Origin of the sequence: Bradyrhizobium sp. CCBAU 11430, from assembly GCF_028128855.1 — a bacterium.
Taxonomy (GTDB): Bacteria; Pseudomonadota; Alphaproteobacteria; order Rhizobiales; family Xanthobacteraceae; genus Bradyrhizobium; species Bradyrhizobium ottawaense.
The window spans coordinates 87,122-144,792 of record NZ_LBJV01000005.1 but is presented as its reverse complement, the minus strand read 5'-3'; the positions used below and the strand labels follow the sequence as shown (position 1 = coordinate 144,792).

General features: G+C 59.3%; 51 protein-coding genes and 1 pseudogene. 25 read left to right on the top strand and 27 right to left on the bottom strand.

Annotation, left to right across the window (positions count from 1 at the left end; all coding sequences use genetic code 11):
• Positions 1 to 238: 238 nt before the first annotated feature.
• Positions 239 to 1,027: a M4 family metallopeptidase gene (locus XI04_RS03530; protein ID WP_271623452.1), complete on the top strand. Its 789-nt coding sequence runs from the start codon at positions 239 to 241 to the stop codon at positions 1,025 to 1,027.
• A gap of 70 nt (positions 1,028 to 1,097) precedes the next feature.
• Here XI04_RS03530 and XI04_RS03525 read toward each other — a convergent pair whose 3' ends face one another.
• The 13 genes from XI04_RS03525 to XI04_RS03470 form a co-directional block, all read right to left on the bottom strand.
• A complete protein-coding gene (locus tag XI04_RS03525; RefSeq protein WP_271623451.1) occupies positions 1,098 to 1,646 on the bottom strand; it encodes a hypothetical protein in 549 nt (182 codons plus the stop codon).
• A complete protein-coding gene (locus tag XI04_RS03520; protein ID WP_271623450.1) occupies positions 1,643 to 3,028 on the bottom strand; it encodes a tyrosinase family protein in 1,386 nt (461 codons plus the stop codon). Before XI04_RS03520 ends, XI04_RS03525 begins: the two co-directional genes overlap by 4 nt.
• 35 nt (positions 3,029 to 3,063) lie before the next feature.
• Positions 3,064 to 3,705: a cytochrome P460 family protein gene (locus tag XI04_RS03515; RefSeq protein WP_271623449.1), complete on the bottom strand. Its 642-nt coding sequence runs from the start codon at positions 3,703 to 3,705 to the stop codon at positions 3,064 to 3,066.
• Between the two features lie 35 nt (positions 3,706 to 3,740).
• Entirely contained in the window at positions 3,741 to 5,360 is a 1,620-nt protein-coding gene (locus XI04_RS03510; protein WP_271623448.1) for a WD40/YVTN/BNR-like repeat-containing protein, read from the bottom strand.
• Positions 5,361 to 5,711: 351 nt separating this feature from the next.
• Positions 5,712 to 6,101, bottom strand: a complete 390-nt coding sequence (locus tag XI04_RS03505; protein ID WP_271623447.1) for a hypothetical protein — start codon at positions 6,099 to 6,101, stop codon at positions 5,712 to 5,714.
• Between the two features lie 19 nt (positions 6,102 to 6,120).
• Positions 6,121 to 7,695: a tyrosinase family protein gene (locus XI04_RS03500; RefSeq protein WP_271623446.1), complete on the bottom strand. Its 1,575-nt coding sequence runs from the start codon at positions 7,693 to 7,695 to the stop codon at positions 6,121 to 6,123.
• 34 nt (positions 7,696 to 7,729) lie between these two features.
• Positions 7,730 to 9,682: a multicopper oxidase family protein gene (locus XI04_RS03495; protein ID WP_271623445.1), complete on the bottom strand. Its 1,953-nt coding sequence runs from the start codon at positions 9,680 to 9,682 to the stop codon at positions 7,730 to 7,732.
• Positions 9,683 to 9,816: 134 nt separating this feature from the next.
• Positions 9,817 to 10,329 (bottom strand): hypothetical protein, encoded by a 513-nt coding sequence (locus tag XI04_RS03490; protein WP_271623444.1) that lies wholly within the window; start codon positions 10,327 to 10,329, stop codon positions 9,817 to 9,819.
• Between the two features lie 68 nt (positions 10,330 to 10,397).
• Positions 10,398 to 10,712, bottom strand: coding sequence for a hypothetical protein (locus XI04_RS03485; protein WP_271623443.1), 315 nt, complete (start codon positions 10,710 to 10,712; stop codon positions 10,398 to 10,400).
• Positions 10,713 to 10,736: 24 nt separating this feature from the next.
• Positions 10,737 to 11,387 (bottom strand): hypothetical protein, encoded by a 651-nt coding sequence (locus XI04_RS03480; RefSeq protein WP_271623442.1) that lies wholly within the window; start codon positions 11,385 to 11,387, stop codon positions 10,737 to 10,739.
• On the bottom strand, positions 11,317 to 11,946 hold the full coding sequence (locus tag XI04_RS38755; RefSeq protein WP_442869378.1) for a tyrosinase family protein: 630 nt from the start codon (positions 11,944 to 11,946) through the stop codon (positions 11,317 to 11,319). The genes XI04_RS03480 and XI04_RS38755 overlap by 71 nt, the downstream gene beginning before the upstream one ends.
• A 491-nt stretch (positions 11,947 to 12,437) precedes the next feature.
• On the bottom strand, positions 12,438 to 12,761 hold the full coding sequence (locus tag XI04_RS03475) for a hypothetical protein (protein ID WP_271623441.1): 324 nt from the start codon (positions 12,759 to 12,761) through the stop codon (positions 12,438 to 12,440).
• Positions 12,762 to 12,776: 15 nt separating this feature from the next.
• Positions 12,777 to 14,231, bottom strand: coding sequence for a hypothetical protein (locus XI04_RS03470; RefSeq protein ID WP_271623440.1), 1,455 nt, complete (start codon positions 14,229 to 14,231; stop codon positions 12,777 to 12,779).
• Between the two features lie 512 nt (positions 14,232 to 14,743).
• On the opposite strand from XI04_RS03470, the gene XI04_RS03465 reads away from it, so the two are divergent.
• Positions 14,744 to 15,619, top strand: a complete 876-nt coding sequence (locus XI04_RS03465; RefSeq protein WP_271623439.1) for a hypothetical protein — start codon at positions 14,744 to 14,746, stop codon at positions 15,617 to 15,619.
• 4 nt (positions 15,620 to 15,623) lie between these two features.
• On the opposite strand, the gene XI04_RS03460 is transcribed toward XI04_RS03465, so the two are convergent.
• Positions 15,624 to 16,055, bottom strand: coding sequence for a hypothetical protein (locus XI04_RS03460; RefSeq protein WP_271623438.1), 432 nt, complete (start codon positions 16,053 to 16,055; stop codon positions 15,624 to 15,626).
• Between the two features lie 98 nt (positions 16,056 to 16,153).
• Here XI04_RS03460 and XI04_RS03455 point away from each other — a divergent pair, with 98 nt between their 5' ends.
• Positions 16,154 to 17,680, top strand: a complete 1,527-nt coding sequence (locus tag XI04_RS03455; protein ID WP_271623437.1) for a M6 family metalloprotease domain-containing protein — start codon at positions 16,154 to 16,156, stop codon at positions 17,678 to 17,680.
• Positions 17,681 to 17,732: 52 nt separating this feature from the next.
• Here the strand turns inward: XI04_RS03455 and XI04_RS03450 are convergent, their stop codons facing one another.
• From XI04_RS03450 to XI04_RS03440, 3 genes are read right to left on the bottom strand one after another with little or no spacing between them, the layout of a single operon-like run.
• Positions 17,733 to 19,748 (bottom strand): S8 family serine peptidase, encoded by a 2,016-nt coding sequence (locus tag XI04_RS03450; protein WP_271623436.1) that lies wholly within the window; start codon positions 19,746 to 19,748, stop codon positions 17,733 to 17,735.
• Positions 19,745 to 20,512, bottom strand: coding sequence for a trypsin-like serine protease (locus tag XI04_RS03445; protein WP_271623492.1), 768 nt, complete (start codon positions 20,510 to 20,512; stop codon positions 19,745 to 19,747). Before XI04_RS03445 ends, XI04_RS03450 begins: the two co-directional genes overlap by 4 nt.
• Before the next feature lie 10 nt (positions 20,513 to 20,522).
• Complete coding sequence (locus XI04_RS03440) at positions 20,523 to 20,948, bottom strand: hypothetical protein (protein ID WP_271623435.1); 426 nt, start codon at positions 20,946 to 20,948, stop codon at positions 20,523 to 20,525.
• A gap of 7 nt (positions 20,949 to 20,955) precedes the next feature.
• On the opposite strand from XI04_RS03440, the gene XI04_RS03435 reads away from it, so the two are divergent.
• The 6 genes from XI04_RS03435 to XI04_RS03410 all read left to right on the top strand — a co-directional run bounded on the left by XI04_RS03435 (position 20,956) and on the right by XI04_RS03410 (position 25,494).
• Positions 20,956 to 21,087, top strand: coding sequence for a hypothetical protein (locus XI04_RS03435; RefSeq protein ID WP_271623434.1), 132 nt, complete (start codon positions 20,956 to 20,958; stop codon positions 21,085 to 21,087).
• Between the two features lie 156 nt (positions 21,088 to 21,243).
• Positions 21,244 to 21,381: a hypothetical protein gene (locus XI04_RS03430; RefSeq protein ID WP_271623433.1), complete on the top strand. Its 138-nt coding sequence runs from the start codon at positions 21,244 to 21,246 to the stop codon at positions 21,379 to 21,381.
• A gap of 371 nt (positions 21,382 to 21,752) precedes the next feature.
• Entirely contained in the window at positions 21,753 to 22,136 is a 384-nt protein-coding gene (locus XI04_RS03425; protein WP_271623432.1) for a hypothetical protein, read from the top strand.
• The gene (locus XI04_RS03420; protein ID WP_271623431.1) at positions 22,133 to 23,308 is read left to right on the top strand and encodes a hypothetical protein; all 1,176 of its coding nucleotides are present in this window, start codon (positions 22,133 to 22,135) and stop codon (positions 23,306 to 23,308) included. The genes XI04_RS03425 and XI04_RS03420 overlap by 4 nt, the downstream gene beginning before the upstream one ends.
• 91 nt (positions 23,309 to 23,399) lie before the next feature.
• Positions 23,400 to 25,118, top strand: a complete 1,719-nt coding sequence (locus XI04_RS03415) for a hypothetical protein (RefSeq protein WP_271623430.1) — start codon at positions 23,400 to 23,402, stop codon at positions 25,116 to 25,118.
• 151 nt (positions 25,119 to 25,269) lie between these two features.
• Positions 25,270 to 25,494 (top strand): hypothetical protein, encoded by a 225-nt coding sequence (locus tag XI04_RS03410; protein WP_271623429.1) that lies wholly within the window; start codon positions 25,270 to 25,272, stop codon positions 25,492 to 25,494.
• Positions 25,495 to 25,652: 158 nt separating this feature from the next.
• Here XI04_RS03410 and XI04_RS03405 read toward each other — a convergent pair whose 3' ends face one another.
• Complete coding sequence (locus XI04_RS03405; RefSeq protein ID WP_271623428.1) at positions 25,653 to 25,814, bottom strand: hypothetical protein; 162 nt, start codon at positions 25,812 to 25,814, stop codon at positions 25,653 to 25,655.
• Between XI04_RS03405 and XI04_RS38750 the strand changes: the two genes are divergently transcribed.
• From XI04_RS38750 to XI04_RS03380, 6 genes are all read left to right on the top strand, one after another.
• Entirely contained in the window at positions 25,778 to 26,197 is a 420-nt protein-coding gene (locus tag XI04_RS38750) for a YbfB/YjiJ family MFS transporter (protein ID WP_442869377.1), read from the top strand. The two genes, XI04_RS03405 and XI04_RS38750, sit on opposite strands and share 37 nt — an antisense overlap.
• A 73-nt stretch (positions 26,198 to 26,270) precedes the next feature.
• A protein-coding gene (locus tag XI04_RS03400; RefSeq protein WP_442869376.1) for an IS630 family transposase occupies positions 26,271 to 27,210 on the top strand; the annotation gives its coding sequence in 2 pieces (ribosomal slippage) (positions 26,271 to 26,606 and positions 26,608 to 27,210; 939 coding nt in all).
• 45 nt (positions 27,211 to 27,255) lie between these two features.
• Entirely contained in the window at positions 27,256 to 27,693 is a 438-nt protein-coding gene (locus XI04_RS03395; RefSeq protein ID WP_271623426.1) for a YbfB/YjiJ family MFS transporter, read from the top strand.
• 649 nt (positions 27,694 to 28,342) lie between these two features.
• Positions 28,343 to 29,734 (top strand): ferritin-like domain-containing protein, encoded by a 1,392-nt coding sequence (locus tag XI04_RS03390; RefSeq protein WP_271623425.1) that lies wholly within the window; start codon positions 28,343 to 28,345, stop codon positions 29,732 to 29,734.
• Position 29,735: 1 nt separating this feature from the next.
• Positions 29,736 to 31,160 carry a LodA/GoxA family CTQ-dependent oxidase gene (locus XI04_RS03385; RefSeq protein WP_271623424.1) on the top strand — a complete coding sequence of 475 codons (1,425 nt, stop codon included), beginning with the start codon at positions 29,736 to 29,738 and terminating at the stop codon, positions 31,158 to 31,160.
• Positions 31,161 to 31,330: 170 nt separating this feature from the next.
• Positions 31,331 to 32,236, top strand: coding sequence for an NAD(P)/FAD-dependent oxidoreductase (locus tag XI04_RS03380; protein WP_271623423.1), 906 nt, complete (start codon positions 31,331 to 31,333; stop codon positions 32,234 to 32,236).
• Positions 32,237 to 32,686: 450 nt separating this feature from the next.
• On the opposite strand, the gene XI04_RS03375 is transcribed toward XI04_RS03380, so the two are convergent.
• Together XI04_RS03375 and XI04_RS03370 are read right to left on the bottom strand one after the other, a co-directional pair.
• Positions 32,687 to 33,325, bottom strand: a complete 639-nt coding sequence (locus XI04_RS03375) for a hypothetical protein (RefSeq protein ID WP_271623422.1) — start codon at positions 33,323 to 33,325, stop codon at positions 32,687 to 32,689.
• An 856-nt stretch (positions 33,326 to 34,181) separates the two neighbouring features.
• A complete protein-coding gene (locus XI04_RS03370; protein WP_271623421.1) occupies positions 34,182 to 34,985 on the bottom strand; it encodes a hypothetical protein in 804 nt (267 codons plus the stop codon).
• A gap of 124 nt (positions 34,986 to 35,109) precedes the next feature.
• Here XI04_RS03370 and XI04_RS03365 point away from each other — a divergent pair.
• A pseudogene (locus XI04_RS03365) lies at positions 35,110 to 36,248 on the top strand (DUF2130 domain-containing protein); the annotation flags it as partial.
• Between the two features lie 123 nt (positions 36,249 to 36,371).
• On the opposite strand, the gene XI04_RS03360 reads toward XI04_RS03365, so the two are convergent.
• Positions 36,372 to 37,199 (bottom strand): hypothetical protein, encoded by an 828-nt coding sequence (locus tag XI04_RS03360; RefSeq protein WP_271623420.1) that lies wholly within the window; start codon positions 37,197 to 37,199, stop codon positions 36,372 to 36,374.
• 44 nt (positions 37,200 to 37,243) lie between these two features.
• Positions 37,244 to 37,624: a hypothetical protein gene (locus tag XI04_RS03355; protein WP_271623419.1), complete on the bottom strand. Its 381-nt coding sequence runs from the start codon at positions 37,622 to 37,624 to the stop codon at positions 37,244 to 37,246.
• A 360-nt stretch (positions 37,625 to 37,984) separates the two neighbouring features.
• On the opposite strand from XI04_RS03355, the gene XI04_RS03350 reads away from it, so the two are divergent.
• Genes XI04_RS03350 through XI04_RS03340 form a run of 3 tightly spaced genes read left to right on the top strand, consistent with a single transcriptional unit; the run spans position 37,985 to position 46,091 of the window.
• The gene (locus tag XI04_RS03350) at positions 37,985 to 39,937 is read left to right on the top strand and encodes a CHAT domain-containing protein (RefSeq protein ID WP_271623418.1); all 1,953 of its coding nucleotides are present in this window, start codon (positions 37,985 to 37,987) and stop codon (positions 39,935 to 39,937) included.
• Positions 39,934 to 44,742, top strand: a complete 4,809-nt coding sequence (locus XI04_RS03345; RefSeq protein WP_271623417.1) for a hypothetical protein — start codon at positions 39,934 to 39,936, stop codon at positions 44,740 to 44,742. Before XI04_RS03350 ends, XI04_RS03345 begins: the two co-directional genes overlap by 4 nt.
• On the top strand, positions 44,739 to 46,091 hold the full coding sequence (locus tag XI04_RS03340) for a hypothetical protein (RefSeq protein ID WP_271623416.1): 1,353 nt from the start codon (positions 44,739 to 44,741) through the stop codon (positions 46,089 to 46,091). Before XI04_RS03345 ends, XI04_RS03340 begins: the two co-directional genes overlap by 4 nt.
• 13 nt (positions 46,092 to 46,104) lie before the next feature.
• Here XI04_RS03340 and XI04_RS03335 read toward each other — a convergent pair whose 3' ends face one another.
• The gene (locus XI04_RS03335) at positions 46,105 to 47,544 is read right to left on the bottom strand and encodes a hypothetical protein (RefSeq protein ID WP_271623415.1); all 1,440 of its coding nucleotides are present in this window, start codon (positions 47,542 to 47,544) and stop codon (positions 46,105 to 46,107) included.
• A 4-nt stretch (positions 47,545 to 47,548) separates the two neighbouring features.
• Positions 47,549 to 48,838 carry a hypothetical protein gene (locus XI04_RS03330; protein WP_271623414.1) on the bottom strand — a complete coding sequence of 430 codons (1,290 nt, stop codon included), beginning with the start codon at positions 48,836 to 48,838 and terminating at the stop codon, positions 47,549 to 47,551.
• A 545-nt stretch (positions 48,839 to 49,383) separates the two neighbouring features.
• On the opposite strand from XI04_RS03330, the gene XI04_RS03325 reads away from it, so the two are divergent.
• The 5 genes from XI04_RS03325 to XI04_RS03305 all read left to right on the top strand — a co-directional run bounded on the left by XI04_RS03325 (position 49,384) and on the right by XI04_RS03305 (position 52,285).
• A complete protein-coding gene (locus tag XI04_RS03325; protein ID WP_271623413.1) occupies positions 49,384 to 49,725 on the top strand; it encodes a hypothetical protein in 342 nt (113 codons plus the stop codon).
• A 201-nt stretch (positions 49,726 to 49,926) separates the two neighbouring features.
• Positions 49,927 to 50,160: a hypothetical protein gene (locus XI04_RS03320; RefSeq protein ID WP_271623412.1), complete on the top strand. Its 234-nt coding sequence runs from the start codon at positions 49,927 to 49,929 to the stop codon at positions 50,158 to 50,160.
• Complete coding sequence (locus XI04_RS03315) at positions 50,157 to 50,282, top strand: hypothetical protein (RefSeq protein WP_271623411.1); 126 nt, start codon at positions 50,157 to 50,159, stop codon at positions 50,280 to 50,282. Before XI04_RS03320 ends, XI04_RS03315 begins: the two co-directional genes overlap by 4 nt.
• Before the next feature lie 177 nt (positions 50,283 to 50,459).
• Positions 50,460 to 51,797, top strand: coding sequence for an SIR2 family protein (locus XI04_RS03310; protein ID WP_271623410.1), 1,338 nt, complete (start codon positions 50,460 to 50,462; stop codon positions 51,795 to 51,797).
• A complete protein-coding gene (locus tag XI04_RS03305; RefSeq protein ID WP_271623409.1) occupies positions 51,797 to 52,285 on the top strand; it encodes a TIR domain-containing protein in 489 nt (162 codons plus the stop codon). The genes XI04_RS03310 and XI04_RS03305 overlap by 1 nt, the downstream gene beginning before the upstream one ends.
• Before the next feature lie 41 nt (positions 52,286 to 52,326).
• Here the strand turns inward: XI04_RS03305 and XI04_RS03300 are convergent, their stop codons facing one another.
• From XI04_RS03300 to XI04_RS03290, 3 genes are all read right to left on the bottom strand, one after another.
• The gene (locus tag XI04_RS03300; protein ID WP_080134670.1) at positions 52,327 to 52,761 is read right to left on the bottom strand and encodes a hypothetical protein; all 435 of its coding nucleotides are present in this window, start codon (positions 52,759 to 52,761) and stop codon (positions 52,327 to 52,329) included.
• Positions 52,758 to 53,357: a nucleotidyltransferase domain-containing protein gene (locus tag XI04_RS03295; RefSeq protein ID WP_271623408.1), complete on the bottom strand. Its 600-nt coding sequence runs from the start codon at positions 53,355 to 53,357 to the stop codon at positions 52,758 to 52,760. The genes XI04_RS03300 and XI04_RS03295 overlap by 4 nt, the downstream gene beginning before the upstream one ends.
• A gap of 73 nt (positions 53,358 to 53,430) precedes the next feature.
• Positions 53,431 to 54,261, bottom strand: coding sequence for a tyrosine-type recombinase/integrase (locus XI04_RS03290; RefSeq protein ID WP_271623407.1), 831 nt, complete (start codon positions 54,259 to 54,261; stop codon positions 53,431 to 53,433).
• Between the two features lie 1,568 nt (positions 54,262 to 55,829).
• Between XI04_RS03290 and XI04_RS03285 the strand changes: the two genes are divergently transcribed.
• Positions 55,830 to 57,671, top strand: a 1,842-nt coding sequence (locus tag XI04_RS03285) for a hypothetical protein (protein ID WP_271623406.1), incomplete at its 3' end; no start/stop codon positions are given.

The following is a 57,671-nucleotide window of genomic DNA, read 5'->3' as shown; positions in this document are numbered from 1 at the left end:
TGGAGGTAGTGAGCGCCATTGTGTCGCATGCCACCAGGCTACCGGCCACCGCAGTAATTGGCGCAGGCAATGAGAGCGTTGGTATCGGCTTACGTCATCATGATGCGAACCCGCTGCTATCGCGCCACCGCGCAGAAGCTCCGATTCTCCATAAGAGCGCGGCGATGCCGTTCCTTATCGTCTCAAACCAAATGGACCGGCTGATCCGGCCGGCCGACCCGCGACGTTTATAGGAATCGTGGCTGCCAAGGACCTCGTACCGGCTGCCGCCGGCGTGGCCGAATCGACGAAATTCCTGCAGCTGGACTTTGTGCGGTCGTTGCGTAATGCATGTTCGGAGCCAGGCGATCCGCTGGCGGGCCCGCAGCGGGCGCGAGTGGCGCAATGCCGCCTGGATCCCCGGTTAGATGATCTACGGTCAGCGGCAGGTCAATGGGCAGTTCCGCTCTTACGCGGCGGCCCTGGACATCATCGCGCACGAATTGCTGCATGGCTTGACCGGTTCAACCGCGCGTTTGAATTTCGATTTCAGTCGGGCGCGTTGAACGAAACCTACTCGGACATCTTTGGGATCATTGTTTCCAACCGCCACATCCCAAACATCGACAATTGGAATTGGGAGATGGGTGAGGATCTCACCGAAACCGGGCTGCCAATTCGCGATTTTCGTGAGCCGACCCGGTTCAACCAGCCCGCTCATAGGGACGACTATCTCGGTGTTTCGATCGACGAGGATCACGGTGGAGTGCACACCAACAGCGGCATTCGCAACAAGGCGGCGTTCAACATTCTGACCGCAAGGACCGGCGGCAAGCAGCTATCCACCCCTGTCGAGGTGGCACGGCTTTTCTACACGACGCTCGTGAATCATCCAACTCGCACCTCCGAGTTCATCGACAGCAGGAGAGGGGCGATATTGGCGACAAGGTCGCTGTTCCAGTCCGATCGGCACCGCGATCAAAAGGTGAAAGCCGTCCAGACCGCATTTGACGACGTCGGCATTGTCGATGCGGGCGTAGGGGTTTGAACTTCCTCACTGCCACAGGCTCAACGGAACTGAATTCTGCGCTCTCGCGGAAATCGCATTCGAGTGTGGCTTAGCTGGTTGGAATGCCAAGCGCATGTCGCCCGGCGCTATCCAGCACTACGACTTCATTCGTCGTGAGCGGGCCGCGAAGCCGCTCCTCGATCGTGATGGTCGTCGGAGCAGGCGGAGTCCCATCCGGCTGCTCAAGGACGATCTCATAGACCTGGGCGTCTGCGGTGGCCTGAATGATGCTGAACCAGGCCGATGCGCTGCCATCAGGTAGCAAAACATCGCAACTAAGGGTGAAGCGGTCCGGTCCTGTCAGGGCGAGATCGAAATTCGAGCCGGCCGGCTTGATCAACCGCCCGAAGCCGGTCGTCTTCCAACGCGTGAACAAGTCGATCCATTCCTTCGGCCAGGGCCCCCCATGTGACTTCGGCGGCATCGGACTTGCCGCGTTCAGGAAGTCAAGGACGTCCTGATGCTTGTTTTTCAAGTCGTCGTAACTCGACAAGTCCACGCGCTTTGCGGGTGGCAGCCGCAACATGTGTATCGCGTCAAGCGCGCGAAACATCGGCAGGATGTGCAGCTCGAATAGCGGGCGTCGGTCAGCCATCATCGCTCTTCCAGTGACAGAGTGCCCCAGAGTGGCCGCTGTGCGATCCGCTCGTTGGCGCTTGCGCGCGCACTTTCGAATTGACTATCAGAAGCCGGCTTAGCGTCGCTGATCAGCGTGACGGTGAACTCGTTCCCGAGCGCTGTGACGGCGTTGGTAATGTCAAAGTTCACATTCGTGGGATGATGCGCGTGACCGTGCCCTTTCCAGACTGTCGCGGAGTCAGCGAGATAGCGCTGGCGCTCCTGCTCGCCGAGCGTCGAGATGTTTACAGCGGGCGGATGCACATAGGCGCGAATCGCATAGGTCGTGTCCGGCAGAACCGCAACGTCGCGGACACGCAAGATTCGCCGCCTCTCGCCTGCAACGCGCACTGCGCCCGTCGTCGTCATGCGCGGGCCAGCTTGCACCGACTCGAGATCCCGCTGTGTGCGGGCGGCGCTCGCGACGGGTACGGCAGGCGCATCGATCGAGAAGTCATACTGGTAACCGTAGGCGAAGCCGACCGGCATTGTCGCGGTCTGAGCGGTGTCCGCCATCACCGGAGTGAACGGTTCGACCCAGATTTTGGTGTTCGGCGTCGTGAATGGTTGTGGAGACGTTGCACTGGTGTGCACACGCTGCCAGCGCGCCCAAATGAGGTCGATATATGCATGGAACGACCAGTAGATCGGATCGCGAGATGCGCTCTCCGGATTTCCCATCGTGGGGCCGATGTCGCCGTGGATGGTGTTGTGTGGCCCCTTCTCCACCCATCCATAGCTGCCGCCCGATCCATCCGGAGCAAGCGGCTCACCTGCGAACAGGAGCCAATCCGTTTCCTGCACCATCTTGATTCTAATTTCGTCCGCATCCCACTGGATACGACGAGTCAAAGGCGTAACCGCGTGCGCGCGGCCGTCATGGAATAGCGGCGAGGTCCTGTCCTCGAAGGCCGTCGGAAAACGCATCCCCGACGCTGGCTTCGTCCAGTCCCAAAACGGCAGGCTTACGTCGGCGGTGCGCGGAGGATCCGCAGCGCGCAACAGTGCCTCGAAGCCAGCGAGATGCGCCCGATGCCAGGGAAAGAAAAGCTCGTTGCGGTGCTCACAAGCGCCGATAGATCCGTCTGGACGGACCCGCTCAAAATCATTGTGCAGAGCTGCCTGCCACACGTAGCCATCCTTGGCTGTGGCTGACGCGAGCCCACGTTGGACAATAATTTTGAATGCGTGCTTGTAGTTGTCGAGCTCCGTCGGCGTGAGGTCATCGATGTTCTTGCGCTGCGGCATCGCGGCGAAGGCCGGCGTACTTCCGAGGCCGACAGGAAGCAGGGCTGCAACGCCCGCCTGGCAGGTCGTTCTGAGAAGGTTGCGCCGCGTCAATCTGCCATTGTCGTCCCGCATCTCAGCCTCCGCAGTTAATCGCTATGCAACATTTGTCACTTCAGGAGTTTGCGCAACGTCGGATAGAACTGCACCCAGACGTTATCCATGCTGGCATGCTGCCGGTGACAGCTCTCGCAGACCTGATCGGGAAATGCCGGTGCGAACTCGCGAATGTTGGACGACCGTTGTTGGTCGCTGAAATCGTAGTAAGCCCATGGCGTCGTCTGGCCGTCGGGACGCGCCGAATTCTTGACAGCAACCTCCAACCCGCGCCGTTCACCGTTGAAAACCCCGCTCGACAGTACGCCGTCCGACTCCTTGCTTGCGGCGCTAAAAACTTCCATCACGAGTATCGTCGGCTCCGGGAAAGTCCTGGTTCTCCGGAAATGCTCATAAGCCTCCGGATTGATGTAGACGTTATGGAAGAGTTGAGGGGCGGCGCGCGCGGCTTCGACGGAGGTCATAGTCGGAAGCTCCTCCTTATAGGCAAGACCCAAGTTGGAGCCGACAAAAACCCAACCCTCGAAATCGATCGGCGCTTTCAGCCTGCCGTCGGGGCCGTATTCTGGTTTCGTAGCTGACTGGCCTACAGCGGAAGAAGACGATGCAAGCCATGTAACGGCGAAAACCAAAAAGATATGGATGGAGCGACGATGGCGCATGACCGCATTTACCACCAGCAGCATGTAAAACATTGCTCACCCCCTTCCGGTATCCTTCGGGAAGTCCACTAGCTCATTGCTTGCGGGATCGGGGCTCCTGCCGTAATCCAATCTGACAGCAGCTGGATATCGGCCTGCGCCATCACCCCCTGCATGGGCCCTGTCCCAATGATCGCAACCAGAAACATGCTGCGATCGGGCTCGCCCGGAATGATCCAGCCGCCGCGGATAAGCGCGGCCATCAAATCCAGCGGTATGTCGAACAGCGATTTCAGTGATACTGGCCTGCCGTTGACGTCGGGAAGTACGAGGTCGTCATGCGCGCGTCTGGCGCGGGGGGCGAAACGCTTGATCAACTCCGCGACCTGCGCGCCGAGGACGTCGGGAGTTGCGCGCGCTGGGCGGACGATCATGCCAGTTGTCGGCTGGCCGTCGACAAGAATGCGGTACACGAAATGGCCCGTGCCGGCATCCACGCCGTCATCGGTCTTAAAATTCCAGGAGAAGGTGCGCGCGCCCGATTGTGGCGTGCGTTCGTCCGTCACGACCTTCACCAGCGTCTGCCTGGGATCGAAGATCGTGATCGCCAGATGCCTTGCGTCTTGAGGGACCTGGGCGGTGATGTCGAGCGTATCCCACGCCTTTGGAATCGGCGGCTCCGCGATCCGCGGCGCGGCCGCCAATGCGGCCAGCGCGGCGCCTTCCGCCGCGATGCATTGATAAATCGTTCCGCCGGAAGCGTAAGCGACGATCGGTTCCGTCTTGGTAAAACGAAAGCGATTGAGGAAACGGCCGACGCCGTTGGCGTCGAACCATGTCGCGCCGCCATCAATCGTCCCACTGGTCGTACCATCTGGATTGCCTGACGTGAAGCCGTGGCCCCACCCGCCGACCCATCCGACCTTCTCATTAATGAAGCCGATCCCCTCCAACTCCACGTTCCGCTGCGGATCGGTGATCGGGATTCGCTTCCAACTCTGGCCGCCGTCAGTCGTCTTCAGAATTGCGGCTGCAGTGTCGTTCTCCAAAGACACAAACCCGACTTGCGGAGTCAGGAACTGGATCTTCCAGCCCCATTCGCCGGTCGGGAAGTCGATCCCGGAATTCTGCAGCTTGTTTTCCCAGGTCTTGCCACCGTCAGCGGTGAACATGATCACGGGCTTCAACTTGTCGTAGGTGGTCCCGCCGTTGCCGCCGACCACCCAGCCATGCAGATCGTCCACAAAATAAGTATCGATCAGAAGATTGGCGTGCGCCGCCATAGAGATCGAATTCCAGGTTTGGCCGCCGTCTGTCGTGTGCATAATCGCGGCTTCCCGATTCGGATATTGCGTCCCAGAAGCAAAGACGACTCCCTTCGAGGGCGAGGAGATCCCGCAGATTGCGCTGGGCAGTGGCGGCAGGCTAGCGGTTATGTCGACCCAGGTCTTGCCGTCCTCCGTCTTCCACAGGCGCTGCCGCCGCGTGATCGAGCCGACCCAACCGTCGGTCGCGCTCGTAAAACTCATGCAGCGGAGCCAAGTATCGGCATCGACCGTGTGCTGGACCGTCCAAGTCGTGCCAGCGTCTTCGGTATGCACGATCTGGCCAGCACTGTTCACACCCCACCCGATCTGCGGGCTGATGAACCAGATATCGTCGTAGCGTGTCTGGACTGGAGCCGTCGTGGGATGCCAATTGAAAGCCATGGGTCTTCCCCCCGGCAAAAACAAAACTGCGCGAGCCAACCGGAAACATCAGCATTCTATGCAATCAGGCAACTCTAATACAATTCCAGGATGCAATCAAATCACTTCATCTTAAGCGCGCATTTGCCGCAGCCCTCGCGGCTTGCTTCGCCCTGCGTGGGGCTTTTCGCAGCCTTACGGCGCAATTCAGGCGGTTCTGCGCGGCGGTAACAGCCTTCCTCTGATTGCGTTCGACCTCGATCACTTCAAGCAGATCAACGGTCGCTTCGCCGGCATGGTCGTAGCGCTACGCTGAGCGGGAGAAGGAGCACACCTCTTTCACGGCAATAATTAAGCCTAATCCATCATGCCTTAGCGGCTTGCCGGCACGGTCACGAGATTGACGTGCCGGATTTCGCTCGGCTGCGGTGGACGCGCCGCGGCACCGCTTTGTACGATCTGCAGGCGCAATCGCAACCGCCCCTCTACAAGAGCCGACCGTGGTACAGGAATCGTGGCGGTCTCGCCGCGGGGCGCATTCGGAATGCCAAGTGATCTGACTGTGCCGAGGAGTTTACCTTGCTCGGTCATAACCTCCAGGCGGGCGCCGCGCGGCATCGGCCCGGTCACGAGCTGAATTTCGACCGCTTCATCGGCCGCTAGCGGGTGCAGCGCCTGCAATTCGATCACGCCGCTCTCCTGCCCAATCAGCGGGCTCGCAAGCAGCACGCTGGCGCAGATCAAAAGCACTCCGGTCGGCAAGCCAGTTCGCATCCGGTCGTCAGTCTGTCCTAATTCGGATGGCGCTGACAAGTGGTGCGGGCGCTGCGGCTGCAGTCGGAGCCGCCGCGGGACGAGGCGGAGCCCCGATCGGCACGACACGCACATCGAGCGGAACGGTTGCCCCCGTGGCGGCCGAAGCCAGCGAATCCGGCAGCGGCACCGTGAACGTGGCCGGGCCGTGATGAGGATGGCCGAAGACGGTGATCGCGCCGGCCGCAACCGGTGCGCTGCCCGGACCGGCGGACACCAGCACGCGAAAGCGGCGGCCGGCGTCGTCATGACCGAGGTTCAGGGTGACCTCCACGACGGGGTTGCTGTCCGCGGAAGCACTCGATGCCAGCGCAGCCGCCGGCACGTCGGCGATACCGCCGGCTGCGGTCCCCGCCCCGACCGCTGCGGAAGTCATCCGGGCGGAAAATACCTGCGGAGAAGCCTCGGCCACCGGGCCCGGCGCAGGCACCTGATCGTCGCCCGAACCCGGCGAATAGTCGTAGTCGAACAGCACAGTCGCGGCGTAGTCGCCGGCCTTGGTTTGCGAGACCGGCTCGCCCTTTGCATTGCTGAAGAACAGGAACTTCTCGTCGGACCAGGCGGTGAGATCGGCGCCCTGCGGAAGGATTGGACGTCCCAACGCAGTCTGCCGGCGCGTCCAGACCGTCCAGAGCCGATCCAGATTGCCATGGTGCAGGAAGAAGATGGGGTCCACCGGGGAGTACATGGAGATCATGAACGCAACGCCGCCGCCGCCCATCGCGCCATGCACGTTGTCGTGAGGGCCGCTCTCGAGAATGCCCTTGATGCTGCCACCGCTATGGTTGGCAGCCTTCGCACTCTGGAAGCCAGCCGGAGCACCGGTAGCTCCGCTGCCGGCAAACTGCGACGTCCTCAACGCGCTGCGTATAGTGCTCATCCCGACTGACAATTTCGTGTTGGAATCGAGATCCGGATTGGTCGCCGTCAGACCTCGTGCACTCGGCTGGTCGAAGAACACTTGCGGCAAGACCTGCCAGAAATCACCCGGCGTGGTGAATGGAAACGGCCGGAGCGCCAGCAGCTCCTTCTGTGCCGACGAAAATGATGCGTAGAGCGCCGTGATGGCCGGTTCGAAGGCCGTCTTGAATTTCTGGAACGTCGGGATGAACGCGCCATTGTTGGGATCGAGCACGTCGTCGAACATCGCCGGCGGCACGCGCGGCGTCTTGGTCCAGTCCCAATAGGGCAAGGCGAATTCCGGATCGCCGGAGAGATCGCGCAGCGTCACCTCCAGCCAGCCGAGATAGGCGCGATGCCAGCCCAGAAACCACCAATTGCCGTGCGGGCAGTCGAGGAGATGAACGATCGCGTTACGATACCAGTTCCGCGGATCGGTCGGAGGCAAGGCCAGCATTTTCTTGATCCCTGCCTTGTAGCTGGCAAGAACACGCGGAGGCATCGCCGGGTCGGTGATCTCCCAGCGGCGGAATTTTGGCGTCTGGGCCGAGGCGACGGACGGAAAAGCCTGCGATACCGCGAGCGCGGCCCCTGCTGCCAGCAGATCGCGGCGAGTCGGAGAAGGACGAGCGGCACGGATCATAGTTTTCTCCAATCCATTTGGCGTTTCGTCGCGCTTAGTGATTGTGATGTGCCGCCGCGATCCCACCCGTCCCGTCGGGAATACCGATACGGACGTTCTGCATCATGCCCTGGTCCTCGTGATCCAGTATATGGCAATGCAAGACGAAGTCTCCGATGTAGCGGCGATAGCGGGTGTACACGTAGGCGGTGTAGCCTTGGCGGATGAACAGCGTGTCTTTCCACACGCCCTTCAGGTTGGCATATTGGGGCTCGTCGGCATCGCCGCTCACGCTCACATCCTGGCCGGTGGAGTCTTTGATGATCTTGGCGACCTGAAACGGATTGACGTGGATGTGGAACGGATGTCCGAACGCATTGACGGTGGATAATTTCCACTCCTCAATGCCGCCGAGCGGCAGCAACTGGTCAATGCGGTCCGGCTTGTAAGGCTTGCCGTTGATCTGGAAACCCGCCCCCCCGATCTCGAATTTGGCTTCCCGTTGCGGTGGCTTGATATCGTTGTCCGCAATCGCGGCGTGCGGGACGAATGAATCGAGGCGAAGGTCGTTGGTCAGATCGTTGCGCACCTTCTGGCGCGCGGACAGGGGCATGAAGCTGTCGGCAGCCGCGATGAGCTGCGCCTGGACATATGCCTTGGGATCGGCGACGGCGGCGCCCGCGGCAACGGATACTTTGCCGAGAAACTGACGGCTCTTCACCTGGCTGTTCACGGTGCTGGTGGCGGGCGCCGCTCCGTCGAGCACACAATACTCGCCGGCCTCCGGGAACACCACGAGCACGTCCTCGCGATAGCCCGGCTGAAGCGTGCTGGTGGAGCGCTCGACGACCTGCGAACGCGTCAACCCATCGGCGGCGAAGGCGAATTGCGGCAGCAGATCGTTGCCGGGACAGTTGCGCGTTACCCAGTCCTCCTGCTGTTGTGCCGCAATCACCGCATAGGGATCGGCGTCCGCCCGCATCTTCTTGAATTGCAGATTGACCGTATCCCTCACGCCGGCATGGACGACGCGCCAGCGCTCGATCGCACCGGCACGGGCGCCGGCAAAGGTCGGGATCACCTCACCATTGATGCTGGTGTAACGGCCGGACTTCCGCCACGTCGTCGGGCCGAACTGATCATAGCCCTCGATCCCACCGACATCCGTCGAGGCACAGATGTAGAGACCGTTGGCATCCTGCTTGATCTGCCCATTGGCATCCCGGCACGCGTACTGGATTTGCTGGAGCAGGATGACTCGTTCGCGGTACTTTGCTCCATCGCTATTGCGCAGCAAGGTATCGATGTCGCCATGACCATCCGGACCCGGCGGGCGGTTGCCCCGGACGATCAACGCGCCGGCCATGCCGCTCGACACCTGAAGCGCGGTCGATCCATGCCTGTGCGGATGATACCAGTATGTTCCCGCCGGATGATCCGGCGGCAAGTTGTACTCGTACTGAAAGCTAACGCCCTGATTGATACTCAGCAGCACGTTGTCGCTGTTGCCGGCGGGGCTGACCCACAGACCGTGCGCATGCAGGTTGGTCCGGTTAAAGCAGTTAGGATTGTTGACGTCCGGATCGGTCGGCGGGCATTGCGGGTCTGCGGGCAGCTTGTCGTTGTTCAGCGTGATCCGTACGGTCTCGCCGGGGTCGATCTCTATCGTCGGTGCGACGAACGGGACTTTCGGAGCCTCGACTTCCCGGACGTCGCGATACGAGCGCAATTTCACCGAGTCGTATTGATTGCGACCCGGATTATAGATCCTGGCGTCCGTGTATTGGATGTTCAGGTTGATCACCGCTTCTCCGCCGGCGACCGGCGCGGCTCGCGACGGCGCTCCCGCCGCCGTCGGCGCCGGCGCACCGACACGCGGCGATAGACGCTCGATATTGGCAACCGGGGGGTCGACGGCAATGCGCTCCGTGACCTGCCCCGATGCGATCCCGGTGCCGGCGAGTTGAGCAAATGCGAGCAGAAACGCGCCCTTGAAAATCCTGCTCAAGACGGCGGAGCAAGATGTCCTTCCAAAATCCGTCTTCGAGAAGAGAGCGTGCGATGATAGGCAGGCCGGCATGGCGCGATACCTCGAATGATCGGTCTGGTGCGAGCAATCCTTGAAGCCGGTGATCGTCGCGTCTAGGGCCGCTTCACCGCGATGAACGAGGCTACATAGCCTGCTGGGGCCCCATCATGCGGCTTCGCACGAATGACGCTGCCGACGAGCGCAGGCACCTGGTTGACGCCGGCCGGCCAGCGATAGTTGAGCTGGCCGCGATAGTCATATTCCCAATTTGCGGTGCCAGTGCCGGGACGCCCGAGACCCACGATCTCCACCGTGGGCACTCCCGTGGCGGGATCCTGCTTGACCGTGCCTTGCAGATCGAGCCCGCCACCCGGCCACTCGATCGCTCCCTTCAACGTGGTGCTCGTCGGGATCTCGAAGGTGAAGACGGCTTCGGCGAAAATCAGCGCCAGCGCCTTCTCTGCCGCCGTGTTCGGATCATCCGCGACCGGCGTCGGGTTGTTGTGAAAGCTTCGATAAGTCCATTTCCCCGCCAGGCTGCTCGCCGAATTTTCTTCTGAATGCGAGAAGGCTGGCAACAACACGAAAGAGAGCACCGCAATGGACGCGAACAGATGTCGACGCATATCACGCTCATAAAATTTAGAGTTGAAATGTCGACAATGTACTCCTCTGCTAGAACAACCGCAAGACGTCATTTTCGCGCATCAGCATCCGCGGCTTCAAGATCGGTTCGCCCGCAAATCCAGTTTCGCCTCTCCTTGATCGTCACATCCTGCATCGCCATCGGTTCCGCAGTCATGCAGGCGTGCGCCCATTGCATCTCCGGGCTGCCGAACTCAGGACGAACCAGCGTCCCCTCGATGTACCGACGAAATTCCCTGCTCTTGTCGGTTCGCCGACATCCTCGATTGCGCCCTGCCAGCACCGGCCCGCCGGAATCGCCCTGGCAAAAGGCGCTGATGACGGTCGCCCGGGCCAGGCTTGAACTTGTACTGGCCGCCGGCATCTTTCTGCAGTGGCACCGGCCAGGTCAGATTGAAACCACCGAGAGTGCCCTGGTCGGCGTTCGAGAAACCTTAGCCTGCGATCGTCGCGTCAGGAAGAAAGCCTCCTGCGCTCGCCAGGCGAGCCGTTTCGACCGGGTCGCAGGGTACGGCGAGGCCAGTTGCAGCAGTGCCAGGTCATCCGCGTAGTAGACATTGTTAGTCTTGGCGGAGCCGCCATAGCGGTCATAGACCATCGCGCGCGATAGCTTGCGCTCGCGTTCAGCCGCAGTCAGCGTGACGGCGTTGCCCGCGGTGATCCGGAGTTGGACGAGTTCGTCCGCGCCCATCATCAGGTCGGCACCCCGATTGGCGCCTCGCGTGCTCGTTATGGGTGCCAGATGCCCGGCGTGACCGCCGTGACTTCCGTCCTCGGTCGGCCAGGTAAACGTGCCCAGTTGTCCTACTTTGACCTCCCGTGAGCCTTGCCCGCCGTCAGGTAGCGTCGCCAAGATGTTGAAGCTAAAGCCGCCGTTCTTGCCGTCTGCGCCGACTTCCACGTCCGCAATAACGAGCCATGCCGCGGTGATCGCACCAGGAGCCGCCGGTGCGCCGGCTGCCGTGAGACTATGGAGCTGCGACCGAGCCGATTGCGGAAGCTTCAGATCGACGGCCACCGAGCTCGAACCGAGCTTCATCGGCCTCGCCGCGGCTAAGGTAGCCATGGTCGAATTGGCTGCTCGGCCCGTAGGAGGCATTGGCGGTTCGCTCTGGATGGTGGCTGCCGCAACGATTGCTGGCTGAAAGGCGGGAAGCGGCGTCTCTTCCTCGTAACGATATCCTAGCGAGCCCTGGCGATCCACAACCGCACTGGCGGTCTGCCTCATGTCTCGGCCTGATCGTACGTGAAGGTTTTTTTTGCTTCCAACGGGTATCATTCGGGTTGGTGTGCCCCGCCATTTTCGTCCAGACCGTCCAGAGCCTGTCGATATTGGCATGATGCACCCAAAAAACGGGATCTTTGGCCGACGCCCGGATATTGCCCATGTCTCCGCCGACCAGGTCGTGCACGGCTCCGTGCGGATCAAGTTCGAGCGGTACTGAGAAGCACTTCCGCCAATCCGCCGGCGACGCCGGCAACAGAGCTTTCTGTTCGAACGGAGACCGGGACAATGCGCCGCTGTTGATGCTGTCATTCGCCCTGGGATGTCTAAGTAGATTCGATGCGTCCGTGCCTTCAGTGAAGATCTGCGGCACGTCGTCATCCTCGTACCAATTCCAATAGGGCAGCTCGAATGCCGTCGTGGCGCCGGCCTCTCTTGAGCGGCGCGCTTGAGCGTCGCCTCAAAGAAAAAGAGAAACGGTCGATGCCAGGAGATGAAATGCTCCGCCACGGTACTCGGACGCAGCGGATTGGTCTTGAAGCGAGTGTGTTCGCACTGGTTGTACAGATTTCCTAGATTCCCCGGGTCGTCCATCGTGCCGTGGACCGCCGACCAATAGTACCACCCGAGGGGATCATCCCGATTTGCTTGTGAACGGGCCTTCATCTTGCCGACCCCGGCTCGTAAGGCGGCGACCTTCTGAGGATCCTGCGAGAACGACTTGATGTTTTGTCGCGTTCTCACGGCGCCGGTCTCCGCTCTAGCCGGTCCCGACGACGACTTGAGGAAGACCCATAAGCGCGGCGTAGGAGAGCAACGTCCTTCTAGTGAGAGTCACCTCGCCTCTCCTAAGGTTCGGGACGGTCAGTCCGGGCACCCTTGCGTGATCCAATCTTCGATAATCTTGATCTGATCATCCGGTATGAACGGCCCACCCTTGGGCATACGTAAAGCCGGGCCGGCAATACCTGCCCTTAGATCGACTATTAGATTCGTGGCTGCTCCATTTTGCCCGATAAGTTCGGGTTGAATGAGACGTTTTCCATGTCCTGACGCAGCGAGAAGGCTTTCTTTCGTGTCCCATTTGAAAGTCGCGCCGTGGTTTCCCAGTTGCGCCGGCCTACCCTTGGCTTGCACCCAAGCGGCCATGCCGGCTTCGAGAATTCCTTTCACTTGGTCGAAACCCATGTGCCCCTCCCGGCGTCACTTAGAGTCGACTACGAACTTAGAGAAGATGTGGCTGACGTTCAGCTTCTTAGCCTGCAAGATCACGCTTCCGCTGTTGTCCGTCACCGCCTGAGTATCGTGACAGCTGAAGCAGTTGACGAAGCTGTTCTGCGTAAAAGACTCCATGGCCAAACTGGAGAGTCCGTCTTCGCCAGCGACGATCGCTGCCGGGTTGTCCGTGTCCATTCCCGCGGGGTTTGCGATCGACATGTTTGTCTTGAATTGATCGGGCTTGTCCATCCAAATCGCACCGACGAGCCGATAATTGCGGCGTGCATCGTTTGGGGCGCTTTTCGCAAACAGCGCGGTCATGGATTTGTTGAGGTCTACGATATCGCCGTCCTCGTCCGTCCCCGTCCCAACAGATTTCGAACCCGGAAACATCCGGTAGATGGAAGTTTGAATTGGCTTCCCGCCCGTCGTAAAGGTCTGGGATTTCTCATCGAATGCGGCTGCCATCGCAGCTTCGGTGAGAAATTGATTGGCCGCAGATGCAATAGTCCCGCTTTTGTACAAGACAAAGTCCTGCGTGCTGATCGGACCATCGAGCCCTCCAGGTAAGCCGTTCTCAACCGATGGCTGGGCGGCGGCCGCCGGAGCGAGATCGCGAATGCCATTACCGTCGACGTGCTCGAATGTGGCCCAGACGAATTCAGGGTGCCCCTCGGGAATGAATACGACGTGGAGTGCGAGCAGAGCGACAGTCTCGGTTCGAGGTGGTGCGGTCTCATCGACAACCAATTTCGAGCCGTCGCGTTTCAACGTGGGCACGCTTGCCTCGGCGACTGTTATGTAATCAGCAGGCGGGTTGTTTTTCGGCACGACTCGCCAAGCCGATTTGAGCTCCACAGCTCCTTTCGGCAGCTCGAGTTCAGGGTCAGCACTCTGGACCGCAGCCTTCGTCGTCAGCTTCTTTGCCGACACGAATTCGGCGAACGTCTGATTGATGTGAATGGCGTAGAAGATCGGTTGGCCATCTTGATCAATCAGAAGGCCGGCGAAGCCGGCTTGGCGCACGCCTGCGTTTATCGAGCCCGGATCGTTCGGACCGGGAATTCGTACCGTCGCGACGTCGAAATTGTTGGAGCCTTTCAGGCCACGAGGCGCCACCGCCAGCAAATTCGGCCTCTTCGCCGCGAACTGAGGGGCGATCTGAGGCCCGAATACATCGCCGATCGTCGGATACGATAAGAACGCTGGATTTCCGTTCACGGGGCGAGCGGCAAAAAGGAAATTGTGCCAAGCCGGTTTGTAGAAGACGCAATCCGGCTCCGGATGTGGCGGCGGGCGATCAAAGGCGGGAGCCGGCGTATTTGGTAACCATTGCGACTCCGCAGGGCAGTCCGCGCAGCCGAGTGTGGGAAAGAGAAGGGCGAAGGCGATCGTCGCGGCCGCTCTCAAATTGATGAAACGAAATACGATAGTGTCCACGGAAAACCTCCGCGATGATTGCGTTGAATGATCTGTCCGAACCTCGAAGGCGTCTGAAACTGGCGCGTCAGAAATAATTGTCGATCCCGGCCAAACGTTAATGTGGTCAAACGGCATCTTGGGCCGGCAAACGAAATTCAAGCCTGGCAGTAAACCGAGGGTATCGACTGGCTGATTGTTACGTCTTTTTGCGGCAATTTGCAATTGTATTTTAGGGGGACTCATAATGTTGGCCAAGCGGAACGCTTAGCTATAGTTCGATATCGATGATGTCGCCGGCGAAACGTATCTCTCTTCAATGGAAGAGATTGGCGCACGAGTTGTGACCGAGGAGTTTCCCTGGCCTCAACGTCGAGGGGAGAGCCCGTCGAGACAGCTCGCTGTCGTTCGTCTCGCATGTCTTTCATGTCTTTCAAGCCTCAACAAGACGGCTATCTCCAAACAGGGCGGTTGTCGGGGCCTTTACATTTATAAGTTGTTGCGACATCCTTGCTTTAAGCAAGGGGGACAGGATGAAGAGTGTTCTGGCGTTGTGCGCCGCACTGGGTTTATGCGGTTGCGCGTTGCTGCCATTGGACGAGCGGCACGGCGCCGCGACGATCGAGACATTCAAGCAGAGCATCCAATGCGAGATCGCGGCCGTCGCCACTGACCCACGATTTGCACACTTTCAACTCTCGAAATGGCTGGTGAAGACGTCGTTGGATATGACGTTGATAGACACGTTGTCTGGAGATGCGAAGGCTACCGTTCCCATTCCGAATCCTACGCTGCCCAACATCTTTCCGGGTGGGTCGCTCAGCGGAAAGTTCACCCACACCGGCCACGTCGATTTCGCCGTCTCGATTCCGGAAGCCATCGCCATCTATGGCGACAAATGCCAAGGACCCGATCCCTCCCAGACCCATCTCGGTCTTGCAGCCTGGATAGCTGCCACTCTTGACCAAATCCGGCCCGAGAACCACGGTGGGCTGAGCTACACCGTCGACGTAGACGTAATCGCCAGCGTCGGGTCCCGTTTTGGATTCGTCTTCAGCATCGTCAATACAGTCGATTCCGGCGCCGGTTATCAGCGGGAAGGTGTGCATCATCTCGTCGTAACGATGTCGGAGCCGACACCGCCGTCAGGCCCGTTGGCCGTGCGGGTCGTTGGACCGGTACGCGTCGTCGACAGCAGGCCGGTTAGACAGCCCCAGCTACAGCCCGACGCATCGTCAGGTCAGCAAGGCGAGTTAACGCCGGAGCCTCCCCATGTCGCGAGCAAGCCACGGGTGCGACGCGCGCCACAACTGCCCTATCGCAATCCCGCTCTCGAAGATCCGAACTTGAACAGGATGCTCCAGCAACAGGCTCCGGTCAGGCTTGCCCCGGGGACCGTCTTACGATGAAGGTCTATTCGATCGATGGGGGCTGGGCGCTCTCCAGCACGACCGCTCGGCCCAGCCCTCTGACGAACTGTTCCTTCAAGACGCCCTGAATTTTCACCTTCTTGCCTAGATAATCAGCTTGGGTAGGCGGGATGCTCTGTTGGCCGCTCGGTGGCCGTTGTATTTCGAGCGGTGTTCTCAAACGTACGACGACCGATTTGTCCGAGCCGGGTTGCTTGATGACCAACCGCGAATTAGTGAAGTAGTTCGTGCCTTCGTTCTCCAGGACGCCCTCGACCACGAGATTGCTATTCAAGAGTTTGTCTTTGTTCTGGATTACTTGCGAAGGGGTAAGCACCTGGGACGAGCCGGTAGGGCCTGACGTCTGACCGTGCGCCGGAACCGAGGCTGCAAGCAGCAAGACGATGGCTGCGAAGCTTGGAATGCGATCGGGCAAGCCAAATCTCCTCGATGAACCGATTGACAGCGTCATCTTTTTAAGGTTGCATTGGAGCTATACTACAACATTTTTCATAGTGCGCGGATGGGCTTGTCATGCGCAATTTTCTCCTCGTCAGCTTTACGCTTTCCGTTATGGCCGTTTCGGTCCCGACCGCATGGGCTACAGAGCCGCCCGCCGGTGGAGGCGAGTATCCTAACACGGAATTCGCTGATCGCTTCCGTCGGTTTACCACCAAACGTGGCTTTCTGAACCTTACAAAATCGATCGTTGCCAATCGTGTCGCCGTTGAGACAGGCATATTGACCGTGGACGCGGCGGACGAACGCGGAGGAACCCTGATTAAAGGCCGCAGGTCGATCCCCGTGATCGCGCTCAAATACAAGGACACGGCACAAGACCCCTATTCAGTCTCCAATCTCGAGCAAGAGCTTTTCAAAGGGCCTTGGCCCACCGGCACTATGTCGGATTACTACAAGCAGATCTCCTACGGGCAGTTTTCGGTCGAAGGACAGGTGCTTCCTTGGTGGAAAGCCAGCAAGCCGGGTTCCTACTACGAGGGCGTCGTGCAGGAGCAGCAGCAGGGTGGTATCACGAAGAGGATCCCTTGCAATGGCATGTGCTCGACCGCAAAGCTCGGCGAACTGCTCGTCGCAGCACTTACCGCAGCCGAAAAGAATCTCGATTTCTCGAAGTACGACAACGATGGACCCGATGGCGTGCCGAACTCCGACGATGACGACGGTTACGTCGACTTCGTCGCGTTCGTCCATCCGGGGCGGGGAGGCGAGTGTGGTGCCCCTGACGGCCAGGTCAATAACAACATCTGGTCACACCGTTTCAGGCTCACGGATCTGAACGGCAAGGATTACGAGACGAAAGCCAAGGCGAAGGATGGTCGCCGTATCAGGATAGACGATTACGTCATCATGCCCGCGCTGGATTGCGACGGAAAACGCATGATCGAGATCGGCGTGTTCGCTCACGAGTTCGGGCATGCGTTCGGTCTTCCCGATCTCTACAACACCGGCAGGTCGGCCAAATCGCAAGGCGTGGGCACCTGGGACCTCATGGGAGCGGGCTCCTGGGGAGGCGACAACAAGACGCCGGAGCGGCCGTCGCATATGTCGGTGTGGTCGAAGGCGTTTCTCGGGTGGGTATCGCCGCTCGTGGTGACTGAGGACATGACCCATGCAACGCTTCGGCCGGTCGAGGACTTCCCGGACGCGTTGCGGATTAACGTTTCCAACGATGTCTACTATCTCCTCGAGTACCGGACGAAGAAGGGCTTCGACGATTCCTTGACGGGCCCCGGCGTCGTCATATGGCGGATCAACAACGCGGTGACCCAAGTCGGCTTGCTCAACAACTCCGTCAACAACGATCCCAGCAACGAAGGCGTCGCGGTCATCCAGGCGGATGGATTGCTCCAGCTCGAAGACATAAAACAGTTCAACCGAGGTGATGCCGGCGACCCGTACCCGGGTACTTCGAACAACACCGCTTTCGACAATGGCAGCAACCCCGCGAGCACCGGCAAGATCGCCATCTGCAACATCAGCCTGACGGCGGCGGCCGCATCATTCGACGTCCACGTCGGGGCCGGCTCCTGCCGGAAGTAGAGACCGGCGGGCAAACTTAGCGGTGGCGGGGGGCTTCCATTCAGCAAGGGGCCTACGTCAATCTCATGCCGGGAACGAAATCGAACAATTCGCTCCACGGAACGGTCGCAGTGCCGCCGGTGATTTGGTCGATCACGATCCCAGTTCCCGCGGGCGAACAGAAGAACGGTCTCACCCGGTGATCGTCGTTCTCGTAGAGCACCCGAAGACGCGACGGGTCCTGCGGCAGGACCGTGATCTTGCGAATTCGATTCGCTTCGAGCTCGTCTCTGTCAGAGCAGAGGTTGACGAAATTCGGTCTCTTCCACCGTCCAGTCAGCCACGCCGCTCCCTTGTCGGACTTTTCGACGACGTCCTCGTAGACGCTGACCGCCTTCACAGGGTCGAGAATGCCGGCTGCGGCGACGAGCCCGTCTAGTTTCGGTACATACCGTGACGATGCGATGAGCCGATTCTTTATCGCGTTCGGGTTTTCCACCCCGAGCGACCGTATCAGAGCCGCGGTGAACGACACGAAAGCGGCCGCTACCGAGGTGCCGAAGTTCTTGACGCTCGCGCCTTGTCGCGAAGTCTGATCGATGGCACAGCCGGGCGCGGCAATATCGACGTACTCCGGAGAGAAATTCGAGAAATTCGCACGGCGCCCATCCGGTCCGTGCGCGGCGACCGTAATGGCTTGGTCCTGGAGGCGGCCAAGCTGCCCGCCGAAGAAAGCGGGATACAGCGGTTTGATGTTCAGATCTTTCCCTCTATTTCCCGCGGCTATGACGAGAAGAAGTTTTGGGTAACCTCTCGCGGCAGTGACGACGTTGTCCATGCTGTTGGGTGAACCGACACTCAGGTTGACAATGTCCGCATAGCTCGAAGCGTACTGAAGGCCGCGCAGAATTGCGCCCTCGCGGATTTCAAATTTGTTCTGGTCGGCGATGACAAGATTGACGACCTTCAGCCGGAGATGCTGCGCGAGGCCCGTGAACTGCCGGGTCTTCGCTCCGCCCGTCGCGAGATCGGCGACGTACCACCCATGTTCGGCGGCCTCGTAGCTGGCGGCGGGCGCGATCTTGCCCAAGCCCCGCGCATCTATTCCGTACACGTCATCGATGAAGCCATTTCGGTCGTCATCGACGTTGTTGTTCGGAACTTCGAGCAAGTTACGTTCAAGCAACTGAACGGGAATTTCTGCAGAAGGCAATTCGACGCCAGTGTCTAGAACCGCTATGCGGGCTGGCTTTACCGTTGCGCCGGCCGTCTCTAGGGCGAGTCTATTTCTCGCCAAGGCCGCCGAAATAGCCCCCTCGTTGATCGGCCATGCCGCATTGGGGTCGGCTGCACTACAATCGGATTTGTCGACGAATCCCGTCTCGAAGTTCAGCGGTTTGATGAGCTCAATGTCCTCTACTCCGGGAGCCGCGGACTGCGCTTGCACGTTTGGCGGGGCGGCAGCGGTCGTGGCGGTAAGTCTTCCGAGCTCATTGACGACGGTTTCGGGCGAGGGAGCGGCTTCGTTAAGCTGGATCGTCGTGAACTTGCTGACGACGGGCAGCACGACCTGCTTCGCGTCCTTTGGGTCATCCAAGTTGAGGTCTGGATTGAGAATGCGGACGAGTTGTCGAATGGTCTTGTTGCACCGGAGGTCTTTGTCGTTGGGCCCGCAAGGCTTCAGAACGGCCTCGGAGTCCGTGCCTATTTCTCGCTGAATGACTGTGTCGATCGTGTCGTTCGGTCTCAATGGTACCTTGGCATCGCGAGCCCATTGCACGCATCCAGGCACAAGGACGTTTCGCGGCCTGTTTACCGGCGCTCTCTCGAAACTCGCTCCGTTGAGCTTGTAGAACTCTTCTTGGTAAGTGTTGGACAGACCCCCGCCGCAAAACGCCCGCATGAACGTTTCCGGTTTGACGCCTGCAGGTATCGTCAACTCCTTAGGTTTCGAAACGCCTGCCAAGTATTGGACCGCCTGATCTGACAGCGCTGAGGTCGCACGTACGGTCACCGTTTGTGCACGGCCGGTCGACGTCGCCGAGAAGAATACCGAGATCAAGGCTGCGGACGCGAGAAGCTTCCTCATCTGCATCCATCCGGTGCGTTTGGGAGACCACAGATGCGCTGGTCGACCGCGGCATCCGACCATTGTTTGATCCACGCCATCGCCTTTTCCGACGTCAGACTGGACATGTACGAGCGGCGCTGCACCGGCGAGACCCGGGAGTTGACGGAAGCCACCACCCTAGCGGAGGACATATCGCTTTCGATGAATGCTGGGCCTCCACTGTCACCGCGGCATAGGATTGCATCTTCGACGACCGTCGCGGTCGTGATGATACTATTCGGCTCGTGGGGCAGTTCACCGGGCAATGCCGTGATCGGGGAGTTGCCGACCCGGTAAACGTTGTCGATAGGCCCGGTGCCACTTATGCTGACACACCCAAAACCGGTCAGGCGAAGATACATGCCAACCTTGAGCGCCTTGGGATTCGTGTTCACCCTTTCGTACGGAACACCCGGTACTGGCTTCGTCATCTTGCATAATGCATAGTCGGCACTCGGATCTGCCGGATAGTCAGGGTGGTGGACACACGTTCCAGAGTAGGGCACGTCCTCGACCTTGATGGAAGCCTCCTGACCCGCTCCGACACAGTGTGCGGCGGTCAGCAGGCTCTGGGGGCCGATTAGGGTGCTCGTGCAGCCATGTCCCGCAGATCTTGAATAGAACGATGCGCGCCATTCCGTCGGTTCCGCGACTTCGGCGTTTCCAAGCCGCGGGCCAGCGGAATCCTGTGCCAATTCGCCAACCGATTCAAACGAGATACCGCCCGTATTGGGAGGCGTCATTGTCACGGGTCTATCGGTGGCGCAGGCTTGGATCGAAGAGGTTGCAACGGACATCATTGCCAGTGACACCGCAATAACGTACTGGGCCACGCGAAGCATTAGACATGAGACGGAACAATTCATGTGCAATGACGTCTAAATGAAACTTGATTAATGGATTGTAGCACACCCGGATGCAATATCTAGTTGCGTCTTTGCGAAGGACCTGAGCGCCGTCGCCCAAGGTCACGATGAGATACTGATGGACGGCGGAAATGGCGACAGCCCCTTTTACCACGATGCCGTGACAGCAGCGATGAAACAGCCGGGCGTCGATCCAGACCGGGTAGCGCTGTGGGGGATCGGCCACTCGGGCGGTGCCGTCGTGATAGCCTCCAGCGACGATCTGCGGGTCGAGGTCGTGATCCTGAACATGCCCTTCTACTCGGGGGCTCAAGATGCGAATGACCTACGTCACGCCTTGGCCGACATCGTTGGCCAACGCGATGGGCGACGAGGGCGCCCGGACCTTCTTATCGAGCGAGCACGCCTGGAATTTCTTCAACGGCAGCAAGGAACGGTCCGACGCGGCGTAGACGCCTGGGGAAAACAAGATCACGCTCCCATCCTTCTATCATCTGGCCAAGGCCGAGCCCCGTGACTTCATCTCAAAGATCTCGCCGCGTCCGATGCTGTGTATCTCGCGGCGCAGGAGGATCCCTTGACCGGCCGCGTCGAGGCACACCCGGGAAGTGTTCGCGAAGGCCGGTGCGAACGCGGAATTTGACGTTCTGACACCGCACCATTTGGCCACCTACTTCGGCGATGCCTTCGAGCGCGCGATCGATACTCAGCTGCAGTTCCTTAAGCGCACGCTGTTGAAGACGTGAGATCGCCGCCGATGCCGTCTGGAAGAGCCGACGAACGCGATTAGTCGGATCGATCCCGCGCGTCTACGAGACGTATCTCGTCCCGCTCATCTCGAGCCTTACGCGCGCGAGATCGCCTCGCGCGTCGCAGCAGTGCCCGCACGTACCTGCGCTGGAGCTGGCCGCAGGCACCGGCGTCGTGACGCGTAGGCTTGCCGAACTGCTGCGGCGCAATCGGCGCTCGTTCGCAGATTCGGGCCGGACCGCTTGAGTGGCAAGATCCAGGCTTTGGTTGTTGCGCTGCGGCGCGACTGATTTTTGGCAAGTCCGGCACCTCGTCGCTCGGAGAAAATGCAGTTGCATAGCGGGGCAACTCGCCGGATGATGGTTGAGTGGCGCCGGGCATGCCACTGAAAGAGGAAGATTTCATGGACCGAAGAATTTACGCGAAAGGGGTCGATTTCGCCCAAGTGGAGGAGGCCATCCGCGAAGCGCTGCGAGATGCCGGCAGCTCGAAGGAGCTCGCGGCCGCGGGGGTCCAAACGCCTCCCGGTTTTACCGACGAATTGAAGATCGCCAAGGGGCAGGGCATGTCTCCCGGCGAGTGGACGGAGATCATCGCGACTTTCGGTCCCCTCGCGGCCACCGTCGCCGAGGATGTCTGGACCATCGTCGTCGTTCCGTTCCTGAAGCGGAAATTCCGCGACGACCGGATCGCCACGAACAATCCGAACAGCACCTCACCGGCGGACAAGGGCGCGAACGAAAAGAAATGACTGACGGTCGGACGGCGCCGGAGCCGAGTCATCTCAATCTCGATGACCGGAAGATTTTCTCGCTGCGTGCTGCATACCTTCGAACCCTCGCCGATCTCTCTCCGGATGCATTGCCCTCGGACGAAGTCCAAGGTGAATTCGACGACGAACTCCGGAAAGTGAGCGCGCGAGTGCTGGGAGAGCATGCGCACGACCCGTTGGACACGTTTCTGACGGCAGTTCTGGATCGGACCTCTCGCGCGAGCCAAGCCGCGCTCGGAGGAGCCTACGAGGAGATAAGGCCCGTCGTCGACGCGCTGCGAAAGCGGATCGACGGGGTCAAATGCGGTCTTTGCGTCAAGGGCGACATCTGTAACGGACGAGCAGGCGACGATCGCATCGTCGCCGAAGGGGGGCGTTGCATCTCCGATATCAAGGAGGCAATGAGAAATGCGAAGGATGACGCGACCCGCGAATACGGTCGGGTGCCGGCCGCCGTCGTGGTCTGCACCTCCGGAGTGTCCCAGGCGCCGACCTGCATCCCGGGCCTCTCCCTCGCGGTGAACGGTCGAACCTGGTTCTCCGACGACGCGACGACCAAAACGAGTATCGTGACGGTCGAGGTCGCGAGTTCGCTGCTCGACGGCCAGTCAATGGCGGCGCTCAACTACGTCGCGTTGCACGAGATGTTCTGTCATGCCTACCAGATGTCAGCTCGACCGGAAGCCCGTGAAAACGAGGGATTGTTCGTCGATCCGATTGCCGAAGGCATGTTGGATGCCGTGATCGTGGGCCTCATGGAGGAAAAAGCGCAGGCTGCCGGCGTATCGGATACCGGCGCTGCCTCCGAAGCCGACATGGCTCGTCGCATTCACCTTGCGAGGAAAGCGACCCGCGACAGGCCGCGCTTCAGTCAGGCGCCCGAGGTCGCGTTGGGAGCCCTTGTCCATGACGGGGTCCTTAGCCTGTATTCGAAGGAGGTCGGCAGGAACAAAGCTTCTCAGGCGGTTCGCAGGCTGGCCTACGATCTCAATCTCAACGGATGGGATTACCGCCAAAGGCGAGACGCGTTCGTGCGATTGCGGGCCCATTTTTTAGGTAAACCTCGCGATGCCCAGCTGATCGACCTCTTCATTAGGTATTTAAATACCTCTTCTGTTAATGAGTTGGTGCATTATCTCACGAATAATTGAGAGGACACTTGTCCGATGAAAAAGAGTTCTATATGGACGGTCTGCTAATCCTATCCCGTGGCTGCTGATTTCCTCAACGGAAGGCTGTGAAATGCTGGAGCAGTTTCGAATTTTGGCAGCAGCCTTGCGGTTGCGCGAATTCGGCACGGCCGACCTCGCGCGAGAGAGCGGCGTTGCCGAAGGAACGGTCCAAAAGACGCTTTATCGCCGGAAGGATCTCTTCATCGCCGAAAAGGGCGCCCCCACCGGGCGGCGAGGCGGCCAAACGAAGCACTACCGGGTCAACGAAGACGCGCTGCGAGGTGCCATTCAACGGGAAGTCGACGAACTCGAGCTTCCGGATCCGGACGACGACCTGGGTGCGGCACTCGCCGAAGACACGATGTGTCGTATCCTTCCGCGCGTACGCAAAGACGAGCGCGAGCCTGTCTTGGCCGGCGTCGGCGAGCAATTGTTCGTCGGGGGGCGGCGGTCAAGCGCGACCGATGCGCTTTACGAACTGTATTCGGCGCTCCGCTATCTGGTACAGATGGAAAGATGGTTCGCGAAGGGCGCCGACATTTCCGGGCGCCTCGGATGGATCGTCAACGCGATACTCTCGGCCGAAGAAGCTGAGCACCGGCGAAAAAGTCCCGAGCACCTGCAGCAAACTGCCGCGAGGCTTCGCGCATTGCCGCACGACGCCCTGCATTTGGCTTCTTTCATGGGTGTCCTGGAGCCGAAGGCGAAGCCCGCGCCGATGGACCGTTGGTGGCTGGCGGTACCGGCCGCCGTCTGGACCGTTCTGCGAAGCGACTTTTGGCGGGATTTAGCGGGAGATCTCACACAACCTACGCTACTGCTGGCCTCCGGCACCTCTCCCGGCCTTCCGGTCCAACCGACCAAACCCGTCGTCATAACGCCGCCCGGTGACCCGCTCTCGCGGACCGCTTATCATATAATCCAAACCGAAGACCGACCGCGAGAACGGTGGTTCGAGCGCGTTCGATTGAGAGGCCTCAAATCCAGATACAATCCCGTGAAAGGCGATGAAGAGTATCCGATCGTTGGACTGTCGCACGTCCTCCCTTCCGATGTGCACGACTATGCACATATCGCAGGCGGTTTGACCCGCATCGGAGCGGACTATTCGCGGTCGGAGCCGCTCTACGCGATCAACGACGCCCACAAGGGATTTTTCGGTCAAGGCCCAACGTCCGTCATCGAAAGTTTCGACTTTCACTTTTCATTGAGACGGGTGGTCGGCTGCACGATCAGGCCAAACACGGCTTCGCAGTTCGGGTCGGACGCGCCCGTTGCCGCCGAAAGCTCGTGGATCCAGTTCGGAGAACTTCGCTTTTTCGGCGACAGATCTTCATTGGTCCCAAAAGGCTTCGCGTCCGATCCTCGTGCTTTTCACGAGCCGCCTCTACCGCCCAATTTCTCGGACCATATCAGTCTTCTCGCGCGTCATAACGGGGTCTTCCTGAAGTCACCTTCGCAACGGATTCTTCAGGTACGACTTAATCCCGGCCACGCGATCGGCGTCTACGAAAACGCGATCTTGAACAGTCAGTCGCTCGAAGAGGAAGCCAAATCCGGCGAAGTATGGTGGCTCGATTTCTCCATGGACACCGGACAGATCGTCGCCGCTCACATGCATCAGATGAGCGGGGGAAATCTGATGATTCCGATTCCGTTCGACGACCTACGTTATGATCCTCACCGACAGGGCTTTGTGCTTACGAAAGTTCCTGGCTTGAGCGAAGAGCCCAGCGTTGCTGCGGCGATAGCGATGGGAAAAATCGAGCCTAGGCCGGATCTCCACTGAATATCCGGCCGGCCACAATTGAAAGATGTTCCGCGCCCGGAATCCAAGGGGACTCTAGAATACTCATTCCGGCGTTCTAGATGACGGGGTCTCTCGACATTCGATCGTCCGGCCGCGACTAAAGCGGTCTGCATCGAAGCGGAGACGAAGCATGGCTACTACCCCCGAACAGATGAAACTCGTCCACGAAGGCTGGCATCGCGCCATCGTCGCAACAGAACTAGACAAGCTGATGGACTTCTATGCGCCGGACGGCTCGGCCGTTTTGGTGATTGAAAAGGACGCGTCCGGTCATCCGCGGTCGGGACAACATCCGAAAGCACTTCGCCGGCTTCTTCGCGCTCCCTCCGAAGAGCGACGGCAAGGATTGGTATAGGCTGAAGAACTACCATTGGGACGGAAAGACCCTTCTCTGGGATACCCGAGCCGAGGTCCTGACGGCGATCAACTTGACGTCGTGGAATCGTTGGATCTCGAGGACGGTCTCATCGTTTACCATCGGGTCTACTGGGGCCGGGTTGGATTCAAGATGCTTCAAGACGCGGCTTTCAGATAGCTCGCGTCATTGAGGCCGGATCGTCGGAGTGCCCGCGCCTCGACGGTCCGCTTCAGTTTGGCGGAAAGGCTTTCGATGAGAGACGACCCGCTCCGGATCGCCTTTGCCCCCATGTTCACGTTGGCGGCGGCGTTGGGCATCGATCGCTTCGTGTTCGCCGCTTTTGCCGGTCATGCAGGACCTTTATGGAGTGACGGCCAGTGAAGCGGGCATCATCACGTCGGCCAACTTCGCGGGATACCTCGCCGGCGCTCTCGCGCGTCCGCAGCACGCGTTCCCGGAGATCGTCCGGCCTGGCTCATCGGCACGCTCTTCCTGGGCGGATCGTCGACGGGAGCGATGGGCGTGGGGACGGGCGTCCCTTTTTTCGTCCTCGTACGGTATCTCGGCGGGTATGGCGGGCGCCTTCGCCATCGTCGTAGCTACCGCAATCATGGTGGAACCGTCGCAGCGAATGGTCGAAGCTCGCTGCTCGCCGTGCACTTCGCTGGTCGTCGCATCGGCTAAAGCGGGATGGGTTTAGGCTGAATCGATTTGGGATTCCCAAATCAGCCGGTTTCTGATTCACCATGCTGGCTGGACGGAGGCCAGCATGGATGGGCAAGCCGTACTCTCTTGATCTTCGCAAGCGTGTTGTGGCCGCGATCGAGGGCGGGATCTCCCGCAATCAGGCCGCCAAGCAATTTGGGGTGGCAATCAGCACGGCCATCGGCTGGATGAAGCGGGTTGATGAGACTGGCAGTGTCGAGCCCAGCCAGATCGGCGGCTACAAGCCGAAGGCAATCTCGGGTGGGCACGCGGTCTGGCTGTCGCAGCGGATCAAGGACGGCGATTTCACCATACGCGGTCTCGTTGCTGAGCTCGCCGGGCGCGGCCTGAAAGTCGATTATCACTCGGTATGGGACTTCGTGCATGCCGAGAAGCTCAGCTTCAAAAAAAAGCGTGGCGGCTGGCGAACGCGATCGTCCCGAGGTCGCGCGGCGGCGGGCCCAGTGGGCAAAGTATCAAGATCGCGTCGAAGCTGAACGGCTGGTCTTCATCGACGAGACCTGGACCAGGACCGACATGGCCCCCTTGCGGGGATGGGCGCCGCGCGGGAGCAGACTCCACGCAAAAGTCCCCCACGGCCGCTGGAAGACCATGACCTTCCTGGCGGCCCTGCGCCATGACCGGATCGATGCGCCATGGTTCATCGAGGGGCCGATCGATGGCGTGAGCTTCCGCACCTATGTCGAGAAGGTTCTCCTGCCGACCCTTCAGTCCGGTGACATCGTCGTCTTGGATAATCTCGGTAGCCACAGGAGCAAAGTGGTTCGCCAGCTCATCCGTTCGGTCGGCGCCAAACTCTTCTTCCTGCCAAAATACTCGCCAGACCTGAACCCGATCGAACACGTCTTTGCCAAGCTTAAGCACTTGGTCCGCAAAGCTGCCGCGCGAACCGTCGACGCTGTCTGCGCAGCAATCGGCCACGCACTCGATGCCTTTACCTCAGAGGAATGCGCCAACTACCTCAAAAATTCAGGCTATCGAACCTAATGTCATCACGCTTTTAGAGCCCTCGCGATACTGAGCGCTCATCGGATGCCCTCGCCTGCGCTTTGTCTGGCGACCGGCCCGTCCATTCTCTTCTGGAACTGGGTGACCCGCGTCACGAGCCTGCCCTTGGCCATGTGCCTGGCGTATCTTACGGAGGCGACCGGTGTCGCCACCAGCCTCGCCGAACATTACGGGCTTGCGACGCTGCTCGCGGCGTCATGCGTCGGCGCGACCTTCATGGCCAAGACATCTCAGAGCATGGTGGCAGCGCGCGCGTTGTGGATCGGCGATCTCCGGCGGCCCGTGGGCATCATGACGGTGGCTTTCGGACTCGGGCAAATCGTCGGGCCGGCTCTGGCCGGGTATCTGCGGGACAAGACCGGCGGGTTCCTGCTGCCGTCGCTTATCGCGATTGCCTGCCTGCTCACAGGTGCGGTCCTGATCTGCTCGGCTCGCGACACGATCGAACGACGGGACGTCTGATCGCGTTTTCGGGACGTTCGGCAACGCGTTACCGCGTAGTTTCACGGCATCGTGCGGAGGCGGGCTCCTCCGCAAAAAAAACTCTACGTCGAATGGCGCGCGCTATGCAGGATTGCCGGCGACGCCACGACCAGCAACGTCGGCTTTGAGAATGTCGGTTGCGAGGCAAATTCGCCCAAAGAGTGTAAACTTGACAACGCGCTCTGGTTGAGCATAAATTTTATCGATAATTTCTGCAGTTCATAATGGGTTCTTTTTGGAGGACGATGCACGCGGATGCGGGCCTCGAATCGATTGATGCGCCAGCGCAAGCGGCCTTTAGTTATGCTTACATTGCGGGCGACGATGTGGCGATCACCATCGCCTAAACGACCGGCGGCAAGATTGTCTGCAGTTCATCGCACCATCTGTCACAACCGACCGGACCGCAGGGCGCTCTACACAGTGGCCGCGGCCTGCAGCTAAGCGCTCTAGTGATACGGCCGGCTGTGCAATCGAGCATTCGTTGGCATATCTGCGGCAAGGCAGGACCAATCAAATGTTGCCGCGCTCCGCCGAAACGACAGTAGAGAGCGCCGCGAAAGAGGTCGAGCGGATTGTCCGCAGAGCTTAGCGTAGGGACGCTTCAGCGCGCTGTCGGGAGAATGTTATGACGTTACCACGGATTGTCTGGAACGCCGCGGCGTCTCCGCATCTCGAGACCTTTTGGGTAGCGCGCGAACAGCAACCTCTCAGTCCAACGTTGGAAAAGCTCGCAAACACTCTCGTTCAAATTGGTATTCCCCGGGTTGAGGCTGCCGCAACGCCAAAAGAGGACGCGATCGGCCTGCTGATGCTGGCAGCTGAGGTGGAGCACGCCCTCATGGTGCAATATCTATATGCGGCGCAGTCCGTTCGGGGTGTTGCGGGCCGGATCATTTCGCACATCGCCGTGCAGGAGATGGGCCACCTGGTGACGACGCAGAACCTTCTGCTTTGTCTGGAGGGAATTAGTCCGGAAGGCCTGCCGGCCCGCATCCATCTCGGCCGCGACGTGTTGCGACGGGGCAGCACCTACAATCCACTTCCATTTGTTCTCGAGGGAGTGTCGCCCACCGCTTTGGCAAAATTTATCGTCATCGAGCGGCCTGCGACGATCGCGGATAACATGCTTCGCGCTCGGGTAGAGGCGCTGGAAGCCGAGGTGACGGCGCTCGGCGTTGATCCGAACCCGGTTTATGCGCTGTACGCGGCCATCCGCTGGATTTTCCAGGCGAGCGATGTAGATCCCGCCGGCTTGCCGCAGAGACTCGGATTCAAGCCTGGCTGGCACTTATCTGATGCGGATTTCGTCGACCCGGAGCAGATAGCGTCGTTCTGGGCAGAGGGCAGCGAGTGGGGGTCGGTGCCGGGATTGATCGTCGCTCCCGTCCGCGACAGAACCGGTGCTTTAGCGGCGATCGACGCCATCACAGCACAGGGCGAAGGTGCAGCGAACTCAGAAGAATCCCATTTTCAAGGGTTTCTCGGCGTGCTGGACAGCTTCGAGGCCGGGCAAATCGTCGCCGCTTCGTTGCCGCGCACGCCATTCACGCGCTCCCAGCTGGAACCCGAGGATGATGAGGCCGTTCCGATCGTAAATCCTTACACTGTGCTTTGGGCCGATCTGTCTAGCATTGTTTATGAACTGCTGGTTCTCGACTTGGCTTGGGCGCTGTCGCAATCGCGGACAGCCGCGGTGCGGGCGGCAATGATCGATGTCTGCATCGAAGGCATGAATCGCGTCGTCCAACCGATGGCAGCACAACTGGCGAGGCGCCCGCTCGACGCCGACCCCCAAGTGAAAGCTGGCCCTCCGTATGGGCTGCGCCGTCAGGAATCGCCGACGACCCGGTCGAAATTCGCTGCGCGCTACAACACCGTGCTCGCGGAGCGGGACGGGATCATTGGCGTTATCAGGACTGCGAGCGAGTATTCTTCGGACATCACAGGAAAAGTCATACTGGAGAGCATCGCGGCGATCGATCTCCAGCGTGCGCCCAATCTGCCGCAAGGAGAGTGACATGCCCTACGCGATATATCCGCCGATCGGTCTCGCAAGGCTGGGCAATAGCCCGGAAGAGTTTTTCGTCGGTCGCGAAGAGCCGGATGGGCTCGGACTAGAGATCAATGCGGACGGATCGGAGCGCCCCGTCACGCGTTTCAAGGATATGAATTTCCGGATGAAGCGACAGGGCGCCCGCTTCCGGATATTCGACGTCACCGACCCGGCAGCGCCGATCGAGGCCAATCTCCCGCTGGGTACCGTCGTCCGTTGGACGGTCACTCTCTGCAACAGGAAGGACGCGATCCAACGTCCGGGTGGGCCGCCGGCGCAACCGCGTGCCGTGATCGACGATCCGGCTCGCCTCGACCGCGCCATGTTGGCCACCGCGAATGTGAGTGGCGCAAACGCCGCCCGCGTGGCCATGGGGGCCTCCTATCGGGCCGTCGCGGTCAATCTGGGCCATCTCCTCACCGACCGTGCACAGCGTCTCATTGTCCTGGGCGGCTCGGGACGTTCCGAAAGCCCAGACAATGCGCCGATCGGTGACAGTTTTTATAACAACCCAGGCTGGTTCGACGACGTGGCGGATGGTCCGGTAATGGCAACCATACAACTGCCGAACCAGCAGCCGGTGGACGCCGTCGGCGCTTGGGTCATTGTGGGGCCGCCTGACTTCGCGCCGCCGGCCAACGGCGTTGTGAACCTTTATGACGTCATTCGACAGGTGGCGATTGATCAACACTGGCTGCAAGCGCCAGCTCCCCCGTACTTCGACACTGACATCCGCCCGATGATCGCGCGCGCGTCGTCGTTGCAGCACGTGGATCCGGAGCCGACCTGGCCGACTATCAGCCAGGACTGGGCGGCTCTCTCCGACGCCAGCGCGGCGTTCCAGCCCCTGAGAGAAACGACGGCAACGCTCGTGCGCGAAGTCGAGAACGCCTTCCATGACTTCGAACTGCGAACATGGCAGATCGATGCTCTCGACTCGTGGGCAGCGGGACAGTTTCGGGCCGGCGCCGCGCCGTCACGGGGGCTTTGCGATACGCTGACGCGCGCGGCGTTGGACGGCGCGCTCGGACAGGGTTTTTTCCCGGGCATCGAAGCCGGCATCAACATAACCGATCCGGGACGCTACGAGAATGCCGCCTTCGAATTCCGCCTGTCGCACCAGGCCTCGCGTGCCGGCGACCTGACGGCACTAATGGCGCTTCCGTGGCAGGCAGATTTTCTGAAATGCGGGGACAGCTGGTGGCCGGCGCAACGGCCCTATCGCGTGCTGACTGAGGAAAATGTAAAGCGGCCCTGGCTGCGGCCGGCGATGGACCATAGCCGGTTGGCCAAGGACGTGCAGAAGCTCGGAGTCATGACGCCTACAGGCGGGCAGGTGGTCGAGAAGGACCGTGATCCTGCGCTCGATTCTCAAATTGTTCAAGCGTGAGCCTTAGCCCGCCGAATTGCAGCGTTGCGGTGGTTGGCGCGGGGCCTGCCGCGTCGGTCGCCGCGGCATGTCTGGCGCGCCGTGGATGGGATGTCGTTCAATTCATGGGCACTCCGGAGCGACCGCCGCGCCCGCCGGAGATACTCAGCCCATCAGCCCGCCACGTCCTGATGCGGCTGGGATTTCCCAGTGCTGCGCAACTCGGCCTGCCCTGTGTCGGGGCACTGCGATGTTGGGAGTGCGAAGAGCCGGATTTTGTCGACTTCGCATTCTTCCAGGCGTTGGAAGCACGCTCGGTCGATCGCCACCCCTTGCACGAAACCCTTGCCCATCAAGCGAGCCTCGCCGGCGCCATACAAGTTAGCGCTAGGATCAAATCGAGCGATCAGGACAAGCTCAGTTGGGTAACATCCGACGGTTGTGAAGGTCAGACTCGGGCGGTTTGGATACTCGTTGCCACCGGACGCCGATCGAACTTGCGACCCTTCAACGTAATGCGTCGCATTCGTAGCGACCGGCTCGTCGCTCTCGCCTTTCCATGGACGCGTCGTGCACACGACGGATCCCTGATCTTGGAGGCGGTCGCAGAAGGCTGGTGGTATGCGCCGCCGCATCGCGGTGCCCTCGGCACGTTGATCTTCGTCACCGATAGTGATTTGCTTCCGGGGGACGCCACCCAACGCATCTGTATGCTCCGAGAGGTTTATGGCGGATCCGCACTAATGTCTAAGGTGGGTGAAGCTCCCGATTTCTCCGATTATTTGGGTATGGATGCCCAGACCGGATCGGTTCGAGACCCCGTAGCCGGCAAGCTTGTCGCTATCGGTGATGCGGCCATTTCGTTGGATCCACTCTCAGGATCGGGTGTTCAGAACGCTGTCGAAGGAGCCTGGACGGCAGCTACCGAACTCGCCGATACCCAATCGATCGGTCCAGTCTATAGACACTGGCTAACTGTATTTCGGGACAGGCAATTACAAATGAGATACAGGCAGTATGAAGATGCTGCCCGACGCTTTCGCAACTCTTCGTTCTGGCAGAGACGAATGGAGGTCGCGGCGGAGTCGCGACTCTAGGTGAGGCTCTGCACCGGCTCTTTGAGAGGGAGCCTGGAAGCGGTCGGAGGAAGCATGAACGATTTCGATACTGACAGCGTTGTCGGTGGCTTCGTGATCCTCGCAATGTTCCTCTTCGCCCACTTCAACCGGTACATCGCGACGGAATTTCCTGGCTACCGGGTCGCAGTCTTCAGCCTAATGGCGGGAGACGGCCTTTATCTTACGACGACGGTTTTGATGAATGCGCTGATCGGTGTTTTAGTCGCGTCCTTCTACACCATCGCCTTCGGGGTCTGCGTGTTTATCCTCATATCAGAGGCGCTCTTCCGCGGCGGCGCACGGAAGCTCTATCACATGATGCGAAGCAAGTGGATCAAGCGCATCGATTACATCTATCTGATTGTTGGAGCGATCGGCGCGGTTCTTTCGGTAAATCGGTTGGCGGCGGTGCAAAATAATGTGCCGCCTCTAGAGGTAGCGCCGAGCCGTCCGCTCGATATCGTCGCGCATCTTTCCTCGCCGCATATGACCGCTGCGGGTCGTTTGCGGCGCGAACAGGGCCTTGCCATAACGCCGTCCCGTCTCAAGTCCCCAGAAATTCGCCGCCCTCATGCAGACGACCATCCGGTCACCCCGCTCGGCTTGTGGAAACAGGACCGACTGCGCCCAATCGAGCATGACCCGGCTGGACGGCAGCGCGGCGAGAACATGATGATCGGTGAAGGTGCGTGAGTGATAGGCGCCGATGTTGGCGATGGCGACCTTGTCTCTGATGGCGTCCGGTTCACCCAGCCAGGCCAGCCGCACCTTGCGCCATCTGGCGGCTTCCGGGTGACCGTCCGTGAACCCCAGCCGGCCGGTGCGTTGCCTGACGTAGCGTTCCTGACCTTCCTTCGATCTGGCGATTCGGACATCTGTTTCCGAGAAGCCCGGCGACAGGTAGAGCAGCACGATGGGGGCGGTTCGCAGCTTGCCGCCGAAATTGCAGGGGAGGCAGCGCAGGTCGAAGCCGTGGCAATCGTTTAGGCGATCAAAGATCGGCCGATCCAGCGGATGTATCGTCTCGGTCTTGCCGATCATCGACCAGAATTTGAAGATGTCCGTCATGGAAATTCCTTAAGTGGCCCTGAAGTGTTACCTGGATGGCACGATGGTTGAAGACTTGATTCTCTTACCGCGGGATCGCGCGCTCTGAGAAATTGCACGCCTCACATGGCGACCTGGCGATAGCCAGTTCCAGCGCCCAGTATATCCCCAAGAAGGGGTGGCATTCCCTGTCGTTCCTGCGGCGGGGAAGCATGCCGATTCAACAGATCGCCTTCACGACCACGATGATTGTTGCCTATGCCCGTCCATTTGCCGGAGGGCGGGGGAAAGGCATCAATTTCCCGGAGAGACTGCTGTAATACGGCAAGGCGCAATGGGCTTTCCATGAGCGCCTGCTCAAGCTGAGAAACCAGGAATACGCGCACACCGATGCGTCAACGATCTCGGTGCGGCCGCTCAAGGGCAGCGCGGTCACGGATATACAGTCGATCCGCGATGTTTCCTTCTCGCCCGACGAATTGAAGCTGCTCCTGGTCATGACGCAGGGCGTGTCAGGCCGGATTAGGCAGCGGCTCGCCGAGATCCGGCGCAACGGAAGCTAGGGCAGGGCAGCCGAAGCCGCCCTGCGGCCTGGCATCAAGAGCCCAGGCTTAGGATGAAGAGGATCAGGTAACCCAAGGTCACCAGTCCATATGCAAATGTATGCAAGTTTAGATCCTTTGATCGTAGAGATTTGGGCCTCAAATCGAGGGAGACGATCGCCGACCGTTCCGACTATTTAGTTGGATCCGAATCTCTGACCGGGCGCATTTGGCAGATTCTCGCGGAAATATTTGTTACGGCAGGCGCCGGAAAACCTGTCGGCGCAGCGGCCCTTCGCGGTGACTGCCGCGAAGGGGCCTTCAGCGCGCCACCGTCAGCGGATGGACTTGTATTTGGCCGGGTAACCTCTGCCGACCCTCTTGAACGTCGTCTCGCCGGCGGTATGAACAGCGAGGATCGCGGGCGCCCCTAAGGGCTCCATCGTGTACAGGTCGAAGGCGCCGTGATCTGGCCGACAGCCAAGCGTTCGAGCGAATGCACCAACCACCGCACGCCCCGCAGAAAGCCACTGGTTGGTCTTTTCGACAGGAACGCCAACTTCGAGGATCCGAGCGCGTCCCATGCCGGCGACAAGCTTCTCAAGCCTTTCATCCTTGAGCCAGAAATACGTCGCCTCGCCACCCCAGTTCTCAAGCAGCGGCTTTACGCCGCCGTCATCGATCCGTACCGGATCGGATGTGAGCCAAAACTTCCCTAGCCGGCCCGGTTGCTGTTCCGGATGGTGGCAGGGGCTTGCCGCATATAACGCCTCCACGTTGGCAGCCGACAACAGCCCGGCTTGTGCCTGGGCATCCAGCCGGCGCCGCAGCGTTTCAAGCGTGCCCGGATAGATCCCGGTCTCCTGAATAATGCGGACCTCATCATCCAACAGGCGAGTGTAGTGCCAGGCTCTTATCGTGCGGTGGTTCATTTCCTGGCCGACGGCCTCGACGAAATCCTGATGGTCCGCCGCGTAAGGATTGGTTGGGTATGGCCAGGTGTGGTCGGACGCCTCGCGCTCAAGAAACTGTCGGCGCGAGGTAGTCAGATAGTCGCGTATCAGTGCGGCTTTCTGCTCAAGCATCGCCAACAGCGCTGGATCAAAGGTGGCCACATTCCAGACGTCGATTATCCGCACTGGGGTCATTCCGAGATTATGTTGCACAAGTCAAAATAAATGGAACACGGGTAGACATTCCTATAGCTGCGGGCTTTGACCGTTGCGTAAGTCTCTTGCAAATTATAGGCAGTGAAATACGGCTACCGAAGCGCTCAGCGCCATTGAGAAGGAGCGGGACAGGCTGGCGAACGCGCTGGCCGCGTCCGAGCGCGAAAGGAAGGCCGCCTCAGAACTCGCTGAAGCGCTTTTGGCCAGTGAGCAGCATAAAATCGCTGCCGCCAAGGAAAAAGTAATCCAAGAAAGGCCAAGCTCCAGGCCGTCGAGCTTGAGAAGAAGCTCGCCGTGACCGAAGCGGTCGGCGCCCTCGAAAAAGAGCGCGATGAGCTGAAAAATGGAATCAAGCAGGTGCAGCTTGAAAAGCAGCTCTCCGAGCAGTCGCTCAAGGACAAGTACGAAACCCAGATCAAGGATCGCGACGACGCGATCGAGCGCTCAAGGACATGAAGGCCCGCCTATCGACCAAAATGGTTGGCGAGACCCTCGAACAGCACTGCGAGACCGAGTTCAACCGGGTGCGCTCGATGGCGTTTCCGCGCGCGTATTTCGAGAAGGACAACGACGCGCGGACCGGCAGCAAGGGAGACTACATCTTCCGCGACTCGGATGAGGCCGGCACAGAGATCATCTCGATCATGTTCGAGATGAAGAATGAGAGCGATAGAACGGCGACGAAGAGCAAGAACGAGGACTTCCTCAAAGGAACTCGACCGGGACCGGACTGAGAAGGGCTGCGAGTACGCGATCCTGGTCTCACTGCTCGAGCCCGACAACGAACTCTACAATGCCGGCATCGTCGATGTCTTCCACCGCTTCCCGAAGATGTATGTCATCCGGCCGCAGTTCTTCCTGCCGATGATTACGCTCTTGCGGAATGCAGCAATTAACTCGCTGAAGTACAAGACCGAGCTGGCGCTTGTGAAAGCGCAGAATATCGACATCACCCAGTTTGAAAACCAGCTTGAGACGTTCAAGACTGCATTCTCGAAGAACTACGATCTTGCTTCCAGGCACTTCCAGGCCGCGATTGCAGAGATCGACAATTCCATCGATCAGCTGCAGAAGACCAAGGACGCATTGAGCGGCGCCGACCGTAATCTCCGCCTCGCGAACGACAAGGCGCAGGATGTGACGATCAAGAAGCTGACCCGGGGCAATCCGACGATGGCGGCGAAATTTGGTGAGCTGAAAGCCAGGCAGCCGAGTGAACAAGGTCATCCTTGAACGGGTCAGGGTCTATTTGACTCGCCTGAATCGGTACCCCGCCTCCTTGATGTATTTGTTCAAGTAGGTCCCTGCGGGGCGGGAGGTGGCCCAGCGGCGGTAGCATTCGCAGGGAGTGAGGGCCTATTCAGCGCTCGAGAGGCCAGAAGCTGCGCGTGCATCTCGCAAGGCCTCAGTCAGCAACGGAGCCAGAACAGGAATCGGGCATCCAAAGACCAGTCGTCGCTCTCGCAACCAGGTGCTCTGGAGTGCCACCACCCAATAGCGCATCGGCGGTGTTAGGTTGAATCCCAGGATAGGACCTCCGCTCATGCCTTTCACGCTGACTAGGTCGAGGTTCGGTCGCAGCTTGGCGATGAAACGAGGAGAGCGTGTCGGTGACAGGTCTTCCGGGGGCTCTGTAACATAATCAACCGGAAACAAGGTTGAAGCGATTAGGCCGTCATCGATCGTATTGACGTGGGAGGACGTAAGTTCCTCCGGAAACCCGAGCATGAAGTGGGCGTCAAACCTCACCGCATGCTGGCGTGCCCAATTTTCTTCGCTGATCGCGACCATGCCGTTAGCAGCAAGTAGACGCACGTAGTAGGGCCTCAGCAGCATGACGCCGAAATCCAGCCCGTCCTCATCGATGAACGCCATGGGGGCGCTCTTGAGATCGAAGGGTATCGGCAGATCGTGAATACTGCCCGAGTTGGGGTTATCTCGGAGCACAGCCTGAAGAACTTCGATGCTGCTGCTTTTCAGGGCCTCGTGCAGATTGCTAAGGTTATGACCCGCTGTTAGCAGGTAGTCGTATCCATCGGTATGCAGGAGTGTACAGGAATAAGCCGAGTACAGAACGCCCGTGTCCGCACTCGTCTTATCACGGTAAGTGATGCACAGCGCGACGAGATGGCGGCCAAAGAACCGCATCAGCTTATCGCGCTGTGCTGGCACCGATTCGAGCATGAGAGATTATAGCACCGTTTCCTTCCCAGGGCTCGACCTCCCCGTCATTCTTGAGCTTTGTCGCTTTTCGGCGCGTCTTCGGTCGAACCTTCATTCCACCAGATCAGATTTCCCTTTCCTGCGTCCAGCAAGCGAATGAGGGCCCGATTTGAGGGATCGCGAATGAAGATCTGATAGCCGGGTGCTATCGGCGGTGGAAATGGAACGACGCTCGCGAGCGAGGACATGAGTCCAGAGCAGGCGTCGATTTGTCTGAATAATGATATCGCCGATCCACGTAGCGAGACGATATTTTGATTGTAGTGGTGCTCCGGTTTCCAGGCGAACCCACTGAAATATTTCGATTGCGGATCGATACAGAAGCCCCTCTCTGTGATGAAGATGGTGTCGACGCTGCTGCCCCCATGGATGATATGGTCCCGCATTTTGCGCAGCGACGCGAAAAATGGTGTGTGTTTCGCGTATCCCTAGACCGCGAGGTTGAGTCTGACCGGGGGCGCAACTTAACCCGGTGCACTGCACAAGCCGCGCAGGGACGGTGTTGCCAGCGATCGTCTCGTGCTCGGCGCCATCTGGCGGGATGCTCCGCTCAGGGGGCTCCATGGCGCGACCTGCCCGGGCCTGGGGTTCCGCGCCCTCGCAAGCATCGTGGGAGCCGTGCCGGAGCCTCGCTGGCCGTCCGGCATGCCTCGCGACAGCGCTTGAATGCTGCAAATCCTAGTTGACGCTAGACCCATAGGATCCGCTAAAATAGAGCCGGCGCGGCTCTATGAGACCAGAGGCCCATGAAGTCCTTGTGGCTCCGAGTGGAACAGTTGGACCGGGACAACGGCCGGATTTCCCTGTTTGATGCCGCGTTTCCCAAACCCGAAGATACGCCGCTCGTCGCCGAAGTTTTTCCGCTCGCAAGGCTCAGTGCACGAGACTGGTTGGATCGCGAAACCGCCATGGCAGCTCCCGGAGTTCCGGTGGGGGTTTTCGATGACTATGGCGACGAGCTCTTCGGTCTCCTCAATCAATCGGTTCTGACCCGATGGGAAGCGCAACGGCAGAATGGGACCCGAACCTATCTCGAAGTGCGCAGGCATAATGGCTTGCCGGACGTCCGGCAGCTCGCCGATTTGAGATGGGAGTATCTTGGGAAAAAAGTTCCTGGCGGGCTCGTCGAGCGCCATTTCGCAGACCTGCAGCGGCCGATGCTGCGCGGCTTGATCGGCACCGGCTCGCCGGCAGCACCTCTATCCGGCCAGCTCAATGCCCTCGTCGTCACCGGCGAGGCGATCGATTGGCTGAACGGAGGCTTTCCGGGCGACGATGTGGGCGCCGTATTGCGGGAGTTTCAGCGATCCGAGACCCTTGCCCATGCCGAGCTGCTGCAGGTCCCGTCGCTCGCAATGTTGGAGGCAGCTTTCGACCGGCTTAACCCCGACATCTTTCACTTCACCGGCCACGGGGAATTGTCACCACTGACTCAAAAGCCCGCGCTCAAGATCAACGAAGCTGCTCCCGGTCAGCCATGGTGGTGGGACACCGCCGGCGTGTTTGCGTTTTTCTCCAACCGCCGCCACAAGCCGCGCCTGGTCATCCTCAATGCCTGCGATGGCGCGCACGCGCCAAGCGAGTTGTACTCGCTGTTGGAAGCTCTTTCGGCATGCGGTGTTCCGGCCGTCATCGCCGCCCAAGCCCCGATTGGCCAAGCTGTTACGGCTGAATTGTCACGGCCCTTGTATCAACAATTGCTTGCGGGCCAGCCGATCGACGTCGCTCTCGCCAAAGCACGATTTGGCATCGGCCAGAGTGTCGGGGGAACAGGCTGGCATTCCCGCGATTGGGGACTTCCGGTTTTGAGCACGTCGATGGCGCCCGAGGCGCTCTTCCCGGCAAAGCCTGCGCAACATCCAGACCCGGTTCAGATCCTGCGGCGCTGCTCCGTGCTCAAGCAATTCATGCGCGCTGCGGATCTGCCAGCCCCCTTTGTTGGCCTCGCTTGGACCAGCGAGCGATGGCGAGCCCTCGACGCGCTGCGTCGCCAAAATTGCCTGATCATCAAAGGAGCGCCAAAGGGCGGAAAGTCCTGGCTCGCCATGCGGACATTGCGCGACGCGATCCAGATCGGCCATCGCGTAAAGTACGTCGCGGTTTGCGGCGGACCAACGCCGGCTGTCAACTACCTCGACCTCCTGTCCGCGATCGTGGAGGCAGACGCCACGCAAACCGGCTCGGAGGTGCACGGGGCACTGGACCGCACCGCCTTCCAGGAATTCGTTGCCGAACGAGACGCACACAACTCCGTCGACCGCATCCTCGACGCTTTCGAGCGCGGGCTTCAGGAGATTACCCGAAACCATGAATACACAATCGTGCTGGACGAATTCCAGCGCGATGGGCCCGTCGCAGAAGCGTTTCCTGCATCGGAGTTTAGAACGATATTGTTGCCGTTCTTATCGAGGATCGCGCGAAACTCGATCCGAAACCTGCGGCTCATCATCGTCGTTCGCGAAGATCTGTACGACAGATATGGGCTTGCAGCGCTGCCCGACGAGCCGATCGAGCTTCATCCTTTCAAGCAGAGCGACACGCCGATGCTGTTTCAGGAATTGTGTCGCTTCTACCGCGTGGCCAAGCTCGATGTGCTGTGTCAAGCCGCGATCATCATGGTCGCGGAGCCGCAATGGCATGCGAGTAAGCTCGAGACGTTTGGCCAAATGGTTGCACAGGCGAAGGTGCCGGTGCCATGAATCTGCACAAACTCAAGCTTGATGAACGTCAGCGGCAAGCCCTCGAGAAACTGTTGCAGGGTAATTCCGAGCTGCGCGAGCAGCTGCTTTCGCCACAAGCGTCGACCCATGATCGGGCTTTGCAGGTCCTGAGCATCGTCCGCGCCTTCGACCGACCGATGTACGAGAGCGTCTGCAGAGGCGCAGATCCGACCCTGCCGATCTTTGACGAACTCACCGCAAGCCCTGACGTGCTGCGGGTGCCGAGAACGGAAGACACATTTTGGCTTCGCGAGGGCGTACAGAATTATTGGCTGTCTTATTGGAAGGAACACACGGACGAATATCTGCCCTGGGCCCAGCGCTTTGCAGGTTGGCTTGAGAACAACAACAAAGACCCCGCCGAACGCCTGGCACTATTGCTGCGTGTTGATGTCACCCAAGCCCTTCGTCTGCTCAAGACCGAGTTCGAAAAAGCGAACGCCGCGGACGACCTTAGCCTATGCCACTCACTGAGCCAGCAGGTGGAAGGGAGCCTGGCCTCAATCGATCCATCTCTTCGTCCCGAATTTGCGGCGATCGCCGCCAGATATCGCGGCCGAGCCCAGTTCCTGAGGGAATTTCAGCGTACCGTTAGCTATTTTCCCCGTCGTGTCCCGGAGCGCGCTTTCAAGGAGTTGATCGAGGGCACCGACCGTTCCAAATGGATTTTGTATCTTTCGGCGCCGGGGGGCATGGGCAAGACCATCTTCGTCCAACGCATGATCGCGCACAAATTGCTCAAAGAAGCGCCGTTTCCTCTTGTGGCGCACGTCGATCTTGATGACGTCGAGGTGCCAGAGATCGCCAAGGCGCCTTGGCTTGTCGCTATCGAAATTGCCGAAGAGCTCGATGAGCAATTGACGACGCGAATATTCTCGGACCAGTTCCTATCTGAGGTCAGCCGATTCAGCCCGCTGCTCTACCGACGCGAGAGCGACCGCGGACGAACGCTCACCGATGATGAGCGCTACGAGCTCAGAGCTCTGGCCTATGATCAGTTCTCCCACTGGGCCGGCTTTGTCAGCCGTTGCATGGAGTTGTCGAAAGACCGCCCGCTGGTGATCTTTATCGACACGATCGAAGAGGCCTCGCTGCATTGGCCCGACCAATTCCGGCTCCTCCTGGAGCGCTTTGAAGAGCTTCACGCTGCCGTGCCTCAGCTCCGTCTGGTCCTATCCGGTCGATACCCGCCGTCGTCTCCCAACACCCCGCCACAGAACGCGCATTTTATCCAATATGGCGACAGCCTGAAGCGGCAAACGCTGTTCGTCCAGCTTGAGCCGCTGAGCCCGCCGGAGGATGCGGCGTTCATTCGCGCCCAGCTACCGGATGTCGGCGACAAGTTGATCAATGTCATGACCTCGGCCGCGGCGGGAAATCCGTTCAAGCTTTCGATGCTTTGCGAAACGGTGAGCAAGAATCGGGAAATGACCGCGGAGAAGCTCGCCGAATATGGTTCAGACGTCGACCTGGCCTACCTCATCAAGCGTATCATTGAACGCCTTCCTCTGGACGAAGAGCTTGGCCTGCGCTGGGTGCTGAGATACGGCGCGATACCGCGTCGTTTGACGCTGTCCTTTTTGCAGGACGTCTTGCACCCGCTCCTGATCGAAGCATTGAGCGGAAGAATCGAGGAAGCCAGAGAAGACATCCCGACGCCCAAGGAGCGAGCGACGTGGCTGCAGAGAAAGGATGAGAAGCTCGATCCGGGTCATCTTTGGGAGCAGTTATCACGCTACGCCAGCGACCGGAGCTGGATCTCTCTCCAGAGCAGGGATCCCTATACGGCGACGCTCCATCCGGATGTGGCCAATCCGATGCGGGCGTTGCTCAAGAAGCAACCAATCTTTCGGCGCATTCACCGCGAGGCGGTATCGCATTTTGCAAGGCTACGAGCCAATGAGCCGGCCCGTTGGGTCGAATTGACACTCGCGGAATTGTATCATCGCGTTGAACTCGGCGAGGACGACATCCATGCCGCGCTCGTAGGCGCCTTGGATGAGCGCGCCTCGGTCGACGATGCGGCCGCGCGGCTGGAAGTCCTGCGCGAGTTCGTGAAGCCGGAGGGCGATTTTTCGCGGGCGCCGCGGGGGGCTTTGGCGCGGGCCCATTACGAGATCGCGGACGCGATCGCTGTGCTCGCCAATTTCGACTACCTGCCGCAGGGGAGCCGTCGCGAAGATATCCGTGCAAACCTGCAGAAGGCGTTCGATCTGAACCGATCGGCTGACATTCAACTGCCGCCGTTTGCTTTCAAATGGCGCGACTTTCTCGATCGCAATATTCCGAGCCCGTGGAGCGTCCTCGCAGACCTTCTGTTCGTTCTGAAATCGGCCGAGTGCCGGGCCCGCTACTGGCTCTTGCTGGCCGACATATTCGGACAAAGAAAAATTTCGTCTTTTGGGTTCTCACTGCTTGCCACATTCGCCGGCCTGTCAGACGGGCGGGTCGCCTCAGCCCATATTCCGAACTGGGCGATCATGGAACGTGTTGCCTACGCGTATCGGCAGCGTGGATCGCACCGATCGGCGGAAAACTATCTGCGTTGGGGCTACAGGGCTGCTCCATCTGGGGAGGGGCATGCGGCTCGAATCCAGACGCGCCTGATCGAGCTCCTGGTCGAAAGTGCGCGATTGCGTGATGCCGAAACGGAGATGAACAAGGTCGACGCCGCCGGGATCGACTTAGGCGAAGATCTGCGCCCGCTGCGTATAGAGATCGCATTGCTTCGCCGTAATGCCTGGACCGCCTTGTCCTTAACCGAAGGCATGTCTGACAAGACAGGTTTTCGTTTCCATCTCTTCCGCGGCCGGGCTCTGGCGCAGTTGCAGCGCATCGATGAGGCGTCGAAGGCATTTGCCGAGGCAGCGCAAGCGGTTCTGAGGAGTGAAAGCCCAACGCTGCTCGATGAGATCCGGCGCGAGGAGTTGATTTTCCGCCTTTTCGAGGCGGGGCTGCCGACCGAGCCAGCCAACCCAAGGTCATCATCCGTCGGCACGGCCGCCGAGCTGGAGTTGATTCGCGCGTTTCAGGTCCGCGACAATCAAGCCGAGTGCTCGAAGATCATCCACGAGCTGACGCAAGTGCGGCATACGCCAGCCACGCGTATCCGCGCCACCATCGCGGGCGTGACCTGGGGGATATTGCCCTCCGAACGGTTCGACGACGCTTTTATTCGAATGTTGGACGGCGTCGGCGTTAAGGCAATGCGGCGTGCACTCTTGGAGGCGCCTGTTCTTCTCGCGCAGACCCAGCCATGGGGATTGGGCTGGTTCAAGCGATTTGAGTTGCGGAGCAGTTTGAAGAATGACATCGGCAGCCCAATCGAAATGATGGATTGGGTGCGCTACGGTCGCGTGCTGCTGGCAATGGGGGATCGCAAGCGAGCTGACGCGGCTTTCGCCAACATTGCGACGCGAATGGGGGCCGACGGCGCCGAGCTTGCGGTCTATAGGCAGCGTTGTCTCGGCGATCCGGAGGCGCAACCCCAAGCCGTCGAATTTTGGAACGGTCTGTTCTCTGAGCCCGGTCTTTACGCGACCACACTGCTGGAGAATGCGGAGCGCGCCATGCGCATAGGGGACCTGGCTGTCGTCGGAAAGTCCTTAGCAAGGGTTGCAGCCGTTCTGAAGAAGAACGCGTTGCATCCCATCTTTGCCGAGCGGCATCGCAAAATAACGGCCGCCTTTGAGCAGGCGGATAGAGCCACGCCGGCGTCCGCGGACGCTGACGTGCAGGAGGGGACAGGCCAAACCGAGCCGACACTTGCGCAATTTCGTTGCTGTCTTGTTACCATTGACGCTGAACGGTTTGTGGTCGAAACGCCGGGACGTGAAGTCCATCGCTTCTCCACCGCCGAGAATGAGTCCCTGTCTATCCTCGCCCGGTATACGCGAGACCGAAGCCCGATCAGATTGATTCCCCATCTCGTGAACCGATGGCCCGAGCCCTTAGATGAGCTAAAAGAGCCGCTGATCGACCTAGAGCCGCAGGCGGCAAGTGAGAGCGATTTGTTTTTTTTGGCACTCACCGGCGCGCCAATGGTGGCGACGCCATGGGAGATGAGCGTGCCGTCATCATCCGTGCCGATCCGCATCGGAAACGGCCGCGATGAAGGCCCGATCGCAGACGAGATCAGACAGCCGGAGCGGGGCCATCGAGCGGCACGATTCATCTCAAATCTTACGCGACAATCTTGGTCCGGCGCGACCATCGGCGCTTATCGGGTGCCATACAAACCGTCACCAACCATGATTTCCCAGATGACTTTGCTGGATGATCGGCTGATGGCCAGTCATCTCCATATCGACACCAGCGATCCGGCGCAGGCGGACATCATCTACATCATGACCGATATCGACGAATCGCGTTCGCTTCCCGAGCCGTGCTTTCCAGGCGGAATGACGGCGGAATTGCTCGGCCGCGAGTTTCAACGTGTGCGGAGCGACGGCTCGAAGCCGTTCGTTGTCCTGCATTCGCCAATCCTGCATGGGATCACCTCCGGGATCGAGCAACTCTTTGCTCGAAACCGGTTGTCGCAAGCGCTTGTCAACAGTGGAGCGGTCTCCGCCGTTCTCGCCACCAGCCTGGCCTCGAGCCCGGAAAATACCTTTCCTCAGGATGCCTTACTCGATGCGCTGCGGCGCGCGACAAACGAGCCGGACGTTCTGCGTCTTCTGCGCGCCTCCGCCATCTATCCCGCTGCTGTCACCCAGCTCGAAGCGACATTGGGGATCCCGGCAACGGCGCTTTTTCTGAATGTCGAAACTGGGTTCCAGCAATGATCGATCCTCTTGCTGTTCTTCTGAAACGCAGGGAAGACGAATTGAGGTGGAAGCTTGCCAGTCTTCCAGAGGAATTGACGCAATGGCGCCTGCGCGCAGCCAACGAGCAGGCACTGCGAAAGAATAATAGTCAAATCGGTCGGCTTTCTCGGCGCATCGATCGCCTTCAAGCGGTGGTCAAGGCTGACTTTGATCGAGCCCTTAAGGACAACGAGCTTTGGCTGCGCGCGGAAAGCCTGGAAAAGAAGGCTATGATCGTCCACACCGTGTGGGACCAGTTTCGCAGTCGACTGTCGCTGCGGCTGATATCTCCATTCAATAGCTATCTTGCACTCGCCGATGCGTATGCCCGCGAATGCTATGTGGAGGCCTTTCGACATTTGCAGGGGATCGCCTCGGACCAGCTGTGTCCGGCGCCCCTGGTCACGTTCGACCAGCAACTTTCGCCATGGATGATGCCGGAAAGCGGGGAGGCGCAGCTCGACGCTGAAAGCGACCGCATTTTGTTGTCCGCACAACAATTTCAGGAAGCCTTGGATCTCCTTCCGCTAACGCTGGTCGCCGTGCCATGGTCCTACTTAACGTACTTGCCGCATATGGCGCTGCTCGCGCACGAACTTGGTCATGCCCTGGAGCGCGGTGCCGACCTCACCGAGCGGCTGGATCGGGCTATCGACGCCGCCGCGTTGAACGAGGACCGCCGGCCGGCATGGCAAGCTTGGCGCAAAGAGATCTTTGCCGATTGGTACGGCTGCGCGATGGGGGGCCCTGCGTTCGTCTGGTCGCTGGCGGATTATCTTGCCAACGATCAATCGCAAATTCATCGGCAAACGCGGCCGCATCAGAATGGGAGCTGGAGGTCATATCCCACCGCGACGGTTCGGATCCTATTCTGTTGCGTTAGTTTACGGGCATTCGGATTCGATAGTGATGCCGATAGCATTATCGATGTCTGGTCGCGAGCCTACCCGGAAAACCCGCTCGACAGCTTCGGCCGCGACTTTGAAATCGTCGTGAACGCCTTCTGCGACGTGCTCGATCTCAAGGAAGCAGCCTATGATGGATTTCGGCCGTCGATGTCGAATGTCGCTGGCATGCTGGCAAATGTTTGCCGGATGGGCGGACAGCTACCAGGAAGCCCTTGGCCGGCGCGTGCCTATGTGACGGCGTCGCGGCTGCTCCTAGAGGGATCGCCTGCAAATATACAAATTCTTTGGCAAAAGCTTCGCGATCACCATCTCCAAACACTCCCGCCCAACATGGCAGGAGCGCAAGCGGAGAATGGGGTGCCGACGCCTGAAACAGAAGAGGTCGATCGTCTGGCCGCGACATTGTTTGCCAACGTCTGACGTATGCTTCGACTCAAGACCTCGGCACGGCCATATCCTCGATTCTGAGGCGAACGGCGGGATCACCGAAGAGAATGTAATTTCTCGCGTCATTCCGCGCGACCCAGCGATTGGCCAAGATCCCGTCGGAGACTTGCCGTGCATCAAGATCCCGGGCACGCATCATATCGGCGAGTTCACCGGAGAGGACGGACCAGCGCATGTTAAACTGGTCGGTCGCGAGGCCAAGCCGCTCGCCCTTTAGGATTCTCACCATGACGTCGCGCATCTCCTGGACCAACGGCACGCTGCGGCCGCTTCGGAACGAATACGACCATGCACGGTCGATATGTGCCAAGACCGCCAGCGCGCCGGAAAGAAGAAATTGCTGCGGTAAGCGGGCTGTGAAGGGCGCGCTCGCAAGCTTGACCGGTCGCCCCAGAGGATCTCTTCCATAGTCATCAAGAACGGGGCATCCCCCACTGTAACAGGCAAAGAAGAAATGGATCAGCCCATCAAGTGCGAGGTTTTCATTCACATCGGCCGCCGAAAACGTCATCTCGGAGGTGACGGGGCCGGACGTCCAGTCCTGACAGATGATAGCACCCTGCCGCTCCATCTGACCGGGCGCATCGCATGGGATGGCCAGCCCGTGGGAGCCCGTGAACAGCAATGCAGGTGGCCCGTCCTCGCCATATAGCAAGGAGCTCAGCTTGCTCTTTGTTGCGTCATTGCCGAGCAGCGCTCTTGCGCCAAACTGCTGCCGGACGCCGAGCGGCTTGACATAGGCATTGCCATTGACCAGCGGCTCGGCCACCAGATCATGCAACAAACCGGTCGCACGATCGCCTGGTTTCTTTGGAGCGAAAATCGCAAACTCACGGCGCTGCCGAACGCCCAATGCTTGCTCGTACGCGATCAATTTCTGCGCGTAGGTCCTATAGTCGTCCGGATGGACGAAGTCCAGACGGCCGACGCCCCAATAAGTATCGAGCTGGTACTGGAATTCAAAGGGAATGAGCGCTGGTGACCCGACAATCGTCAAGTAAAATGGCACCCCAAGATTAGGGTCGACCACTGAAAACCCAACACCGTTCTTGGCGAGCCAGGAACGCGCCGTGTCACCTGACTGATAGGCTTTGCTGCCGTCGAAGACCTGCAGGAGGCGATTGCTTCGCACCTGGTGAGAACGATGCTCGATCAAGGGCTCGAGCCCTGCTCTTACGGCAGGATCGGCATTGGCCGCAAAAATGATACCCCAGCCGGCCTCGGCCAGATTGTTAGCGTCAATGTCCGACACGGCGAGCTTTTCGGAAGCCTTGTCCGCCGCGCGCTGAATGATTTCTCGCGGGGCGGCCTCAATACCGGTCAGGACGCGAATATCGAGCGGCGGCAACGGCTGTCCGCTCTCCCAAATGCCGTTTGCAACCGGCAGCTCCTCGCTTTCGTCAGCGAGCTCGTTCATCTTCGTCATCACATCATGTTCTCGCCGTCACGCGAGCGGCGGCCCATATTGCGTGCGCAACTTCCGCGCCGTCGATCAAGGAGTGACCCCCGATATAGTCGCTAGCTTCCAGATTATAGATGCCGCCGGGCCGAAACGCATAGGGCGCGGACACAGGCTGCATCACCCCATCCTCTGCCTCCTTCACGCCTTGAATTCCCCAGGTTCCAATCCCGCCAAATATTGGAAGGTCCCCTTCACCGAAGGCGATCTGCAGCGCCATCCCCACGGCCAAGGGGTAGAGCGTGCCTACCGCTCCGTCGTGAGCTGATCGCGTCGTAACGATAGGGCCACGCACCGCCGGCCTGCGAAGCATCGTGTTGAAGTAGCCCGGTTTGCTCACGAGCTCGATGAAGTCGGCAAACGCCCACAACGACACGGCACCTTGAATCAAGACCAAAGAATCGACCGCGCGCGGCAACCTCGAGATCACGCTCGGGCCGCCAAGGATGGAGGAGGCGACGATGCAGCCAAAACTGTGTCCAATGAGATGAACGCGAGCGTCGGGACAGGCTTGCTGCAGCCTTGTGCAGAAGCTGTGCATTGTGTCCTCGCCGATCCGTCTGGCGCGTTTCTTCATCGACCAGAACGAAAGCTGTCGAAGCGGGGAGAGCAGGCCGGATAGCACGGCTGACTCGGCAAAGTCGTCGCCGAGCTCCTCGGATGCCTCAAACGCCGCAACAGGGTCAAAAGCCACGCCATCGCTGTCGGGAGGCGCGTCAAGCCCGCCGCCCTGATAGCCAAGTTGTCGGCCTAACTCCCGATAGGCGTCCGCGACGTGTTCTGGCATTTGCACGGCACCGGCGTTCTCCAGGTGCTCCTGAAAGATCGTTTTCAGCAGCGGGCGGATATCGGAAGAATTAGCATCGAAGAATTCGATGTACTTCTCCATGATATCGTCCTGAGAATTCATCTCGGCGGCAAAGTCAGTCGCACCGATCGTTTTCTCGCCGAAGGGCAGGCTCGGCCAATGCAGGCCGATCCAAATCGGCCGAAAGTCAGGACCCATGGCGTCCACGTCGTCGCGCCTCGCTAGCAGGGCCGCAAACCAGCGGTCGTATTGTTCCTTGGCCCCTGGAAAGTCGCCCTTCCAGCCATGGCTGGACAAGAAAATGTCAGTCGGCGATTGGTCGCGGGCCGCGGCAAGAATGCGTTCGCTGAGAAAATCCGTGCCAGGACCTCGGTCTTCGACCTCGGTGCCGTGCCTGTCGAAGCTAAGCAGCCAGTAAGACGATGACGTCCCAGGAATGTCATAGAGCGGCATAGATTTCAGCTCCCAACCTGGCCGTTGCGGATGACGCTGTCTCAATCCGCGAAGTAGAGCCAAAAAGGGCACACCTACAGTGCTGCTATCATAACACATCACAGCATGTGCAACAACTGGTTGAGGCGCCATGTGCGCTAGGCCGGATATGGCGAAGTACACGTTGCAGAAGAGGCATGTGACGTTACCCGCAGAACCTGTGGCGAGTCTCTCATGAAGGTTTAAGAGGGCTCAATCTACCGCAACGACGGTCAGGCCGCTCAGGTATGCAGGGGCGAAATGCCAACCCAGGCTGTCACGGTTCAGGCTCAAACAGCCGGCCCTTCTGTCCACGAGCCGCGTCTCACCAACCTTGTCATTGGCAGTGTTCTGCAAAAGCGGCGAGTGATCGGTACGCTTCTCTTTACCGCCGGGTGTCCGCTCGGCCGAGGGGCGAATCCGCCCCCTCTCATCTAAGCTGCGCCTATGGGGAGCCGCCGGCAGTAGCTCGAGCTTTGTTGAGGCCGCCGGCGATCGCGAGCTTTAGAGCCCAGGCGAGGCGCTGCATGACCAAGTCGCTGTCATGGAGCCGACTGTCGTCGGTCGGATCGACCAATCGATCGAACGAGCCGCGTCTGCTTTTGACCGTGGTACCCCGCGACGACGCGCAGGAGCTGACCGAACGCTTCGGGCTCCAGTATCGCTGCGAAGCTGCTGCTGCCTTTGCCGGCCGCCTTCTGGCGCTGCTGCGGCGGCTTCAGCGCAACATGGCCAATCAGCGCGTCAGCGGGGTCGCTCGATGCGCGGCCGTCCGACATCGCCAGCCGGAATATGTTCGACAGGACCGCCGGGAGCCTCCGCACTGTGTCGTAGTTTGCCGCGAGCGTGCAGCCGCTTCAAAATTGTGAGGCACTCTGAAGCTGTGATGTCGGCAATCGGCCGGTTGCTAAGTTCAGATCGCGCGAGCGAGACGAGCCAAGTTTGTTTGTCGTGGGTACTGGCGCGAAGACGTCGAACCGATCGCCCTGAAGCTTCTCGCTGAGAGGCCTATGGCATCAGAACAACCATGATCTCGCGGCCCGCTGACCGCTTCGTCTAGAGGGGACAGAATGAACCGGCTACAGAAATTCGTCGAGCGAGGCGCCTTCGGAGAAGGTCCAGGTCGCACCGCCTACGTGCTCAATCCGATGAAGCTGCCCGATCCGCGCAGCGGCTTCGAGTGGCAGGTCATGGCGGACTTCCTACCCGGCGAGGCCATCCTAGCGGATCCTGGCCTAAAGCAAGTCTTCGAGGCGGCACTGAAACGCGGCTGCACCATCGTCGCAAAGGACCAATCGCGATGAAGACGGACCGCTTTCGCTATCCCATCACGTTGAAGTTTGCGGGTAAGGTCGGTGACATCCTCACGCCTATGCCGCCCGAGAACCAGAAGTCGAGCGAGGCGCGGGACAGCGAAGAAACGTAAACGCCGCTGCCATTTTGGCACTACATTTAGAGTCTTGAGACGGGTATCCTATTGCTATTGTTCATGAACAGGACCCAAGAGGCTTTTGATGAGCCGGGAAACAGCACGCTTCATAGATGATTTCTTCAAAGAAATCGAAAGCGGCAATGCCGCGATCTTTGCGGGTGCTGGGCTTTCGTGCCTTCTGGCTTTGTTGACTGGCGCGAATTACTTCGCCCGCTCGCCGAGGAGCTGAACCTCGACATCGACCAGGAATCGGACTTAGTCGCGTGCGCGCAGTTTCATGTCAATTCAAGCGGCAACAACAGGCATCGTCTGCACAGAGCCGTCATCGAAGCGCTGTCGGCAGACAACCCGCCAACGGAAAACCATCGTCTGCTCGCCCGGTTGCCGATAGCTACGTGGTGGACGACCAACTACGACAAGCTCATCGAAACCGCTTTGAAGGATGCGGGGAAGATAGTTGACGTTAAATCAGCAGTCCCGCAGCTCGCGGACATGAAACCCCGCCGCGACGCGGTGGTCTTCAAAATGCATGGGGATGTCGATCGACCCGATGAAGCCGTGGTGACGCGTGATGATTACGAGCGCTACGGCCAAGATCGTGGCGCTTTCATCAACGCGCTCGCAGGCGATCTTGTCACGAAGACCTTCTTGTTCCTGGGATTCAGCTTCACGGACCCGAACCTTGAACAAGTCCTTACGCGCGTGCGACTTACGTTCAAAACGAACCAGCGAAGGCACTACGCGATATTCCGGATGCGCACAAAGCTGCCGCACGAATCTGATGAAGCGTTTGCCCACGCTCACGCGCGCCAAGCGCTCGTCCTCCAAGATCTTCTGCGTTTCAATATTCAAGCCATTTTGGTTGATGAATATTCCGACATCACAAAAATCCTAGCTGAATTCGAGCGGCGTTACCGTCGGCAAACCATCTTTGTTGGCGCAGCGGCGGCGTCGTTCGATCCATGGGGCGAAGATGCCGTTACGGCGTTCATGCGTGCTCTAGGCTCTGCACTGGTGACCAAGGGTATGCGGATTGCGACAGGTCTTGGTCTCGGCGTTGGAAACGCCTTGCTTACGGGCGCCATCGAAAGCGTGATTCAATCGAAAGCCGGGCACATCGAAGATTACCTAATTATTAGGCCCTTTCCTCAAGCTATCGCTGACGCCGGTGAGCGCGCCCGTGTTTGGGATGCCTATCGGCAGGAAATTGTAGGATCATCGGGTATTGCCATCTTTCTCTTCGGTAACAAGATGGTTGGGACCGCCGTTGTTCCTTCTGATGGCATGCGACGCAAATTCGAAATTGCGCAAGAGAAGGGCTTGGTGCTCTTGCCAATCGGAGCGACGGGTTCGATTGCGAAGCAATTGGCCGATGATCTATTGGCCAGTACCACGCCGGGCGGCGTGGACCCCGCGGCGCTCTCAGCGCTTGCAAGTCCAGTTACGGACCTGATGACATTGGTTACTCCGATTGTTGAAACGATAGGCAAGATTAGGGAGGGGAAGTGATGGCAAGAAGGGTATTTTTTAGTTTTCACTATGATCGGGACGTTCGGCGCATCGTTCAGGTGCGAAATTCCTGGGTCGTGCGCGCAAAGGGCGAGGCGCAGCCCTTTTACGACAAAGCCGAGTTTGAGGAAGCGAAGAAGCGCGCCGGAGGCATTGAGAAGTGGATTGAAGAGCAGATGAAATACACGTCGGTGACTGTCGTGCTGTACGGTGCTGAGACTTATGAGCGCGAATGGGTCCGACACGAGATCAAGCGTAGCTACGAGCTAAAGAAGGGGATCATCGCCATCGACATCCACGGCGTGAAAGACCCGCAGAACGGGGTAGATGTACAAGGGCGGAACCCACTGGATTATTGGACGGTAAAGCGCGATGGGCGAGATGTGCCATTCAGCAGCATCTACCGTTCATATGATTGGGTTCGCGATGACGGCTACAATAACGTCGCGGGCTGGATCGAAGCCGCTGCAACCGCTGCCGGACGATAGCTTGCAAGTTATCGCCACTGGTAGAGCCACCACGGTAGAAACTAATTCTTGGCTTCCGGCGGCGGTGCGAGCTTGGCGACATCCGCTTCCAGCTTCTTAGTGCAGCGGATCAGGTCGGCCAAGAGTTGCGCGTCGATTTCGGTGCGGCCTTCGTACTCCGCCAGATTGCGCTCGTTGTGGGCCCTGATGAAAATCTGGATGTCCGCCTTGTCCGTACCGACGGTGTGGACCAACGTTTGAAACACCGTGATACGGTCTTCCGAGCGATAGCCTTCCCGGCGCAATGAAGCCGCTGCGAGCCTGTGGGCCGCGCCATAGGCCAGGTCAAACTGACTATCCGAATCGAGGTCTTCGTTTTGCGCGTCGCGTAGCCGCGTTTTAGCCGCGGCCAGCATGCCGTCGTACTCGGGCTTTGAAGGCGGCTCTTCCTTGAGCTTCCTGATCTTCACCAGATTGTCGAGTTCAACCTTGCTCATGAATGAAGGACTCTTTCCGATCCCACGATGAAAATCTTCGGTTGCGTGCTAATTCTTTGAACGAATGAATCCTTGCGCGAAACCTTGCGCCGCCAATCCTCGCGGGTCAGGAACAGAGGATTGACCTTGCGATGCAACTTGCTTTCGGCACCTTGCAACGCCGTGAAGAGGTCACTGTAATCGAGATCGTCACCGATCACCAAGAGATCAATATCGCTCGCCGCCGTGTCCGAGCCTTTCGCAACCGATCCGAACACGAACGCCGCTTGCATCTTTTCAGCATGTGGCCGCAGAGCTTCCGCCAACGGTCCGGCCAATCCCACCGTCTTTAAGACGAGGCTTTGCAGCTCGCTGAATATCGGAGAGTCGGCATTGGCGCGGTAATGCTTCTGATTGCCGATCCATTGAACTGAGACGAGGCCACTGCCTTGCAGCCGTTGCAGTTCGCGCTCGACCGCGCCGGTTCCCGAGTTGATGGTCCGCACAATCTCCGAGGTATAAAAACTCCGCTCCGGCTGGCCGAAGATGAGGCCAAGCACGCGCTGCTGCACGTTTGAAAATAGCGCGTTTGAAAGGCTGGTTTGATCAGCAGTCATTCCCATATCGGGTATGATAGACCCCAATTTGGGGATAATCAAGGATGTTAAAAATTTCATATTCATCAAATAGTTAGGACGAGCTCATTTGCCAGAAGCGGATCGGTGTAGATCGAATTCTCCTTCCTTCTCCGGCACCGGGGAAGCCCACCACTCGTCGTCCCCCGCTCCCAATGATCCAAGAGATAGCTTGGTTTCGGCCAGAGGATTGTCCATTGCCAAATGACGGATCAGCACCTGCGGCGACCGGTTGGTTGCCGCCGTTGCTCCGCACGATGCATTTCACGGCGATGCGCGTGAGCGGGCGGATCGGCGCCGTGAAGAACAATTGGGGCGTCGGTAAGCGTGGCCTCGCTTGTTCGAGGTAGACGATGATCGCATCGCCTACTTCCTGCGTCAGCGGAAGCCACGCCTCCCGCCTGGATTTGCCGGTGATGGCAAGCCGCCCATTCCTCCAATCGATATCGGTGAGCTTGAGGTTGGCGACCTCGCTCGCCCTCAAGCCAAGACGGGCGAGCAGCAAGACGATCGTCCGATCACGTAAGCGGCTTTTACCCTCGCAAGCGGCTATCGTTCGCTCGATATCGTTGGCAGCAAGGAATCTCGGAACGGATGCCAACTGCCAGTTCGCAAAACGCGGAACGGCGTAGTCGCGTCCGGCCGGGCATTGGCCGGTCGCGACCAGGAATCGGAGAAACGCGCGTGTCGAGGTTGCAATGGTTTTGGCCCGACCACGGCTGTGCGGTTTGGCGCGCTCGAGAACAAAAGCCCGTACCGCATGGTCGGCAAATGCTTTTGAATCGTCGCCAACAGCCTTGAGAAGATCGACAAGTGGTCTGATAAGTGTCGAGTGTGGAGTCGGCGACGCCGCGCTGCCCTCGCATCCAGGTCCGGAATGCTGCAAGTATAGGCCAGCGCTCTGTCGGAGATGGCGGCTTCGGAGCCGCCGGCAACGCCCCTTGTTCCCGAAGATAACGGATGAACAGCGCGGCCGCCCCGCGCGGTGCCCTCGTCGTTCTGCCGCCCTTGAAGGCCGCTGCAGATGCATCAAACCCGGCCAATATGTTGTCGAGGGTGAATCCGGCCGCTTGCAGCCATTCGGCCCAGCAGGCCAGAAGACGCACCAACTCCACGATCGTGGTCGGCCGATAGCCGCTGTCGCGAAGCCAGTTCCTAAATTCATCGACATGAGCCCCAAGAAGCGCAGCCGTCCCTCTACGCTCTTGCCCTGCTTTCGCTTCTGTTTCCGCTTTGACATGACGCCTCCGTGGATTGAGTGGAGGCTGAAGCATGCGGCGGTCTGCACCAGATCGAGCACGTGGCGTCATAACAAGGCCCACTGTCCACAGGAGATCCGGACTGCTTTGGACAAGTATCGGCACCTCCTTCAACGGTTTCCTCGGCCGTGTCCTGTGCGCGCCATCGCCGTCTTCGCCAATACCGACTAATCCGCGACGGCCTGCGAGCTTGCGCCGCGCGTTATGGGCGGCTGAGTTCCCAATTTCGCAGGGTGTCGTGTTACCGTTTGAAAGCGGCCCTTTCGATCGATCCTAGGATGGAAGTGATGGGCCGCCCATAAGTTGTCGGCCTAGGGTCCGGAAGATTGAATAAATTGCCTCTTGCAACTAAAATATAAGATGTCACAGATTCAATTCTGAGAAAGCGACCGCCGTGGCAGTTCAAAGGACGCAAAGCCCGGGTGTCGAGCCAAACCTACTGGCGTTGCAGGCGGCGTGGCAAAAACACCCACGGTTCAAACAGCGGGCGCTTGGTGGTCCACGCGCGCTTGACGGATTTCATTATCAACTTGCCGTATCGCTCCATCGTTTTTTTGGAGCTGTACTGGAGAGGAACAGCGCAAACGCGGACATCGCTTTCGAAGGACTCAGCGACCTAAGTGAGAGCAGGGACGGCCTTGTGTATCTCACCCAAGTTAAGACCACGCTGAGGAGGGAATCACTTCAAGAAGCCGTCAGGGAGGCCCTCGCGGTGGACGAGTTTCTCGAAGAATGTTGTCCATCGGTGCAAGAAGAATTTCGATTCAAGATCACTACACGAAGTTTGCGCGGAAATGTCTCGACCGAACCTGCGCTACTGTCCGCGTCAGACCTCAAGCTCGATTCCGAGTTGACACCGCGCTGGGCAAATCTGCGAAAGCGATGCTTGCCGGTGGAGGTGGACACTGCACCTGAGATTCGCCTCGCAGTGCGGCTCTGGGCTGATGTCACGCGTCCAATGACACTGATTGACACCTGCATGGGTCGGCTCCTTGACATGGTCCCGTCAGGAGTCCCGCCCGCAGATATAACCAAAGCCCTCCTTTCAGTTTGGGAGGGCTCCCGCCGCCGAAAGATTGCCCCTCTGCACCTGCTGGGAGCTGGGGACCTTGCAATAAACAAGTCCGCTGGCGAGCGCGATCGCATCGTCCATGGTGTGCGTCCAAGCGTAAGAGATGTTCGCGACGGCTGCTTCATGGAGCGGCCGGAGAGGCTCAAGGCCGCACTTTCGGTCATTCACGAGCGTTGGGCGCAAGAGTCAGGGGAGAGGCGTCCGCTGATTCCCGTGTTTTGGATAACGGGCCCCTCGGGAGCAGGCAAAAGTGTACTTCTCCTTCAAGTTGTCAGCGAACTCTTAGCTGATGGGCAGGTCGAGGCGGTCAATTTTATAGAATCGTATGCCCATCTCATACCGCGCGCTCTCGAGAATGCCGTTGGGACCTCGATCCCGTTTTTGATTGCGGGCGACGATCTTTATTCTCCAGAGAATCGCGATCCCGCGATATGGCAGGAAATTGGAGAGCTGACTGCAAGTCAACACGCTTTTCCTAGCCGATTTTCTATTCTCACCTGTGGCCCGCCTGAGCAATTGAGGGCTTTTAAACGCGAATGTGAGCGACATCGGGCGCTCCAACCGGTCGAGATAATTGCCAAACCATTAAGTCCAGAGGAGCAAGACGCCTATCACGCTTGGTATCAGGAACGTACCGGCGTCGAAGTACCTAGGCGCAAAGAATCAATCCTGGTCGCCGCCGCTTGGAGTTATGAACTCTATCGAAGAGAACAGCTGACGCCACAAGACTTCGCCCAGCGCTTCGACAATCGGCTCCACGAACTTGGTATCGCGTCGAAAGGCCACTCTGCCCTCGCACTAAACATTTATGGCCTGAAAGCGCCAGAGAGTCTTTTTCTGAGCCACCGAGAGGCATTGGCGCAACTGACAAGCGAGCAAATCTGGCGTCTGAGCAGTCCCGGTTCGGGAACCCTATCGGGGCGCTTCTTTCATCCGCAGATTAGTCGATTGGTCTATGACGTGTTGGTCCCGCCAGGGAATTCCGTTGGACGCGCGGAGGACATTGGCCGCGGATTTGATTCGATGCTGGAAGAAGGGCAGCCGGCCGATGCGTTTCTTGGTTGGCTCGGTTCTCGAAAAATTGGCAAACGTCGCGAACGCGGCGCGTTGATGATCGATGAAGAAATGCGGGTAGAAATTTTGAAGGCGCTATGGCCGTGCTTTCGTCGGCGTGGCCCAGTTCGGGATGTCATCCCCCGGCTGTTCAATTGGCAACAAGCAGCCTTAGGCGCGGGGATCAATCTACATGCGGCGGGTATTAAGGCTCGTATCGGGTCTTGGTGGCGTGAATTGGAGGAAGATGAACCTAGCTGGGGTCTTCTTTTCCAGATGGTTTGGGATATGGCCAACCAACAAGAGCGAGCGATTTTGGTGGATCAGGGCCGAAGGTGGCTTAAGGCACATCCGGTTGCGGGAGCGTGGCCGTGGATCAACAGGCGTTTGCTCCAGTACACACCGTCGGACGCTACTCTCCGAGAGGAAGCCTTAGCCTGGCTGAGCTGTAATTTAGCACATCTGTATTACGCGAACGTTTGGTTGGACCTTTTTCAAACGGTTGAGCATTCCGACCGCCGCGATACTGAGAAAGATGATCTTCTTCGGCTCGCCCTTCAATCGATTCCGGTTCAGCCTGAGTCGAATGCGGATTTTCTGATTTGGGAAAAAACCGCCACGCTGAACCCAGCGATCGACCATTTTGCTGAAGCCATCACCCGAAAGCTGACGATTGTACGCAGCCCTTATAAGCTAGAGAAGGCAATCGATTTCTTACTCCGCTTTATCGAGCCTGCTGACTTCGTTGCAAAGTTATTGCCCACATTTGCGACACAATGGATGGCCATGGTTGGCCGTTCATTTGGATTCACGTTGCTGAAATCCTCCGCCAAGATGTTAGCTGGCTGTCTCTTGGCCGTGATTGGCTGGCAGGCCGTGAGAAGCAACCAGAATGGAATTACGTCTGGCAGA

Bases quoted from the DNA above. Each gene is read 5' to 3' on its own strand.
- XI04_RS03525 (WP_271623451.1), bottom strand. From the start codon at position 1,646: ATGATGGCTGACCGACGCCCGCTATTCGAGCTGCACATCCTGCCGATG.
- XI04_RS03520 (WP_271623450.1), bottom strand. From the start codon at position 3,028: ATGCGGGACGACAATGGCAGATTGACGCGGCGCAACCTTCTCAGAACG.
- XI04_RS03515 (WP_271623449.1), bottom strand. From the start codon at position 3,705: ATGTTTTACATGCTGCTGGTGGTAAATGCGGTCATGCGCCATCGTCGC.
- XI04_RS03510 (WP_271623448.1), bottom strand. From the start codon at position 5,360: ATGGCTTTCAATTGGCATCCCACGACGGCTCCAGTCCAGACACGCTAC.
- XI04_RS03500 (WP_271623446.1), bottom strand. From the start codon at position 7,695: ATGATCCGTGCCGCTCGTCCTTCTCCGACTCGCCGCGATCTGCTGGCA.
- XI04_RS03490 (WP_271623444.1), bottom strand. From the start codon at position 10,329: ATGCGTCGACATCTGTTCGCGTCCATTGCGGTGCTCTCTTTCGTGTTG.
- XI04_RS03485 (WP_271623443.1), bottom strand. From the start codon at position 10,712: ATGCCGGCGGCCAGTACAAGTTCAAGCCTGGCCCGGGCGACCGTCATC.
- XI04_RS03480 (WP_271623442.1), bottom strand. From the start codon at position 11,387: ATGAAGCTCGGTTCGAGCTCGGTGGCCGTCGATCTGAAGCTTCCGCAA.
- XI04_RS03475 (WP_271623441.1), bottom strand. From the start codon at position 12,761: ATGGGTTTCGACCAAGTGAAAGGAATTCTCGAAGCCGGCATGGCCGCT.
- XI04_RS03465 (WP_271623439.1), top strand. From the start codon at position 14,744: ATGAAGAGTGTTCTGGCGTTGTGCGCCGCACTGGGTTTATGCGGTTGC.
- XI04_RS03455 (WP_271623437.1), top strand. From the start codon at position 16,154: ATGCGCAATTTTCTCCTCGTCAGCTTTACGCTTTCCGTTATGGCCGTT.
- XI04_RS03450 (WP_271623436.1), bottom strand. From the start codon at position 19,748: ATGAGGAAGCTTCTCGCGTCCGCAGCCTTGATCTCGGTATTCTTCTCG.
- XI04_RS03445 (WP_271623492.1), bottom strand. From the start codon at position 20,512: ATGACGCCTCCCAATACGGGCGGTATCTCGTTTGAATCGGTTGGCGAA.
- XI04_RS03435 (WP_271623434.1), top strand. From the start codon at position 20,956: ATGACCTACGTCACGCCTTGGCCGACATCGTTGGCCAACGCGATGGGC.
- XI04_RS03420 (WP_271623431.1), top strand. From the start codon at position 22,133: ATGACTGACGGTCGGACGGCGCCGGAGCCGAGTCATCTCAATCTCGAT.
- XI04_RS03415 (WP_271623430.1), top strand. From the start codon at position 23,400: ATGCTGGAGCAGTTTCGAATTTTGGCAGCAGCCTTGCGGTTGCGCGAA.
- XI04_RS03410 (WP_271623429.1), top strand. From the start codon at position 25,270: ATGGCTACTACCCCCGAACAGATGAAACTCGTCCACGAAGGCTGGCAT.
- XI04_RS03405 (WP_271623428.1), bottom strand. From the start codon at position 25,814: ATGCCCAACGCCGCCGCCAACGTGAACATGGGGGCAAAGGCGATCCGG.
- XI04_RS03395 (WP_271623426.1), top strand. From the start codon at position 27,256: ATGCCCTCGCCTGCGCTTTGTCTGGCGACCGGCCCGTCCATTCTCTTC.
- XI04_RS03390 (WP_271623425.1), top strand. From the start codon at position 28,343: ATGACGTTACCACGGATTGTCTGGAACGCCGCGGCGTCTCCGCATCTC.
- XI04_RS03385 (WP_271623424.1), top strand. From the start codon at position 29,736: ATGCCCTACGCGATATATCCGCCGATCGGTCTCGCAAGGCTGGGCAAT.
- XI04_RS03380 (WP_271623423.1), top strand. From the start codon at position 31,331: ATGCGGCTGGGATTTCCCAGTGCTGCGCAACTCGGCCTGCCCTGTGTC.
- XI04_RS03375 (WP_271623422.1), bottom strand. From the start codon at position 33,325: ATGACGGACATCTTCAAATTCTGGTCGATGATCGGCAAGACCGAGACG.
- XI04_RS03360 (WP_271623420.1), bottom strand. From the start codon at position 37,199: ATGCTCGAATCGGTGCCAGCACAGCGCGATAAGCTGATGCGGTTCTTT.
- XI04_RS03355 (WP_271623419.1), bottom strand. From the start codon at position 37,624: ATGCGGGACCATATCATCCATGGGGGCAGCAGCGTCGACACCATCTTC.
- XI04_RS03350 (WP_271623418.1), top strand. From the start codon at position 37,985: ATGAAGTCCTTGTGGCTCCGAGTGGAACAGTTGGACCGGGACAACGGC.
- XI04_RS03345 (WP_271623417.1), top strand. From the start codon at position 39,934: ATGAATCTGCACAAACTCAAGCTTGATGAACGTCAGCGGCAAGCCCTC.
- XI04_RS03340 (WP_271623416.1), top strand. From the start codon at position 44,739: ATGATCGATCCTCTTGCTGTTCTTCTGAAACGCAGGGAAGACGAATTG.
- XI04_RS03335 (WP_271623415.1), bottom strand. From the start codon at position 47,544: ATGACGAAGATGAACGAGCTCGCTGACGAAAGCGAGGAGCTGCCGGTT.
- XI04_RS03330 (WP_271623414.1), bottom strand. From the start codon at position 48,838: ATGCCGCTCTATGACATTCCTGGGACGTCATCGTCTTACTGGCTGCTT.
- XI04_RS03325 (WP_271623413.1), top strand. From the start codon at position 49,384: ATGACCAAGTCGCTGTCATGGAGCCGACTGTCGTCGGTCGGATCGACC.
- XI04_RS03320 (WP_271623412.1), top strand. From the start codon at position 49,927: ATGAACCGGCTACAGAAATTCGTCGAGCGAGGCGCCTTCGGAGAAGGT.
- XI04_RS03315 (WP_271623411.1), top strand. From the start codon at position 50,157: ATGAAGACGGACCGCTTTCGCTATCCCATCACGTTGAAGTTTGCGGGT.
- XI04_RS03305 (WP_271623409.1), top strand. From the start codon at position 51,797: ATGGCAAGAAGGGTATTTTTTAGTTTTCACTATGATCGGGACGTTCGG.
- XI04_RS03300 (WP_080134670.1), bottom strand. From the start codon at position 52,761: ATGAGCAAGGTTGAACTCGACAATCTGGTGAAGATCAGGAAGCTCAAG.
- XI04_RS03295 (WP_271623408.1), bottom strand. From the start codon at position 53,357: ATGACTGCTGATCAAACCAGCCTTTCAAACGCGCTATTTTCAAACGTG.